We start from the raw sequence: 57,671 nt of genomic DNA on the forward strand, positions 1-57,671 counted from the left end.
ACCTCGCGCCGTGTCTGCTTGCGCTTGCCGTTGTACTCCGCGTCGCCAAAGCTCAGCTGCATCGAGATCGTCCGCTCGGTTCGTTGATCCATTGTGGCAGTATCAGATGGAGTTGTTCAGACCTTCCTTAGCCTCTGGAAAAGTCGAGAGGAGTTCTATCTCGTCTATCATGTCGTCGCCCCTGAGGGGGAGTTGGAGAAGGGATTGCGAAGAGTCGTCAAGGTGGATGATCCGCCCTCGGAGATCTGCAATCAGATCGGTGACTACTCAAATTTGATGTAGTTGCCCGATCAGGATGTCAACGACTTGCTTAGTTGCCTGGGTCCGGAATTTATCAGGAGGGAAAGTCGCTACTCCTGCCAAGATGCGCGTGCATTGCGCTTCTGGTTAAACATCGCTCTACCGCAGGAAGGGGCCGCTCCGTATGTCATTCGCTATCTTCCGTTCTTACGTTTCGACATCGGCTGCAGTGGTTGTTGCCACCTTTGCAGGATGCGCCATGACCGAGCCGCCGATCTCAAAAAAACAGTTCTCCGAACATGTTGTGGCGCTGCTGGCCGGCAAGGACTCGGCTGTGGTTGAAGCCGGCAAGCTGACAACTTTTGCTTGGAAGCGGCTTTGCTTCGAGCGTGAGGACAGCCTGTTGCTGAAGTTCGACCGCAACGGAGAGACATCCGTGCTGCCGTTGCCCTATGAAGAGTTCTTCGTGGATGAGGCACATGTGAGCAATTCCCTTGAGGGCAGCTGTGTCACGCCATCCGATCGCATCCTGATCAAGAAGAAGTCTCCGGGCTATCAAGGGCCCATCGCGTTTCAAAAGGCAGCGCAGGTGGGCTGAGCCGTGGTCGACTTTGCGAATCTGCGCAAGCCAGGCATGAGGTTCTGCAGGTGTATGCTGGTATCGCGACGAGCTGAGCCTCACGCCACGTGTGACCGGTTGAAAATGCTCTAGTTCCTTTGATTGGCCAGCCCTTTCCTGCATAACGCAAGATTGGCTCGCGCTGCGCGTACGATCGCCAGATAGCGATCCGCAAGGACCGGTGGCCAGTTCTCCATCACTGCGTCGTCGTCTGCCGCCGCGTCTTCGGCGTAGGCATTCAAGGTTTCCAGACACTGCGCATATAGCGCGTTCTTGTATTGAGTGATTGCCAGGTCATTGCGGAGATCTCCCTCCTCTCCCCATTCCAGTGTTGGCGCGCACTGCGCCAGTACCGGGGACAGGGTGGTCAATGCCGTCCTGTAGTCCTTGCGGTCGTAGTGCTGCTGAAAAGCCGCGCGCGTGCGGGCAAGGGCGTTGCGGCTGCAACCATCCTTGGCCCGCAGGTAGGGTGCTTCGAAACTGCTGTTGTAGCCGCACAAGGACTTGCACTCGACCGGCGTGGTGGTGGTCACGTCGATACCTTCGGCGGTGTTCGCGAATTGCACTTGGCAATCCGTGGGGCCCGTCTCGCTTGTGGCAATGCCTTGTCTTCCATCAATCACGCCTTCCAGGAAGCACATGGCTTGGCTAGTGGTGCTTTCCAACGAAAATCGTAGCGATTGCTTGTGCCTGGTCAGTAGTAGATGCCCCCATCCCTTTTCGGTGATGTATTCGCCGGGCACCAGGGCGACGCTTGCTGTGGGGTCGTCCAAGGTTGGTGCGAATTCGGGCGCGCCGGCAGGCGGCTGCGCGGGGCTCAGCGTGGTGGCAAGTGCCGTAGATGCCAGGCAGGCCAGCGTCAGAAGGGGGATCTTGTTTTTCCTATCCATGCGTTTGCTGTGGTGTCCTGGAGGTGATGGAGCGATGGACATCAGCATCACCCTTGATGCACATCACCGCAATGCCGCCCGCACCGTCTGCAGCGAGGTGGCAAACAGGTCGACGGCGCGCTTGCCATCGTTGTCCTTGATGGTTTTGTCGGCACCCCGGGCCAGGACGAGCGCGTAGTTGGGCACGCTCTCATCGTTGCTTTCATGTTCGGCGGCGTAGTGCAGCAGGGTGCGGCCCCTGGCGTCGCGCGCGTTGATGTCGATCCCCAGGCTCAGCAGAAAATCGAGAAAGGCCACTTCCTTCGGGAACGTGTGGCGCGGGAGCCAGTGACGGGCGGTGAGGTTATGCAGCAGGGTTTGCTGGCCCGGTTGCAGGGCCAGCGGGTCCAGCCCCTTGCTCATGATCAGGCGCACCAGGTCCGGCTGGAAGCAATAGGCCAGCGACGAACGGCCATCGGCGTCGGTGCGGGTGGCGTCCGCGCCCAGTTCCAGCAGCGCGGTGATGGGGCTGTCGTCATCGAGCGTGTGGGAGAGCAGCGCCGACTGCAGCGGTGTGTAGTGCTGCGAGTCGTCGGTGTTCTGTGCGATGGCCTGCGCGTTGATGTCGGCGCCGCCGGCGACCAGCACGCGCACCTTTTCGCCGGTGCTGGCGGTGTGCAGCGGCGTGGTGCCGTGGATGTCGCGTGCGTTGGGATCGGCGCCGTGTGCCAGCAGCACGCGTGCGGTGGCCACGCCGCCCCAGCCGAGCATGGTGGTGCCGTTGTCCCAGCGTGCGTCCGGGTCGGCGCCGGCGTCCAGCAGCGCTTCCAGCATGTCCAGATAGTCCTGCAGGCTGAGGTGGTTGCGCAGCTTGCTGTCGACGTCTTTCACCGCCTCCTCGCTGGCCTGCTGCAGGGCGCGCTTGGCGGCGCGATAGCGCGCGCGGGTCTGTGCGTCCTTGGCTTGGGCGATCATGCCATCCAGTGAGTCGAGGCTGCCGATGCTGATGCTGTCGATCAGGTGCTGGCGGTAGTGCGCGCGCGTCATTGCGGCGATCGGCCCGCGGGTGACTACCAGGTCGTGCAGCGGCCAGTACCGCTGATTGGCCCAGCCGTTGACGCGTGCGCCGTGCGCGATGAGCCAGCGCACGGTGGCTAGCGTGCCGTGTTTGACCGCGGTATTGAGCGGCAGCAGCCGTGTATTGAGCGTTGCGCCGGCCTTGAGCAGGCGCTCGATCATCGCCGTGTTGTTGTGCCGGGTGGCGTAATTGATGGAGGTGGAAAACTCCTGGTCTGAAGCGGTGTGTTCCATCAGCCAGTCGCTGTCCGGCGTGCAGTCTGGGACGGCGCCTGCCAGCAATGCGGCAGCGATGCCGGTCAGCGAATTGGCGCGTGCGGCGTCCAGCAATGCGCGATCGGCAGCGCTGCGCTCCACGATCGGCAGCGGCGGCGTATCGGGGTCGGGTTGCGCCGGGTCGCGTTGCAGCCAGGCCAGCCACGCCGTTGAGCCCTGGTTGCCGGTATCCAGGTAGAAGGTGTCGTCTTTCTGGCCGTTGCCGAAGCGCATCCACGAGGCCCATTCGGTGCCGGCCATGCCTAGCGCCGACATCTGGGTGATGAAGCTGAAGAAGTCCGGCGCCAGCGCCAGGCCGTGCAGCATCTCCAGTTCGTGCGAGAAATAGCGTACCGGTTGCCTGGCCGGATCCGCATGCGTGGTGTCGATGGTCAGCCAGTCGCCGTTGATGAGGGTGTAGAAAGCGAACTGGTGTTCCCACAGTGCAGGACTGTTGGGTGCCTCGGACAGATCGCGCGTGGCCAGCTCCTGCTTCCAGTCCAGGAAGACGGGCAGGGCCATCGTATCGATGTGCGTCAGGCTCCACACCGTGTCGCGATTGCAGCTCATCGACGGCAGGTCTTGCTGTTCCATCGCGCGCAGATGCGAGGGCACGTACCAGCCGAAGCTCACCTCCGCCGACAGCTCGCGCAGGACGCGACGCAGTTGGGCGGGGATCGGCAGGCGGTGACGGCGTTCGAGCGATAGCAGCTGGCGTTCTGTCGCAGGCGGGGCGATCCGTAGCGGCGTCACCTGCCAACGGCGCTTGCGGGCGATGGCTTCCATCCAGCGCCATTTCGCTTGCCAGTGCGTCCAGCGCGTCTGCAGGGTGGTGTCCTGCGTGGTGCAGGCGCCGAGCACGCCCGCTGTGGCCAGGGCGACGAGGCTGGCTTCGAGAAACTGACGACGGGTGACCTCGCTCAGGTGCGGTTCCTCGCAGAAGGCGAAAAAGACAGCTGCGTTCGGAGCAAAGGATAACCCGCGAGGTGATCGGTGCCCCTTAGCAGGCAACGCATACGCGACACACCAGGGCGCGACCGCGGAATGCCTGCAGCGCAGACCTTGCGCTCTGTTGCCCGGGCTCGATAATCGGCACGACACCGTGTGGCGGCTGCGATACGTGCTGCCTGCAGCCAGATGTGGCTGAACTGCATCGGTGCGGGAGCAGCGTCAATCCACGGAGGATGCAGATGCAATCGACATCGCAGATGGAAGACAGGTTCACCCCGGCCACGCGGCTGTATGTCCTGCTGGCGCGGGACGCACGCACCGGGGTGATCTTCCGGCGTGGGCCCAGCAAGCAGGTGCAGCTGATCCGCTGGGACTTGCGCACGGACACGTTTGCGCACGGGCAGTGGTTCAAGGGCCGCATCTACGAACGGCGTTGCGATCTGTCGCCGTCGGGGCGGCTGTTGGTGTATTTCGCGGCCAAGCACAAGGGCGATTTCGGAACCTGGACCGCACTGTCGCGCCCACCGTTCTTCACCGCGCTGGCGCTCTGGCCCAAGGGGGATGCGTGGGGCGGCGGTGGTGCGTTTGAGGACGAGCAGACGCTGCTGTTGAATCATCGCCCGCAGGCAGGCCGGGAGCCGTTTCCGCTGCCGACCGGCTTCGGTCTGAAGCACGGGATGACGGTGCGGCCGTTCGGGCAATGGTCCGGCGGTGGCGAAGACGAGCCGATCGACAGCATGCTGCGGCAGCGCGCTGGCTGGCGAACGCTCGACGGCGGTGAGGGCGAACGCGGCGGTTTGCGAAGCGGCGCGCTCTACGGCTTCACGCGCCCACGCGTGTGGGAGAAAGACGGCAGTGGCGGGCGTCGGCTGCAATCGCTGTTGCATGCCGTGGGGCGCCAGAACGATGCGTGGTATGCGATGGATCATCGCGTGCTGGATCGCGACGGCGCCGTGCTGGTGGAGTTGCCCGGTACCGACTGGGCCGATTGGGATGGCGGCGACCTGGTGTTCGCGCAAGGCGGCTGCCTGTATCGATTGTGCAAAAGCGATTTCCGGCGCTGTCCCGAGCAGGGCGAGCAGGCGGCTCGGCTGCTGCATGACTTCAGCAAGGCGCGGTTTGCGCCGGTGGCACCCACAGCGGAGGCGCTACGCTATTGAGGGGCTGTGCGCGATGCCTGTGCGCTGCCGGCATTGCAAGCGGACAAGGCCTTGGAATGCGGCACCGCGTTGCCTGCGCGGCGCCGCGGCTTGCGGCAGCAAGATGTTGAACTGCACGGCCTCGGTACACGGCACCGCTGCGCCAGCCGCGTATCGACGGCGTGGTGCGGCAATCAGGCGCCATCGTTTGCGCGCAGGTGATCGAGCAGCAGTGGGTGCAGTAGCGGTGGCATGGGCGCAGTGCCTGCCCCGTGCTCCCACTGCTGCAGAAATGGCGCCAGCCATTGGCGATGCCAGACAGTTGGACGGGCGCGTGCGGCCAGCCGCTGGCGCAACTGTTCGACATGTGCGTTGGCACGTGTCTGTTCGCCGCACTCCAGGTGGAAGAACACGAATACCAGCAGCACGCTGTCCGGGCTGGCGAATATCACCTCGGGCGGCACCACGCCGTTGTCGTCGCCGTGTTCCAGCAGCTGCAGCCAGGTGTCGGCGGAGCGTTGGAACCAGGGGCCGGCCAGCTGATCGGTCATGCGCCTGAAGAAGTGCACATCCAGTGCGGGCAGTGCCGTCGCCAGACGAGCCAGGGCAGCGCTCAGCACGGCATCGCTATGGGCTGGATTCAGTGCCCAGCCGCCGTAGTCGCCCACGTCCGCGCTGTCCAGGACCTGCTTGCCCAGGAAGGTGGCCGCATCGGCCACGCAATGCAGGTCATGCAGCTGCGTGGTCGCGGCGCGCTGCTGCCAGGCCAGCAGGCGGGCATGCTGCAGCCCCGCCTGGACCATCAGCTCGCCCAGGGTCGGGTCATAGCTGGCCCACAGACACTGACGGCTGCCATCGTGGTCGCGGATCCATTGCCAACGATGGCTCGCTTCAACCGCGACATCAGACCAGCCGGCAGCGCGCAGCGATGTGCCCAGGTGTTGCTCCACCAGTTGCGGGAGCAGCTCGCGCAGACGCACCTGCCGACGTCGGGCCTTGTCACGCGCAGTGCGTAACGCCGCAGGCGTGCGCTTGGGCTGCAGGAAAAACCGCAGACCCATCTCGCGCTCGATCTCACCGGAGGTGCCGCTGTCGGCCAGCTGCGGCACGGCCAGGTCCTCGGGCGCGCCACGGCGAGGGGTGAGCCCGCGGAGTGCGGCCAGCGCACGGATGGCGCGCAGGGTGTCGGAAGCGAGCAGGCCGTCCAGGGTGGGGGCGATACCGTCGGCAGCGTTGAAGGTCTCGTCCAGCCAGCCGTTGACCAACAGGCCGTAGCAGTCGGTGAACAACGCGCTGTCATCGGCCTGGTGGGCGAGGTTCAGAACGTCGCCGAACACTTCTGCCAGCGGTAGCGTGTGGCCGGTGTCTGGTCGGCAGTAGACCACGCGTGCCTGGTCTTGCCATTGCAGATAGACCTCGCCCTGTGCGTCCTCCAGCCAACCGGGCGCTTCGGCGGCCAGGGCCTGCGCGCGCAGGGGCGCATCGTCGATGTCCTCGGCGGCTGCACGCACCAGCACGCCATGGCGCAGTAGCTCGGTGTGCACGCGGAACCAGGTCAGGCCGGTGTCGTAGCGCGCCTGCAGCCCCAGCAAGCCACACATGAGCGCTGCCGTGTGCGTGCGACTCAAGCTGCCGCGATCGACCAGCTGGATGCAGCGCTCGATGAACTCCTCGATGGCGTGTTGTGACATCCGTGCCTCCTGTGCGTCAGTGGTCAACGTGCGGGCATCATCATGCCAGTGGTCCGGGCAACCGCGTGAGCGGGAACGATCGCGGGCGGGAGCCGTGCCGCCCGGCGCGGATGCGCTGCCTGTTCGTGCGCTGCTGCGCATTTTTCAGCTCAAGTCATCGTCTGTGATCAAGAACCGGCACATCGCGCCGCTATCGCAAGCTCAATGGAATCGTCGGATAGTGGAGAGTGCGTTGAACGTATTGCGTGGATTGCTGATCTTGTCTCTGGCGTCTGCGATGCCTGCCATGGCCGCAGAGCCTGCGTCCTCATCCACCGAAGGTGCCGGCGCGCGCATCCGGATGTTTGGTCAGAATGGCGTTGGCATCGTGCTGTACAAGGATGCGGTGTGCACGGCCAAGTATGGCGAGAAGGTGCGCGCATCCGGCTCGCTGAAGAGCGCTTTCGGGTCGTTGATGGGCTCGGTGAAGAATGAGCCGATCGGCATCCCGGAGACGGACAATGTGCGTCGTCTGGGCGACCGGAAGATGATCGGCTCCAAGCCGTTCTACAAGGAATACGCGATCGAGCCGGGTAAGCCGGTCGTTGTGGAGGCTGGTGCGAGTTCGCCGGCACATTGGAATCAGGCGCCTGGATACCACGTTGGCTGGAGCTGCGGCGCACTGCTTGCATCCACGTTTGTCCCGGAGCCGGGCGCAGATTACGAAGTGGCCCTGAACCTGGATTTTCGTAGCTCGGTGTGCACGTTGGCGGTCAACCGTGTGGATGCCAATGGTCGGGTCAGCCCGGTGGATGTGGCGCCGGTTGCCAAAGACTGCAAGTGACTGCAGCCCATCGTCGCAGCAGAAACAGGACAGGTGCAGCGCAGGCGCTGCACGATTGGCAGTGGCGATTCCCGGATGCTTGATTCGATGCCATTACGCCTGTCATTGCTGGCCGCGTGTATCAGCGCCATTGCCTGGGTAACCCCTGCAGCTGTCGCGCATCCGGGTGGATTGAACAAGCAGGGCTGCCACAACGACCGCAAGCACGGTGGCTACCACTGTCACCGCGCCGCCAGTGGCGAAGGCAAACCGGCGGCCGCTGCAGAGCCGGTTGATCCGTCCGCGTGGATGCCATCGGCGGGGACGGTCTTCCGCAATTGCGCACAAGCGCGTGCAGCGGGTGCTGCACCGGTGCGGCGCGGCGATCCAGGATACGGCCCGCATCTGGATCGCGATCATGATGGCGTGGGATGCGAGCCGTCGCGTCGGCGCTGATTCACGACGCCATCCCGCCAGCGCTTCACTGCCACGTATAGCGCATCCGCGCTGCCAGCATGGGCCACGCATCTGTCCTGGATGCGTGGCCCGGTATTGCCACTCACCAATCCGTCGGCGCGTAATCCTTCAGGAACTGCCCCCACACGTGCTCGCCGGTGTTGAAGCCGTGGATGATCGGGTCGACGATGCGGGCGGCGCCGTCGACGATGTCCAGCGGCGGGTGAAAACGCTCCTGCTGCACCTTGAGTGCGGCGATGTCGGCCGGATCTTCGTCGGTGACCCAACCGGTGTCGACGCTGTTCATGTGGATGCCGTCGTTTTGATAATCGGCCGCCGAGGTGCGCGTCATCATGTTCAGCGCGGCCTTGGCCATGTTGGTATGCGGGTGACGGGTGGTCTTGAAGTTGCGGTAGAACTGGCCTTCCATCGCCGAGACATTGACGATGTGCTTGTCGCGCTCGGGCGTGCGCAGCATCAGCGGCTTGAGGCGTGCGTTGATGATGAACGGCGCGATGGCGTTGACCAGCTGCGTTTCCAGCAACTCGACCGACGGCACTTCGGCCATCAGCAGGCGCCAGGAATTACGACCGCGCAAGTCGACCTGCTGCAGATCCTGATCGAGACGGCCTTCGGGGAACAGGTGCTCCTGCCCGACCAGCTCGTCGTCCAGCAGCGCGACCTGCGACAGCTCGGCGGCGCGGGTGAGGCCATCGGCATCGGCAAGGCCGCGCCCGTGCACGGCCGGCAGTGCGGTGGCCGAGGCGTCGCGCAATAGCTCGGGCGTGCGCAGGCCTTCGTAATGGCCAACGAGCTTTTGGACGGTTTCCGGCAGTGCATCCAGCGCGGCGGTTTCGTTGGCCATCATGTGCGCGTAGAACTGCGGCGGGCGGCGCACGGTCTGGCAGGCGTTGTTGATGATGAAATCCAGCCGCTCGCGCGTGGCCAGCAACTGGCTGCAGAACGCTTCCACGCTGGGTGTGTGGCGCAGATCCAGGCCGAAGACCTGCAGGCGATGGCCCCACTGCGCAAAATCCGGCTCTTGCGCGTAGCGCGCAGCCGAATCGCGTGGGAAGCGCGTGGTGACGATCAGCTCGGCACCGGCGCGCAACAACTTCAAGCCGGCCTGGTAGCCGATCTTGACCCGCCCACCGGTCAGCAACGCCACGCGACCGTGCAGGTCGGCGGTTTCGGTGCGCTTGAAGAAATTCAGCTCGGCGCAGGCCGGGCACATCTGGTCGTAGAAGTGATGCAGCTGGGTGAACTTCTGCTTGCACACGTAGCAATGCCGCAGCTCGGGCGAATGCAGCGGCTCCAGCGTTGCGGACGCGTTCTCGCCGTTATGCGCGTCGTGCAGGCCGGCGGCATGCGGCGGGAAGAAGTTGGGCGTGCTGAACACCGGTTTGCGCCGCAGGGCACGGATACCGCGCTGCTCGAGCAATGCCTCGGCCTTGCGCACCTTTTCCTGATGCCGCTCGCGCTCGCGCTGCTTGAGCAACTGCCGCCGTGCCTTGGGCTCGGGGTGATAGACCTTGGCCACCACCTGGTGCAGGCGCACGCGGTCGGCCTCGGGCAGGGTGTCGAGCACGCTGCGGTCGGCCTCGATGGCCTCCAGCAGGTCCAGCGCGGCGCGCAGGCGGTCGGTAAGCGGCAGGTCGTCGGCGGGCAAGGGCGGGGCGTTGGTGTTCAAGGCAGATCCGGGAAAAAGCGGTACGGGCCGTGGCGGCGGCGGGCAGCCGCGAAAGCGCGAAGGCAACAGGTGAGGACGGCAGTGCTGCCGGCTGGCGGCCAGCGATCGGGCAGCCGCGGGGACATTTTCGCCGATTCTAGGGTGGCGGCGCCAATCGGCCGGCCGGACAGCACACCCGGCAGCCCGACAGGCGACAGGTTGCACTCCGGGGCAGTTCGCCAGGATCCGACTACCTAGGCCTGCAAGAAGGCGCAGGCCTGCTCCATGGTGCCGTCCGGCACATCGGTGATTGCCAGATGGCACGCGTATGGGGACAGGCCGCGCGCAGCCTGTCCCGGCGCATGGAGTGCCTGGTGGCGACTGCGAACGCATCTGCGTCCAACAGCGTGGCGACTCACATGCTCTCCAGGTCTGCTGGGCTACCGTGGGCACCTGTTGATGTGCGGAAGGAGGCACCATGGGCCTGCTGGTCGAAGGCAAGTGGCAAGACCGTTGGTATGACACCGACAAGAGCGATGGGCGCTTCGAGCGCTCGCAATCGCAGTTTCGTCACTGGGTGACGCGCGACGGCGCTGCGGGCCCGCACGGAGAGGGCGGATTCCTGGCGGCGGCAGGGCGCTACCACCTGTATGTCTCGCTGGCCTGCCCGTGGGCGCATCGCACCCTGATCTTTCGCCGCCTGAAAGGGCTGGAGTCGTTGATCGACGTGTCGGTGGTGAACTGGTTGATGGGCGAGCACGGCTGGACGTTCGAGCCGGGCCCGGGTGTCGTGCAAGACCCGGTCAATCACGCGCGCCGTCTGTACGAGGTGTACCTCAAGGCCGATCCGCAGTATTCCGGGCGGGTCACGGTGCCAGTGCTCTGGGACCGCGAGCGCGAGACGGTGGTGAGCAACGAGTCCGCCGATATCATCCGCATGTTCAACAGCGCGTTCGACGCCGTGGGCGCGCGCGCAGGCGACTATTATCCGGAGCGGTTGCGTACGCAGATCGATGCGATCAATGCGCGCGTCTACGACACCGTCAACAATGGCGTGTACAAGGCGGGATTTGCCACCACCCAACAGGCCTACGAAGATGCGGTCACGCCGCTGTTCGCGTCGCTGGACTGGCTTGAGGCACGCCTGAGCCAGCAACGCTATCTGTGCGGCGACACCTTGACCGAGGCCGATTGGCGGCTGTTTACCACGCTGGTGCGATTCGATGCGGTGTACGTGGGACACTTCAAGTGCAATCTGCGCCGGATCGCCGATTACCCGCAGTTATCGGGATTGTTGCGCGAGCTCTACCAGATGCCGGGGATTGCGGAGACCGTCAATTTCCAGCACATCAAGGGGCATTACTACCAGAGCCACGCCACGATCAACCCCACCGGTATCGTGCCGATGGGTCCGGTGCTCGATCTCACCGCGCCGCATGGGCGTGGCGATCTGCAGGGAGGCTGATCCCTGGCACGGCGGCGCGGCAAGTGCTGGTCAGCGGCGGTCCAGACGATGCAGCTGCCCAGCTGCATCTGGGCGGACGCATGGCAGATTGACTAAGCTGTCGGGCTCAGACAGACAAGAACACGCAATGCTGAATCATGTGATGGTGGGTACCAACGATATCGCCCGCTCCAGGCAGTTCTACGACGCGGTGCTTGGCGGCGTCTTCGGCGCGCCTGCGCCGATTGTCGACACTGCACAGTCCGGGCATCTGCGCCTGTTCTACCGGCACGCAGGCAGCACGTTCTGCGTCAGCCAGCCGATCGACGACGCCCCCGCTGCGAGCGGCAACGGCACCACGGTGGGCTTCGGCTGCGCATCGCCGCAGCAGGTACAGGCATTCCATGATGCGGCGGTGGCCGCGGGCGGCACGTCCATCGAAGATCCGCCGGGGCTGCGCGACAGCCGCATGGGGCCGACATGGTTGGCCTATGTGCGCGATCCGGATGGCAACAAGTTGTGCGCCATCCATCGCGAGGCCTGAAATGCCTGCCCGGCAGCGACCGCGCGGTGCAGCACGTGGCCGGATGCTGCGCCACGTGTCTGCCGCCTGGCGACAAACACGTGCGACAGCGAAGCGGTCATTCCTCGGCGGCACTGCGCACGATCAACGCTGCCGCGCCGACTGAAATGGCGTCTTCCACTGCGCCGGTGCTGGTCTGGCCATAGCGTTCAATGGCGCGCATGCGCAGGTTGAAGGTGAGGTAGGCGGCACCGACCGCAGCGGTGGCGCCCAGCACGGCAGCCAGGCCGCGCTGGTGGCGGGGCGCAAGGGCGGCGCCGGCAATCATGCCGGTGGCCACGCGCGCGATCATGCCCGGCAACACGATGCGGTCGGGCGCAGTCTTCATCTTGTCGCCGGCGATTTCGCCGCTGGCCAATGCGAGCATGCCGGCCGATGCCAGCGGATTGGCGAGCAGGCGGGGGGCGCCGTTGTCGCGTGGGAGCTTGCCGCTGCGCGCGGCGTTGGTCACCGCAGCAAGCGGGGTCATCGAGCGCATGCCGGCGACCGCGCCCATCAGGATGGAATGAATCAAAGCCATAAGCACCTCTGCGCGTACCGCGCGACCGCAGGCGGGATGCGCTGCGTGTCGGCACGATGATCGATGCCGCAGCCTAGGAGCTGGCATGTGTGGGCCTTGGCAAGATGTGGTGGAAGCCGCGTGCCGAGGCCGCAGCGCCTGGCGCTGATGACGCGCCACCAGGGTGCCTGGCAGCGCGTCGCATGGCGGAAGTACTCCGCTGCAATTGTCGAGACCGCCATGCCTCAGGGTTGAGGCGACAACGACAACGACAACGACAACCACAACCACAACCACAACCCAGTTCGGGGCCAGCTACGCAACGAAGATTGGGACGATCCCCAATTCCCAATCCCCGATCCCCGATCCCTGATTCCCAATTCCCAATTCCCAATTCCCGATTCCCGATTCCCGATTCCCGATCAGCGCACTGCGAACCTGCCAGAACGCCATGCCTTCCAGACGACCGCCAGGCCCAGTGCAAGGCAGACCAATGCCGCAGGCAGCGACGCCTCGGGACCGAACACACCGCCGGTCAGTACATCGGCCATGGCCGTATTCGGCGTGCTGCGGGCGATCGCCTGGTCCGGCGCGATGCCCGAGACGGCTGCACCGAACAGATAGCCCTGGGTGAAGTTCCAGGCGATATGCGCCCCGATCGATACCCACACGTGGCCGGTGAGCGCGTAGAACGCACCCAGCATGACGCCGGCTTCCAGGGCAATGCAGATCGCGGCGACGACGGTGGCATTCGGGTTGCCCAGATGGCTGAGCCCGAACACCGCAGAGGACACCGCAAAGGCGGTCCAGGGGCCGAATGCGCGCCAAAGCAGGCGCAGGATCGCCGCGCGCATCATCAGTTCTTCCACGACGCCGGCCTGCAATGCCTTGCGCAGTGGCGTCCATGCCGATGCCGGGCCGATTGGCTGGATATCGTAAAGACCGAACAGCGCCATGATGCCCATGACGGCGGAAAACATCGCCGCACCGGCCAGCAGGCCGATCCCCAGCTGCGGCAGCATGGGGCGCAGTGCGATCTCCGAGGGCTTGCGCTGTTCGGCCAGGCGAACGGCCAGCGCATAGATGCCTAGCGCCAGCAGCGCGCCCACCACGCTGACAGCGAATTGCACAGGCGCGTTGCTTTTCGGCCAGAAGCTGCCAAGAAACCGGGTCACCACGCCGGTGGGAATGGCAACCAGAAAGAACAACGCGACGGCCCAGGCGGATGCGCGCAGCCAGCGCAGGCGGCCGGGACGCAGGATGCCGTGCTCGCCCAGCACAATGGCCTGGGGCGCATGCGTGGCAGGTGCGGCGATGCGGGGTGCTGATTGCGTCATTGCATGCATGTGCGATTCCTTGTGGAGACAGCGGTCATGGCGCGGAGGTGCCGGGGGCTACAGCAGTGGCTGCGGTGATGCGGGTTGCGAACGAGCGCCGGTGCAATGCGTCGATCGCCTCGACCAGGACGGCCGACAGCGGCACCGACAGTTCGGCATCGAGGTGTGCCGCCGCCGCATTGGTGGCCGCCCATTGCTGCTCCAGGGCCGGAACCAGGCGCCGGGTCCTGGCGGTGAGTACGACGATGCGTTCGCGCGCATCGGCACCGGGTTTGAGTACGACCAGGCGTTGTTTGGCCATCTGCGCGACGGTCTGGCTGGCGGCGGAGTGGGTGATGCCGATCTCCTGCGCCAGCACCTTGATCGACGCAGGGCCCAGCCGCATCAGCACGCGCAACACTGGCGTGTAACGCGGCCGCCAGGCAAGCCCCGAGGCCGCATAGACCGCTTCGAGATCGCCGTCCAACAGCTCGATCAAGTGCCGGACCAGGGTGCCCAGCGTAGGAGTGGGGGTGCTCATGGCACAAATATATAAGCGCTGTTGTATCTGTCCCATGTGCCGGAAGTCGGGGGCGGGGGCAGATGGCGGCCGGCGCGGGAGCAATTATTCGGTGACCTAAAGCAGTGACGACCACCGCCTGCGCAGCTGCGACTGGAATGGCAGCGCCGGTCGCCCGGTGTTGTCCGGTTCGCGCGGATAGAGGTTCGTGGCAGCGGGGCTTGGGCGGACAGAGGTGGACCGCCCCCAATCGGGTGACGGAAAGCGATGTGGAGTGAGCAGGCGCCAGTTGGCTTCGAGAGTCAATGCGTTCACGCATTCCACAAGCTGGCGATGCGCTCATCGCACTGCCGCTGCGCCGATCCAGACAACTGTTACTCGGCATACCGCCTGCTGCGAAGCTGGAACGACGACGGCAGGCGCGGCAGGCCGCAAATACCGGCCACTGCTGCAGGTCACCCCCAGCCACCGCAGCTGGCTGCGGTGTCCTGAGTTTGTTCAATGCTGCGCAAAGGACGCTTTATGCCATCAGGGGCGGCGCGGAGCGATCAGCTGCCGCGCTTCAATCGCCGGCTCAACGGCCCTCGCGGTGCGCGGATGCGATCCCCAGCACTGCCTTCAGTCCGTGCGTCGTGCCGCGCGGCGCAACGCTGAGGTGATCTTCATCGTTGAGCACCTCCATCGACAGTCGCAGCGACGGGTAATGGCGTTCACGCAGGCGCTGCACCATCGCCTGTGCATCGGTCACCATGTCGTAGTGCTGGTCAAAGCGCCGCTGCTCATATTCGCCCACATACAGATACACCTGCGCGGCAAGATCGCGATGCGTGGTGGCATATGCCGCTTCCTGCGCGGCCATCGCATGCTCGCCATACCAGTACGATGGGCTGCCCAGGATGTACCCGGCAAACATGTCCGGGCTGCTGAGCAGGATCTGGGTGCCGAGCAGGCCGCCATACGAATGGCCAAGGAACAGGCGGCGTTGCTCGTCTGTCCGGAAGCGCCGCGCGATGAAGGGCAGCGCTTGATCGCGTAGGTAGGCGATATAGGCCGCACTCTTGCCGTGCGTTGCCACCGGAGCCGCATTGGCGCCATCTTCCGGAGTGGGGGTGTAGTCGCGACGCCGGCTCGGCATCGGCTCGTCGCCTACGGCATAGGACAGGCCGACCAGGATGAAGTCTTCGATGGCCGGGCCTTCGCCGTTCAAGCGGCGCGCGATCTGCTTCACCAACGGGAAGGCGTAGTCGGCGTCGGTGACATACAACACCGGATAGCGGCGTTGCGGGTGGTCGGCGTAACCGCGTGGCAGGGCAACGAACACCTGATACCCACGGCCGGAAACCGGGTCAGGCACGTCCCACACCTGTGTGTCGTGCATTTCATAGGGCATGCCATTGCCGCGTTGCGCACCGGATGTCGCCGTGGGCGTGTCGGCGGCCGACGTCTTCGCCGCCGGCTGCATGGATGCGCTGGCCTGCGGTGCATCGGGTGCGCGGACGCAGCTGGCGCACAGCACTGCCATGCCCGTGACGATGCAGAATCGCCACCACCAGCATCTGCCTGCACTCATGCGGTCATGCCCGGTGCAGACGTGGTTATCCACCTGCATCGCCTGCCTCCACTGTGCTGGAGTATGTGGACCGCCACCCGCACAGCACCAAGGCACGTGCCTGCCGCACTCACACAATGCCCTTGGCCTTGGCGTCCTTGAGCCATTGCGGGAACTCTTCCATCAGCAGGTCGTAGAGCCTCTCCTCGGGCACCTGATCCAGGCGATCGAGGGCAAAGAAATTGCAGTTGTCGACGACCCGCCCGCCCATATCGTCCAGCTTCTCCAGGATGCCGTATCCGCGGCCGCCCAGTCCGACAAACTGCCAGAAGATCGGCAGGTGTGCCGCTTCGATCATCAGCTTGGTGATCTCGCGATCCTGATGCACGCCACCGTCGCTGATAAAAAGGATATAGACCGGTGTCCGGTCGCCGCTTTTCTTGTAGTAGTCGATGACCATGCGTATGGCCTTGGGTTCGTCGTTGATCCGCATGCCCACCGGCCACTTCTTCCAGCCACCGGCATCGCGTTCGACAAAGCCGGAGAAGTTTTGCAGAGACACCGCAGACAACTGCGTCGGCGAGGCGCCAAATGCCCAGCAATCCAGCGCGCCATCGTCGTCGAAGTGCACGGCAAGCGGAATCAGCCGATTGATCACTTCCTGGACATGACCGCGGCTGTACTGCGAATTCATCGATCCGGAAGCATCCAGCACCAGCCCGACACGTGCCTTGACGTGCAGCAGCTGCGCCTTCTCCAGGCTGACCTGGGCCTTCTTGGCGAGGTTCACCAATTGTGGCGCGGCACTGGCCACACGTTTTTCCAGCGAGACCTTCGTATCTGCCGCGGCAGCAGGTGGCGCTGGAGGCGGCGATGGGGCGTCGGTGACTTCACCGCCGAAGTGGACCACCAGGGCATCCAGGCCGGCGTTGAAGCCCTGCAGGTTGGCGACGATGCGCCACTCGCCCTTGCTGCGGTAGATGTCGGCCACCATGATGGCCTTTTCGGCAGCGAAGCTCGCGCCGGAGAATGCGCAACGCGCCACCTCGGTGCCACCGGTGGCGAGTGCGAAATAGCTGTCCTGGATGTCGCGCATTGCGCCGGCGCCATCGATGGACGCAGTGAACACCAGGCGCTCGATGGTTGCCGGCAGGCTCGCCAGGTTCAGCGTGAAGGTGTCGGCCGGCCCTTGCCGCACGCTTGCGCACGGGCTGCCTGGCTGGTTGAAGAACACCATGTAGCGGTCGTCCGACAGCTTGCCGGCGGCATCGACACCAAAGCACACATAGTCGATGGTGCGCTGCGTGCTGATCTTGATGGACAGCGTGAACTCACGCTCCTGGATCAGGCTGGACAGCGGGACGCGTTGGCCTTGTGACAGTTGCATCTCCACTCCTTTGAGGACGGTCGGTGCGTGAGCGTACAAGGTTGCCGGTCGCACAGCCACAGACGCAGAGCGCCTGCATGCGCACCGGCGCGTGGGTTTGCAGTGGGCGATCAGGTGCCCGGAAATACGTCGAGACGTTCCAGCACCGGCGCGCGCGCCATATCGTTCGGATTGGTGCCGGGCACATCCTGCGGAACCGCCATGCCGCGGCTGCGATAGAACGCGGTCCAGTACGGCGAGATGGTGCCGGTCTGCAGGTTCTTGAAGTTCATCGGCTGCAGGGCAAAGACGTGGTGAGCGCGAAACGCGCGTTCGATGAAGTCCGAGCAGTAGTAGCTGCTCTCGTTCGGGACATAGGTATCGTTATACGGTTTGCCCAACATACTGCGCGCCTGGGCGATGGCATCGGCAATGGCAGGGCGATGCGCGGGCGTGAGCCGGTACACCACGATCTGCCGATGCTTGGCAATGGCTTGCTCGACAAACTCACGCAATGGCTGTTGCCGCGAGCCCTTTTCGTCGGCATGCAGCACCACCTGCGTACGCCCGGCGTGGGCGAGCAATGCAACATGGTCGAAGCTGGGAGCACCCTGCCTGGCGGTCGCATCATCGATGGCGCCGCTCAGCCCGGTGCGGGCCGCAGTGACGAACAGCAGGTCGCCATCCTGGACACGCAAGGCACGTGCCGATGCCGGCAGGAGTGCTACGAAGGCAATGAGCAGCAAGGCAAGACGCACGGCGTGAACCTGAGGAAGCAGCAAGACCTGCATTATCGCCGGGATCGGCGTCGGCTGCGCCGCTGCGGGAATGTGGGTGAGGCGTCCATCGAAAGGCTGTCGAGCGGCGCGCGACAAGCTCCGATGAGAGTGGCAGCAGCGCTAGACTACGCAGGCCAGCGGGCGTCGCCGCCGCCATCGCGTCGCGGCAATTCCTTTCCGTCTGGAGATGTGCATGCGTGTGTCGTTCTCTGCGTTGTCGCCGATGGGCCGGCTGTTTGCGGTCGCTGCGTTCATCGAGGGCATCACCTGGGCCGGGCTGTTGCTTGGCATGTTTCTCAAGTACGGCACGCAGACCACAGAGTCTGTGGTGTGGCTGTTCGGTCGCGCGCACGGGGCGGCGTTTGTGTTCTACGTGGTGGTCAGCGTGCTCGTCGCATTGCGGCTACGCTGGCCGTGGTGGGCGTGGGCAGTGAGTCTGCTGGCGGCGCTGCCGCCACTGGTGACGGTGCCGCTGGAAATGTGGTTCCGACGGATTGGCTTGTTGGGCCAGCAGCGCGCTACCACGCGCTGACCGGTGGCATTGACCGATGGCGTGCCGCACGGCGTGCAGCTGGCGGTGTTGTCCCTTACAGTCACAGGCCATTCCCGCAGGCGGCGTCTGGCCTGCGCAAGTCCACCAGCTGCCAGTCCAGCGCTGCCTGGCACCGGGCATGGACGCCGTACCATGCCTTTGCCACCATGGCGGCCTCAAGGACAAATCGCGGGGGGCGATATGCGGTGTTGGAGGAGCATGGTGGGGTGTGTGTTTGCGTTGGCTGCGGCGCTGCCGGGACAGGCGCAGGAAGCGGTGGACCTGGCGCCGTATCTCAAGCGGGACCCATTCGAACGCATCAAGATTTCGCCGTCGGGCGCGTATTTCGCGCTGACCATGCCGCTGGAAGACCGCACCGTGCTGGGCATCGTGCGCCGGCAGGACAAGGTGGCCACTGCCAAGATCACCGGTGGCGCCAACAGCGTGGTGGACGATTTCTGGTGGGCCAGCGACGAGCGCATGGTGGTATCGATGGCGCAGCGGCTGGGCTCACGCGACGAGCCGGTGGCGATCGGCCAGCTGCACGCCATCGATGCCGATGGCAAGAACAGTCGGTTGCTGGCCAGCCCCTATGGCACCAGTCCCGACATCAACGGTGCGCAGCTGAAGATGGATCTGGACCCGGCCACCTTCGTACTGGACACCTTGCGCGACGATCCGCGCAACATCCTGGTGTCCACGGTTCCATTCGTGGGCGACCCGAGCATTCGCATCGACAAGCTGGATATCCAGACCGGCCGGCGCAGCACCGTCGCCACATCGCCGGTGCGGCGGGCGAGTTTTGCGACCGATCAGCAGGGGCGGATCCGCTTTGCCCGGGGCTTGGACATCAGCAACGTCAGCAAGCTGTATTACCGCGACAACGATGATGCACCGTGGCGGCTGATCAACGACTCGGCCAGCAGCCAGCACCGCGAGTTCCCACTGGGGTTTTCCGCCGATGGGGCGCTGGCCTATCTGCAGGTGGAGCAGGCCGCCGGTCCGGATGTGCTGGTGGCCTGGGACCCTGCAACCGGCAAGTCCACGCCGTTGCTACGCGACGACACCGTCGACCCGTACCGCATCCTGCGCGACCTGGATGGCACCACGCCGATCGGCGCGTCCTACATGAGCGATCGGGTGCGCAGCCGGTTCTTCGACGAGACATCGCCCACTGCGCGGTTGTACCGCAGCCTGGAGAAGGCTTTCGACGGCAATGCGATCTACATTACCTCGGCCACCAGCGACCGCCGCCTGGCCCTGGTCTATGTGTGGAGCGATCGCAACAACGGCGACCATTACCTGTTCGACACGGTAAGCAAGAAGGCCGACCGGGTGTTCAGCAGCCGCGAATGGTTCCCGCCCGATGCAGTACCGCCGAGCAGGCAGGTGAGCTTCAAGGCGCGCGATGGCCTGGTATTGCACGGTTACCTGACCAAGCCCCTGCATGCCGATGCCGGTAAGCCGCTGCCGCTGATCGTGATGCCGCACGGCGGGCCGTTTGGCGTGTTCGACAAGTGGGAGTTCGATGACGATACCCAGTTGCTGGCAGCAGCCGGCTACGCGGTGTTGCGTGTCAACTACCGTGGCTCGGCCAACTACGGGGATGCGTTTACCCAGGCCGGCGCCAGGCAGTGGGGCGGGCGCATGCAGGACGATGTCACCGATGCCACGCGCTGGGCGATCGCCGAAGGCATTGCCGATGCACAGCGCGTCTGCCTCTACGGCGCCAGTTATGGCGGTTACGCGGCATTGATGGGCGTGGCCAAGGAGCCTGCGCTGTACCGCTGCGCCGCCGGCTATGTGGGGGTCTACGACCTGGAAATGATGGCGCGCGACACCGCCCGTTACGCGCGCTGGGCCAGGAACTGGACCGTGGATTGGCTGGGCGCCCGCGATACCCTGGCGGCACGCTCGCCGGTGACGCTGGCGCGACAGATCAAGGTGCCGGTGTTCCTGGCGGCCGGCGGCAAGGACGAGCGCGCGCCGATCGAGCACACCAAGGCGATGGAGCGCGCCTTGAAGGGCGCCGGTGTGCCGGTGGAGTCGCTGTACTTCCCCAACGAAGGTCATGGCTTCTACACCGAGGCGCATCGTCGTGAGTACTACACGCGATTGCTGGCGTTTTTGAGCAAGCAGCTTGGGGGCAGGACGGCGAAGTGATGCAGCTGCTCGTCCGGTTGGTTTGCGGATCGAGGCCAACCGTGGCGAGCGATCGCCATGGCGGCCGGCGCCATCGAGCAAGGACGACTGACGATTGCGCAGCTACCAGACGGCGTGGCCAGTGATCGGAATCGGCAGGGAGCACTTGTCCACTCAGGTTCTGAGCGCGCAGTAAGCCTCGCCTGCCGACTGCACGCGACGTGCCGTTAGCCGCCCGGTGGCGTGTGTGGGTGCTGCCTGCCCGCAACGCCTGCGCAATCACTGGAGCAGCGCGGCATCACCCGCGCTGCTGCGGCCATGCCGATTACTTCTCCGGCATCGGCTTCATCTGGTACTGCGCCGGCGGGGTGGCGCCGAGCAGGTGTTGCACGAAGTAATCCCAACGGCGGCGGGTGACATAGGGCGTCAGATCGCCGTAGCCATGCTTGGCGTTGGGCAGCATCAGCATGTCGAAGTCCTTGTTGGCCTTGATCAGCGCATCGGCCACCAGCAGGGTGAGGTAGGGCGGCACGTTGTCGTCCAGCGTGCCGTGTACCAGCATCAACCGGCCCTTGAGCTTGCTGGCGTGGTTGGCATTGGCCTGGTCGTCGTAGTTGGATGTGCCGTCGGTGTTGACGATGTGTTCGCCGTGATACTTCTCGGCCCAGTCGTCCTCGTAGCCACGGTTGTCGTGGTTGCCGCTTTCCGACCAGGCCACCTTGAACAGATCGGGGTAACGCAGCATCGCCGCGGTGGAGGCATTGCCGCCGCCCGAATGGCCCCAGATGCCGACGCGGCTGGTGTCGAACCATGGGTAACGCTGGCCGAGTTCCTTCACCGCCGCCACCTGGTCGGGCAAGGTGTTGTCGCCCATGTTGGCGTACCAGGTGTCGTGGAAGGTCTTGGAGCGCCACGGCGTGCCCATGCCGTCAATGGCGATCACGATGAAGCCCAGTTCGGCCAGCGACTGGTTGTCGCCATGGCCGGCGAGGAAGCTGCGCCCGCGCACCGAACCGGTCTGCGGGCCGGGGTAGACGTAGTCGATGACCGGATACTTGCGTGCGGGGTCGAAGTTGCTCGGCTTGAACATCAGCCCGTACAGCGTGGTCTTGCCATCGCGTGCGGTGACCGTGATCGGCACGGGCGGCACCCAGCCGGCGGCCTTGAGGCGGCTGATGTCGGCCGTCGCAATCGTGCTGAGTGTGCGTCCGTCGGCGGCGTCACGCAGCAGCGTGACCGGTGGTGTGACCGAGGTGGAGTAGGTGTCGACGAAGCGCGCGCCATCGGGCGACAGCGCGACGGTGTGATCGGCCACCTCGGGTGTGAGCAGCACCGGTTCTCCACCGTCCAGGCTGACCTTCCACAGCTGCTGGTAGTACGGGTCCACGCCTGCAGAGCGGCCGACCGCCATGAACCACGCGGTGCGGCTCACCGGGTCTACGCGCAGCAACGCGGTGACATTGCCTTCGCCAGTGGTGATGGCGTGCTTGGGTTTGCCGGTGGCCAGGTCGTACAGATACAGCTGGCCCCAGTCGCTGCGCTCGGAAAACCACACCGCCTCGTTGCTGCCGGGCAGATAGGCCCAGTTGGCGGCGACCTGGCCGCTTTCGTAGTAGGTCTTCGCGGTTTCCTCAAACGCCGTGCGTACCTGCCCGGTGGCGACATCGGCAATGCGCAGCCAGGTCTGCTTGTGGAAGCGCGAAGTGGAGGCAAACGCCAGCGTCTTGCCGTCCGGCGCCCACTTCACGTCATCCCACAGGCCTGGCGAGCAACTGACGTCGTCGCACAAGGTGGAGCGATGCTGGTCCGGCGGCATTTTCAACCGCAGCACGCTGCGCGTGGGCACATCGACGATGACGCGCTCGATCATGGTCACGTCCTTGTCGCCGGCCAGCGGATACTTCCAGGACTGCAGCTCCGGATGCCCGAGCTTGGTGCTGACCAGGTACATGTCGCCGGTCTTGCGCTGGTCCTGCTGGAAGCTGGCGATCTTTTGCGAATCCGGCGACCACGCGACGATGGCGTTGTCGCTGTGCTGCCAGCCGGCGTTGTCGGTGGCGTAGCCGAAGTTTTCCACGCCATCGCGGGTGAGCTGGGTTTCCTGGCCGCTGGCCACATCGCGCACCCACAGGTTCCAGTTGCGGATGAATGCTTCGCTGCGCTTGTCCGGCGACAGCACGCCCGGTTCGGGCTTGTCTTTGGCGTAGAGCTTGCTGCAGCGTGCCTGCGCGTCGCAGACCACTGCGGTATCGCGTACGCTGAGGCGATAGCGGCCATCGGCAGTGCGTTTGACCACCGGTGCGAAGCTGTCAGCCTTGAGCGGTTTGTCGCCGGTCTTCAGCAGCGTGTTGAGCGAGGCCACCAGCGCCGCCTGTTTGAAGATCGGCGCGGTCTTGCCGGTGGCGGTATCCAGCTGCAGCAGGCGGTTGCCCTTGGCATCGTGATCGACATAGACCACATGGGTGGCATCCAGCCAGTCGATGCGGGTGACGGCATGATCCATCAGCGGTTGCGCAAGATAGTTGACCAAGCGTTCTGCACGCGCATAGTCAGCCTCGCCGACGCTGGGTGCCTGCGCAGCGGCGATGCACGGCAGGGCCGCCAGGGCGATGGCGGTAAGCAGGCGGCGCATCGGCAACGGGGTGGGCATGGGAACTCTCCAGGACGAAAGGGGCACGCAAGCGCGGTCAGCGCGACCGGCCGATGCTAGCGGCTCGCGGCAGTGCGTGCCTCTGCCAGAAGTCGTGGCGCGGGCGGTGCCGGTAGGCTGCATCAATGCCGGGGATCGCTCGGCAGGTGCCGTGGGGCCGGCGAGCAGGCTGACGCTGGCGCCGCCCATCGGCGATCACCTCCTCAGCGCACTGTGTTTGCCGCTCGCAGGGCGTCTGCAGGCATCGGGCCCGCAGAGGGGCGTTGCACTGGTGCTGCGTTGCGTCGTTCGATGCGAGGTTGATCGAGGCGCGTTGCAGTGGTTCTGGTTTCTGACACGGCCCTGGTGCCTCGCACATGCGCAAGACCTGGGTGGCGCTACGCAGCTCGACGCGGCGATGCGTCGAGCAGTGCGTGAGACGAACAATCCTCGATTCAACACGTTGAAGTGCTGTACGTGGGTGTCACCGGCCTGGCCTGCAGAGAGCAGGACGTGGAACCACGATGGCAGGCGGCGAGCGATTGCACCTCGTCGATGGGGTGCTGGATGACTCAAACGCAAAGGCACTGGTGGATGCGCCCGCCACGTGCGCGGTCCAGCAGCCAGACGCGCTTGCCGGTCAGCGACGCAGCCGGCTTGGTCACGTGCCTACTTGCTCATGCACCGCTTCCAGCGCTCGTTCACCCGCTGCGCAAACCAGGCGGTGGTGAGCGTGCGGGTGATCTTGGGGCTGTCCAGGGTGATGCCCGGCAGTACCGCGCGCGGCAATGGCTTGCCGGCATTGCCGTCGGCCAGCGCAAAGACCTGGCGATACAGCGCGCTGTCTTCGAATTCGAGCGTCGTGCCTGTTTCCAGGGCGGTGCGGATCTGGCGGTCGCTCATTGCCAACTGGCTGCCCAGCGCGCGTGCGGCGCGTTCGGTACCGCCGGGGGCGTCCAGGCTGGCACCAGGGGTAAGCAGGTCGCCGTCCAGCGCGAGCGCGATGCCGCTGGCCTTGCTCAGCGCGGCTTGAAACGCGGCATTGCGGCTGGCATACCAGCCGGCGTTGAAATCGGCGAAGCGGTACAGCAGCGCGTCGTAGTTGGTGGGGTAGCCCAGCAGATGGGTGGTGCCGAACCATAGCCCGCCGCGGCGGGTGAACACCTCGTGGCGGATCGAGCCGTCGAGTGGGTACGGATAGCGCGCGGCATGCTGTTCGGCAAAGGCGATGCTCACCTGCATCGGGCCAGCGGTATGCACCGGGTTGAGCCCGTCGAACAGGCGTGCGCCCAGCGGCACGCTGCCGGTGAAGTCCTCGAAGATGCGGCTGAGTTCCTGCTCGGTGCGCGCGGCGGCAATGCGGGTGGCGTAGCTGCGGCCATCCGGTGAGGTGATCCGCAGCGCCGCCTCCACCATGAAGCCGGGGAGATGGTGCGCGCTGGCGCGGCGATCGATTTCCGTACGCGAGATCTTGCCCAGGTTGGGCACCACCGGGTTGGCCTGGTAGGTCGATTCCTGCTCGGTCACCGCCAGCACCGCGCAGATCTGTTCGGCGCTGGTGTCCAGCGCCTGCGACGACAGCGCCACATACACATCGTTGGCCCAGCCGTTGCGGTCGGGCAGCGTGGCCGGCAGGCGCCGTGCGATATCGGCCTTGACCACGTCCGGCGAGCGTTGCGGCGCACGCGGGGCCTGGGTGGCGCAGGCCGACAACAGCACCGCGGCAAGCAGGGGCAGTACACGGAACAGGGGAAAGGGCACGGCATCTCCAGCAGGGTCGGGGCGGCAACTGCCGTGGCAGTGTACGTGCGCAGGCCGTGGCGTCTTCATGTCACTAGGTGAGGGCAGCACGGCGATTCAAGTCTTTTGCGCGCGGGCCGATAACGGGCTCGACCCTCATGGGCGATCACGTCACCGGCCAGCTGCGCCGGTCATGATGGCAGCCACATCACCTCGAGCGCGCAGGCCTTGCTGTCTCGCTTACTGGATTCCACCGCTGTGCGACCACGGGAGTGCCTGAGATGCCGCAGCAACCAGCCAGTTTCCAGGTCCGCTGCATCGCCGTGGGCAGCGCGCGCCCGCGCGGTGGTCACTGTTGGCCATGAGCGATCGTTGAGCATGCCTGCGACCGTCTGGCGACATGTGCTCATTGCGTGCCTGTTGTTGGTGATCAGCGCCATCGCCTGCGCGCAGCCGCAGCCGTGGAAAACCATTGAATCGGCCACGCTCGACGACCCGATCGGCGCGTTGCAGATCGCCCAGCGCGCCCTGCAGCGGGCCAGGGCCGAGCACGACAGCGACGCGCAGTTCTGGGCGTTGCTGGCGCAAGCGCGGGTGCTGATCTCGCTGGAAGACAGCGAGGCGCGCCAGGCCGCGCTGACCCAGGCGCGCGGCCTGCTCGATCAGTTGCACGGCAGCGCCGCGCAGGCACGGCTCTGGCTGGACATCGTGCAGACGCTCAGCGACGTACGCGAGAACCCCAACCGCAGCATGGTGGCGCGCCTGAACGGCCTGCGGCAGCAGGCACGCACGCTGGGGCGCAGCGATCTGTTGTGCGAGATCGAAGCGATCGACATGTGGAGCATGCTGGCCTCCGGTAGCAGCGACGAAGCCTGGAATGCGGCGCAGACCAGTTACCAGTGCGCCGCGCGCGAAGGACTGCTGGGCCTGGAGGTGGATGGCCTGACCCAGATCGGCTCACTGGCCAGCCGTGTCGCCGGCAAGGTAGCCGACGACAACGATGCGCAGGATTACCTGCAGCGCGCCTTGGCTCGCCTGCACGACCAGCCGGCGCGCTTCCAGCGCAGCCTGATCGAATACGAATACGGCAGCGCGTTGGCGCTGCAGCAACCGGCGGCTGCCTTGCTGCATTTCCGGCGCGCGCTGGCGTTGAGCCGCGAGCTGGGCGATCAGGCTGGCGTGGCGGCGGCGCTGACCAATGCCAGCGAGGCCTTGATCAAGACCGGCGATGCTGAGGCCGCCTTGACGATGGCGCGCGAAGCGCTGCCGTTGATGCAGAAGCAGGGCAATGTCGGCCGCGTGGCGGCTTGCCACACCGTGCTGTTGCAGGCGCTCACCGCGCTGGAATCGCCCGAGCTGGGCAGCGCGATCACCGCGGCCAAGGCCGCCGACGACCCGAATCTTGCCCTGACCGGGCGCGCAGAGCTGGTCGATGCCATCGCCCAGGCGCTGGCCGCCGAAGGCCGGCATGCCGAGGCGTACCAGGAATTGCAACGCTCCAACACATTGCGCGCGCAGAACCTGGGCCGCCAGCGCGACACCGTGATGCTGCGGCTGCAGGCGCGCTATGAAGATGCGCGCCGTGACGCCGAAACCGCCGAGTTGCGCCGCCGCAGCGAAACCGCACGGTTGGCACTGCAGGCACGCGAAGCCGGCCAGCGCGCGCTCTGGATCGCGTTATGCGCGGCCTGCCTGCTGCTGCTCGGTGCCTTGGTGGTGCTGGCATTCGGTGCGCGCCATCGCCGCCAGCTGTCGCGGCTGGCCATGCGCGACGAGCTCACCGGCCTGCCGAATCGCCGTGCCATTCGCGCCGAGGCGCAGCAGCAGATCGACCATGCCTTGCGCACGCAGACGCCCTGCATGCTGGCCTTGATCGACCTGGATCACTTCAAGCTGATCAACGACGTGCACGGCCACGCCGCCGGCGATGCGGTGCTAAAGGCCCTGGCCAGCGCTTCGAAGCTGGCACTGCGCGCGCAGGACCGCCTGGGCCGCCTGGGCGGCGAAGAATTCCTGCTGGTGCTGCCGGGCTGCAGCCCGGACGAACTGCCGGCGGTGTTCGCGCGGTTGCGCAACGCCGTGGCCGCCATCGCCATCCCGGGTCTGCCCGCCGAGCAACCGGTGCGGTTCTGCATGGGCGCGGTCAGCGTCACCCCGGGGAGCGGGCTGGATGTGCTGCTCGGCCAGGCCGATCTGGCGCTGTATGCCGCCAAGACCGCCGGGCGCGATCAATGGGCGGTGTGCTGAGCCTGCGGCGCCCGTTTTGCACTGCGCTGCGACAACGGCGTGAGGCTACGGCACAATCCAGGCGTGACGACGGCATGCCGTCCCTTTGAACCGATCGAGCGAAGCAGAAGACCGCGTGCGAACCGATAGCCGCCTTTCCCGCATGTTGCATGTGCTGTTGCACATGGCCAGAAGCGCGCAACCGATGACCTCTGAGCAGATTGCCCGCATGCTGGCGACCAATGCGGTGGTGGTGCGTCGGACCATGGCCGGGTTGCGCAGCGCCGGTTACGTGCAATCGAGCAAGGGACACAATGGGGGTTGGCAAATCGCCTGCGATCTGGCGCAGGTGACGCTGCTGGATGTGCATCGCGCGGTCGGCGGCCCGCATCTGTTTGCGATCGGGGCCGATCATCCCAACCCGCAGTGCGGCGTGGAACGCGTGGTCAACGCGGCGATTGCCGATGCCCTGGCCGACGCCGAGGCATTGCTTCTGCAGCGCCTGGGCACGGTGACCCTGGCCGCACTGGCCAGCGAGTTCGACAATCTGTGCAGCGCCGGCGCGCCACCTGCCGCCAAGGTCGCCACCAAGCGCAAGCGCCCGCCGCAGCGCTGAACCACGGCAACAGGAGTGTCTCGCGCATCGATGCGGAAGGGTTGAGCTGTGCGCCATTTCATGTAACATCGAAAAGTACATTAAACGATGCGACGGGGAAACCGACATGCAGCACGAGGTCATCATCATTGGCGGCAGCTATGCGGGGCTGTCGGCCGCACTGCAATTGGCACGCGCGCGGCGCACTGTCCTGCTGGTGGACAGCGGCCAGCGACGCAACCGGTTTGCCGCCACCTCGCATGGCTTTCTGGGCCGCGATGGCGCATCGCCTGCGCAGATCGCAGATGAGGCGCGCGCCCAGGTGCTCGCCTATCCCAGCGTGCGATGGGCCGATGCAACAGCGGCGCAGCTGCGCGGCCAGGCGGATGCGTTCGAGGTCACGCTTGCCGACGGCAGCCTCCACACCGGGCGCAGGCTGATCCTGGCGATGGGGATGGTCGACCGCTTGCCCGCGATTGCGGGCCTGGCAGAACGCTGGGGCCGGCAGGCATTCGTGTGCCCGTACTGTCATGCCTACGAGCTGCAGCAAGGGCGCCTCGGCGTGGTGGCGACAACGGCATTTGCTGCGCACCAGGCCAGCATGTTGCCGGATTGGGGCGCGACCCAGCTGTTCTTGAACGACACGCTGGTGCTGGATCAGGCGCAACATGCGCAACTGCAGGCGCGCGGCGTGCAGCTGGTGACCGGTGCGGTGAGCGCGCTGCAAGGCGCAGGCGATTCGCTTCAATTGCTCCTGCGCAGCGGACAGACCTTCGCGCTGGATGGGGTGTTCATCACCCCGCAGACCGAGATCAGTCCGTTGGTGGCACAGCTCGGATGCGCCACCAGCGACGGGCCATTGGGCAGCCATGTTGCCGTGGACGCGATGTAGGCCACGACCGTCGCGGGAGTGTTTGCCTGCGGCGACATTGCCAGCCCGGCGGCATCGGTGGCGTTTGCGGTCGCCAGCGGCGCCATGGCCGGTGTTGCGACCCATCGCACCTTGATGTTCGGCCTGGGCCACTGATCGCCGGCGCACGCATCGGCCGCCCGCGCGGGTGGGCATGCGCGGGCGACCGATGGCCGCAGCCGTTAGTGGCGTGATTCCTGCAGCGGAATCTTGTGCTCGGTGGAATACGCGCGCTGTGCGGTATTCAAGGCTTCCATGTCGGTATTGAGCTGGTTGGAGGCCGCCTCCAGGTCCTTGGCCAACGGTTCCAGTTCGGCATTGGTATAGCCGTCGGGCAGCGAGGCGAAGCGCTCCAGCGCAGCCATCATCGCATCGGCGCTCTTGAGATAGGCCGATAGTTTGGTGTCCAGGTCCTTGGCGTTATCCGGCACGCCCGAGGCCATCGCAGTATTGGCCTGCGCATTGGCCGCCAATGCCTTGCGCGGGTTGCTCAGCGCGGTCTTGTAGCTGTCCAACGGTTTGTGCGCGACGGCATCGGCAATCAGGCTCTGCCCGCGCTCGCCCGAGACCCACGGGTCGATGATGGTCACGGCACCATTCCAGACCGACACGTTGTGCAGCAGGTAATCGCTGGAAGACAGCTTGGATGCGCCGGAGGTGGCGCCGCCTCCGCATGCCGAGAGCAACAGGCTGAGGGAGACAAGCAACAGGGTGGTGAACGTCTTCAAAGTAAGGTCCTTGATACAACGCGGTTGCCATCGCGTGGCTAATCCGCAGGAACTCAAGGAAGCGTCCGAACATCGGCATCGCGTTGTTGCAGGCCATCTTCCTTGAGACAAATGCAGTGTGGAGCGCTCCATGCACGCGGCTGCGTACGCTGCGCCGGCAGTATAGCCGCACACCTTGTGCATGCACGTTGCAACGCCAGGGCAGTGGCGGCACGCGTCTTGCGGCCAACACGTGCTCGCTGTCGTCAGCGGCAGCGTCACACGCAATGGCCCACGTACACTGCGCGCCCCGCAACTGCCTGGACACCAGGGTGAAAAAGCGTCGCACCAGCTCGCCACCGGCGCCCACGCCGACGCAGTCCACCCTCCAGGCGTGGCTGGTGCGCGCGTTGGCGCTGGTCGTGGCAATCGCGTGTTGCGGGCGGCTATGGCTGCTGGCGGAGGCGATTTCCAAGCGGCGCTATATCAGCGTCCTCCGTGGTCGCCCGACCAGGATCTTCCATGCCGACAGCGACCCGCAGCGGTTCTGGATTGCCATCGGCCGGGATGCCACGCTGACCTGCACGTTGTTGGCAGTCATCGTTTGGTTCGCTTACGCCGGGTGGGCCGCGCATCGCCGCACGCGCCGGTAAGTGCGCTGGTCAACCTGGCAAGGGTTGCCTGCGCTCGCTGCATCGGGTTCGTCCATGCGCTGCAGGCAGGCATGTGTTGAGCGGGCGGCAACCACTGCGATGCACGAACGCGGCGGGCGCGTTGGCCGCATGCAGGACGCCGCTCTATGGCGTGCGTTGCTTGCGCGCAGGTTGTTGCGTGTCGCGCTTGGGCCAGGTGTCATAGCTGTAGACAAACTGCTTCTGGTCGGCACCGGCACTGGGATCGCAATGCCAGGAGCTGGCCACGACACCCGGCTCCAGGATGCCGCCGACTTCGCGCACCGCCTGCGACTCGAACGTGCAGATCGGGCCATAGCGCGCGCTGTCCCACTCCGGGCGCGAGGTGGGCCGCGCATGCTGTACCAGCACGATGTCGCTGCCCTGGAAATGATGCACCTGGGCGTTGTGCTCCCGGTTGATGCTGAAGTAGCACGGCGCATGCACGCCCAACCGCAGCACTTCATCGCTGCGCACCAGGGTGCACATGCCAGCCTGCTCGCCCAGGCGAATCTCGCGCCCGGCCAGCTGTGCCGTGGTCACCGGGTAACGCGTGGTCACTTCGGACATGGGCGGCGCTGGCGCCGTCTGGGCGCAGGCCGGGGCGCACAGCGCCAGCAGCAGTGCGGCCGGCAGGAAAGTGAGATGAGCGCGCATGCAACGTCCGTGTCGAGGGCGGGGCAGTATCGCAGATCCGTTCCGGTGCCACGCGGCCACGTAGCGCGCACCGCGCGTTAGCGGCGCACCGGCAAGATGGCCAGCACCCCATCGAGCGCGAGCTGGGTACTGAAGCCGGACTTGGCAAGCCGCTTGCTCACCTCGTTGGGCACATCGCGCCCGCTGGTGAGCCTGTTCGGCGCGCCGGTGTAGTGGAACAGCCGCCCGCCGCGGCGCAGTACACGCGCCAGATGATCGTAGAAGGCCTGCGAATACAGCTCACCGGCAATGCCGAAGCGCGGCGGATCATGCAGGATGGCGTCCACCGACGCATCGGCAAGCGTGGCGATCTGTTGCGAGACATCGGCATGGAGCAACTGCAGGCGTCCGCCGGCCGCTGCCGCTTCCGGATCCGGCGACCACGGGTTGAGGGTGCGCAGCCACAGCACGTCGGCATTCTTTTCGAAGGAGAGCAACTGCGCCACGCCGTCTTCCAGTGCACAGGCTGCGAAGTATCCCAGTCCGCCACAGGTATCCAGCACGATCTTGCCGCGCGGGTTCACCAGCGCCACCTTGCGGCGTGCGTCCTCGAACGGCGATATCTGCGCAGACGGCAGCATCTTGATGCCATCGATCTCGAAGGTGGGTGCGCCCCATTCGGTGGGCACCAGCTTGATCAACGCACCGCCAAAACGCGAGATCGGCGCAAAGTCGTCCTTGTCCCAGAAATACAGCGTGCGGTCCTTGAGCTTGCCCGGATACGGGTAGCCCCGGCCGCGCCACTGCCAGGTCTGTGCATCCAGCTGTGCAGTGTCGGTGCTGCGGCCCAGATCCAGCGAACCGGTCCACGCGGCAAGACCGCTGCTACGCGCTGCCAGCAGCGCCTGGGCATCGGAGAGAGTGAGCAACGGTCCGGAGTAATGGGTCACGGCTTGCAGGTCTGGAGGCGGACGCGCATGCGCACGCCGTTGCGTGAAAGGGACTGGCATCGTAACCGACCCCTTGCGTGAGGGCATCCGTCGGCGACGCGGCGACGCGGCAACCAGCAGGGCGCGGTGGTGGGCCTGGTGAATGCACCAGGGCACTGCGGGCGTCAGCTTCGAGTCCGGCGCTTGCCTGGCATGCGCCGAGGCGCTGCTGGCTGACCTGTTGGATGTTGCGATCAGGGCAACCCGTGCACAGGCAGGCGCGTCGCAGGATTCTTGTACTGAATCCTGCGGCCAGCACGGCAACCGAGCTCGCCTGCCAGCGGCAGACCTGCAGGCGCTGGAGCAGGGTGCGGCGGATGGGGTCACACGCTCAAGCCGAGCGCTGATGGACTGCCGATGCGGCCGCGGCGGTTCCGCTGACATCCGTCCCGTCGCATACTTCGAGCTGCCCACATCCACGCCTGGTCTGGATCGGCATCTACCGTGGAGTGTCGGCAATGCTGAAAGGTGTGTTGTTGGGGTTCGCCTGCTATGCGGCCTATTCGATCAGCGACGCATTCGTGAAGCTGCTGGAAGGCAGCTTGCCTGTGTACGAGGTGCTGTTTCTGGGCGCCCTGCTGATGCTGCTGGCGGTGCCGTTCCTGAAGAAGCCCGACGACCAGCTGCGCGAACTGGTCATGGCCAAGCAGCCTGCCCTGTGGCTGTTGCGCGCGCTCACCGGTGCCATCGGCAATCTCACCTCGGTGATCGCCTTCACCACCTTGCCGATGGCCGAAGCGTTTGCATTGATCTTCTTGATGCCGATCTTCGTCACCGTACTGTCGGTGGTGTTTCTCAAGGAGGAAGTGCGCTGGCGGCGCTGGACGGCGGTGATCGTCGGCTTTATCGGCGTGCTGATCGTGCTGCGGCCCGGGTTTCGGCATCTCACCCACGGGCATGTGGCGGCAATCGTCTGCGGGCTGGTCGGCGCCATTTCGGTGATCGCCCTGCGCATGGCCGGGCATAGCGAAAAGCGCCTGACGCTGTACGGCGCCGGCGTCATCGGCCCGTTGGTGATGGGTGGCATCCTGATGTTGCCGAGCTTCGTCTGGCCCTCGCTGTACCAATGGGGCCTGCTGGCCGGCTACGGCTTGCTCGCCGGCCTGGCTGCCATCTGCATGATGTACGCCACGCGCCTGGCGCCGGTCAGCGTGGTGGCGCCCACCCAGTACAGCCAGATGCTGTGGGCGATCGGCTTCGGCTACCTGCTGTTCCACGACCATCTGGATTGGCCGATGGGCGTGGGCATTGCACTGATCCTGGGTGCAGGCTTGTTCACGCTGATCCGCGAGGAACAGGTCTCGCGCTGGTGGCGGCGGACCAAGATCGTTTAGGGCAGCGCGGGAATCGGGAATCGGGAATCGGGAATCGGGAATCGTAAGAGCATAGCCGCAGCGCCACTGGCTCCACCGCTCTTGCCATTCCCGATTCCCGATTCCCGATTCCCGATTCCCGTCCACAATCCGCGCATATTCGCCGCTGGCCTTGCTCAGGTGCAGCCACTGGTCGACATAGGCTTTCCATGCAGCGTCGTCGCGCGGGAGCAGGAAGGCCTTTTCGCTGTATTGCAGCGGGTGATCGGGAGCCACGGCGCATAGTCCGGGAAGCCTGGCCTGCTGGTAGAGCGCTTCGGAGGCGTCGGTGATCATGACATCGGCGCGCCGCTCCACCAGCTCCTGAAAGATGGTGGTGTTATCGGCGAACAGGCGTAGTTGCGCCCGCGGCAGCTCGCGCCGTGCAAAGGCTTCGTTGGTGCCGCCGGGCGGTTCGATCACGCGTATCTCCGGGCGGTTGAGCTGGGCGATACTGCGGAAGCGGGCCTGCTCGGCGCAGCGCACCAGCGGGATCTTGCCGTCCACGTCCAGCACCGCACTGAAGCTGGCCTGGCGTTGCCGCTGCAAGGTCACCGAAATGCCGCCGACGGCGATTTCGCAGCGGTCGGCAAGCAGGTCGGGCAACAGCTGCGGCCAGCTGGTACGCACGAAGCTGATCCGTGCATCCAGGCTGTTGGCCAGCGATTGCGCCAGCGCGATATCGCTGCCTTCGAACGTGCCGTCGGCGCGCCGCAGCGAATACGGCCGATAGTCGCCGGTGGTGCACACGCGCAACACGCCGGAGGCGAGCACTGCATCCAGGCGTGAGGCTGGCGGAGCCGCATGCGCGATGCCGCAGGTCAGCAGTAATCCGATCAAGATGCGAGCGCGCATGGCATGGCTCCGAGAGGGGTGCACATGATAGCGATGCCTTTGGGTGCGACAGCTTGCAGATCGGCACGGATGCAGTGAGGCAAGGCGAGGGCGATCGCCTTGGTGCACCCTGGAATGCCGGCGGAAGCGTTGGCCCATCAATAGCTGCTGTCGGCTGGGCCACACGTTCTGCAAGTGCTAGCGCGCCATTGGGACCAGGTGCGACGGCGCCAGCAGCACGCCGGCCAGCAGCCACGGCGCACCGGGCAGATGCAGCGGTGCGCCAAGACCGGTGAACAGGCCAACTCGTTGGTTCACGCCTCGAGGGCGCTGCAATCCGGACGGGCTGTCAACGCGACGTTACGGCGCACGCTGCCTGGCTCACAGCCGGGTAGCGCCAGCCGGCCTAGCGTGGCTTTACCCATCGCGTCTACGGAGTCACCCATGCATCTCACTCCACACATCGATTGCCAGATGTCCATGTTCGCCATGTCGATGCACGGCACACCAGATCCAGATACGAACGAAGACGAGATTCCATTGGAAGAGCAGCCGCCACAAAAAGGCGGCCTGCGCGATGAGGTCGGCGAACTTGAGAAAGACGATGACAGCGCCCTGCCGGGACGTGTTGGCGGAGGTCTTGCAGGCGGGTAACTGGTCGAGCATTGCACGTGCCGGATGCGATTCGTAACAGCCAGTGGTGAGACGCTGGTATCGCGCTTTCTGCGGAAGCGCTCTAGAAGACGCTGTCCATAGCGACGGCACGACGCGTGCGCGTATGAGTCAGTGGTGCTTTCCATGTTGGCATGTGCACATCACTGCTGCATGGGTTTGCACGCCCCGGAGCACGGCGCCTGGTTACGTGTCGAAGTGGGTGGGGCCGGGCAGCCAACTTTTCGTTGCCCAGCCCCACATTGCACGAGCGGGGCCTTTCGGTACGGGGTATCGCCTGACCCGTTGCGCGGAAATGACTTGAAGTGATGCGAAGTACGACAAACTCTGCGAGATGCGCTCTCTCACAGCGATGGAAAATTACTCCGGCTGACATCCAGGAACCATTTGCGCTTCGAACACTGGCTGTTCTTTCGGCGACGCCCAACCTGTTACAGCAAATGCCCATACCGAATCAGCGACCTGCATCACCCACGTGTCGCGCGGCGTAGTAGTGGGATTCCGGACCGAGCACCAGGCGGCACGCACGCCGCCTGGTCAGAGCGGTCAGGGGAATTGCACATGCCCAGGCTGGAAGTACGCCGGGTGGCTGCCATCTTCGTAGAGCGCCGGAATGGTATCGACCACGCTCTTGCCACGAATATCGGTGATGCGGATGGACAAGGGCTGGTTGCCCAGCTGTTCGCCCAGGAAGTGGTTGTAGTCCATCTTCTGCAGGCTCTTCCAGGTGCTGCCCTGTTTCACTTCGAACTTCACCACCGGATAGGCATGGTTGCGCACCTGGATCGCTGCCCACCAGCGGGAACTGCCTTCCTTGATGCGGTATTGCACGCTGCCGGTCACCGGAGCGCGTACCACCTTCCAGCTGATCGGGATGCGCCCGTCCACCATGTCACCGATCGCAGCAAAAGCGTTGTGCGATAGGTCCAGCCCGCCGGAGGCACCTTCCGGATACAGGTCGGTCACGTAGACCGTGGTTTTGCCCTTGGGGCCGGTCACCTCGAGGTAGGCGCCGGCCATCGCCGCTTTCACGCCGCCGAAGTTCAGCTGCGTTGGATTGAGCGCGGTGATGAAAGCGGTGCTGGGAATCGGGTCCAGCAACAGCGCACCGCCCGAGTACCCCGAACCGGTGTACGTCGCAGTTCCGGTGAAGGTGCTGTTCCAGGTGCTGGCTTTACTCGCGTTCTTGCTACTGGCGGTGTTTGCCACTGCAGCGACGCCTGCCACGGGTGTCATGCCCCACGCCCGGTGCAGCAGTTGCAGCTTGTCTGGCCGCGGGCTGCCATCGGGCGCAAGCAGCCCGCCGTTGTTGGCATTGCCCACCTCCCAGCTGCCCAGGAACGCGCTGCGCAGTCCGCTGTTGGCTAGATAGCCGCTCAATGCGGCCTGCCATGCCGGGTCACGGGGATCGCCATCGCCCAGGCCACCGCCCAGACTGACCGGCACCACCGCGTGATCGGCCGCAAACGTGCCGAAATCGCGCTGCCAGGCGGCAGGCAGTGCCTGTGCAAAGTCCGGTGCTGTAAACGCTTCTGCCGCGTCGCGATCCGGCCCGGCCAGTTTGGGCATCAAGACCAGCTGCCGCGCCGGGATGCGCAATGGCACGCATGCCAGCGGCTGCAGATTACTGCCCGCAGCCTTGCGTGCAGTGTCGCTGCACACCGCATTGCTGCCGACGCCTTCGACACCCACCACCCAGCGCGGCGCCACCGCGAGCACCGCTGCCGCGGCGCGCGACGCCACGCGGTTCCAGTCGGCGTCTGCGACAGTGCCTGCCCAGTTGGCATTGCGATACCCACTGCTCCCCAGATCGACGCCGATCACCGCAGGATTTGCGCCGTAGCGGCGCGCGAGCGTGGTCAGGCCGTGTGTCCATGCCTGCGGTTGCGTGCCAAGCTGTGGCGCACTGTCGTCGCAACGGCCATCGGCGAGTGCGAACATGACCTGTAGCCCACGTTGACTGGCTGCATGTACCACCGCATCGAGCAGTTGCAGCGAATTCAAGCCTGCCAATGCGCGGTCGCCGGTGACATCCGAGGCGGTGACGGGCCTGCTCTGCAGCACCGCTGCGCAGAGCGGCAGCCGTACGGCATTGATGTCCGCCGCCTGCATCTGATCCAGCAGTTGTGCCAGTGTGTTATTACGCAAACCGGCGATCGCAAGTCCGGCGCGATCAAACCCCGGCCAGGTCGTTCCGCGAATCTGTAGTGGCTGGCCTTGCGCGTCCATCAGGTGCCCGCGCGTGTCGACCTGGACGGCCAAGGCGGTGACGGGGGCCAGCAACGCAAGTGCGAGAACCAGAGGGGTGCGTGGATGCATGTGAGTCTCCTGGGTGACGGCTGCGCAGGAAACCAGCTCTTGCCGGCTGCGGTCCGTGCGCCGGGTCAAGGAAGCGGGCAGGAGTGTGTATGCGATGACAGGTATGGGGCCGCACTGGAATGGGGATCGCTGTTTAAGCGAGATGCGGCGCCGCTGTGATGCAATCAAGCACAGGGCGGCCCGCTGTGCCGTTGTTCACGGCCCGCGGGGAACTGCCGCGTAGCGCACCTCAGGCCTGGAAGTACCTGATGGTGCACGAATGTTGCGTGCTATCGGTTCGAGGTCATGGGCTGCCGGTCTTGATCGTCCGGTGGTCGGCCGGTATTGGCGTCGCCATCGTCTGGCCGGCGCATGGCGGGCCGGATTGCTGGACACGCATCCTTGCGCACCATGACGGAGCAACGCGACTGGCCGGACGGTTGCCGCGCCGTACGTTCTTCATCACCCCTGGTGCCAGCCGGCGCGATCTCGTATTTTTGACGGCTTGTTCACTTGTCGGTGCCGTGCCCATGTCCGATCCGTCCGCACCCGAGCATCTGCAACGCAGCCTGTCCAATCGCCACCTGCAGTTGATCGCGATTGGCGGGGCGATCGGCACCGGCTTGTTCATGGGATCGGGCAAGACGATCAGTCTGGCCGGGCCGTCGATCCTGTTCGTCTATCTCATCATCGGCGCGATGCTGTTCTTCGTGATGCGCGCGATGGGCGAGCTGCTGCTGTCCAACCTGGACTACAAATCGTTTATCGACTTCTCCACCGATCTGCTCGGCCCCTGGGCTGGATTCTTCTGCGGGTGGACGTATTGGTTCTGCTGGATCATCACTGCCATCGCCGACGTGATCGCCATTGCCGCCTACGCGCAGTTCTGGTTTCCCGGCCTGGCGCCGTGGATTCCGGCGATTGCGTGTGTGCTGTTGCTGCTGGCACTGAATCTTGTGACGGTGAAACTGTTCGGCGAGATGGAGTTCTGGTTTGCGCTGATCAAGATCATCGCCATCTGCGCATTGATCGTCACCGGCGCAGGTTTGGTGGCGTGGGGCTTCCGCTCGCCGTCGGGCAACGTGGCCTCGCTGAGCAATCTGTGGAACGACGGCGGCATGTTCCCGATGGGCATCGGCGGATTCTTCGCCGGTTTCCAGATCGCGGTGTTCGCCTTCGTCGGTATCGAGCTGGTAGGTACCACCGCCGCGGAAACCGCCGACCCGCGCCGCAATCTGCCCAAGGCGATCAACTCGATTCCGGTGCGGATCCTGATCTTCTACGTGTTGGCGCTGATCGCCATCATGGCGGTCACGCCGTGGCGCCAGGTGGTGGCCGACAAGAGCCCGTTCGTGGAGTTGTTCGTGCTGGCCGGTGTGCCGGCCGCGGCGAGCCTGATCAACTTCGTGGTGTTGACCTCGGCCACCTCGTCGGCCAATAGCGGCATCTTTTCCACCAGCCGCATGCTCTACGGCCTGGCCGAAGAACGGCATGCGCCGAAGGGGTTCGCCAAGCTCTCGCGTGCAGCGGTGCCGGCGCGTGGGCTGCTGTTCTCCTGCGTATGCCTGTTGCTGGGCGCGATGCTGGTGTACCTGATTCCCAACCTGGTCACTGCGTTCACGCTGGTCACGACGTTGTCGGCAGTGCTTTTCATGTTCGTGTGGTCGCTGATCCTGTGCGCCTACATCGCGTATCGGCGCAAGCGCCCGGAGCAGCACGCGGCCTCGGCGTTCAAGATGCCTGGCGGCGTGTTGATGTGCTACGTGTGCCTGGCGTTCTTTGCCTTCGTCATCGTGTTGCTGACCTTGCAGGCCGATACGCGCCAGGCCCTGCTGGCCAGCCCGGTGTGGTTCCTGATCCTGGCGATCGGCTATGCGGTGAAGCAGCGGCAGATCCGTGCCTGAGCGGTCTGCGTGGCAGGGCCGGCACGGCGCAATGTGCCGGCGTGATCGTTGCGGTATTGCACTGCCGATCCGGACATCGCCCTGTGCGCCGCCACTTTAGTCGAGCTTGCTCGACGAGGACTGCAACGCAGGCCCGGCACGACCGGACGATGCGGGCGCGGCTGCACATCGCGGCGATGAAGGCCACTGTCAGCTGAGCGTGCTGGTGCGTTGGCGTTGACGCCGATGAGGCGGGGCCGGATGCTCGCGGCCATCCACCGCCACGGCCTGCCGCATGATCACGATCCACCCGATTGCCGGAACCCATCACGCACAGGGGTACTGGGTCGACCTGTGCCAGCCGACCCCGCAGGAGTTGGACGACACCGCCAAGCGGGTGGGATTTGCGCTGCCGGATCGTGCGGCCATCGGCGAGATCGAATTCAGTAGCCGGGTACGTCGCCAGGGCGATGTGCTGTTTCTCAACGTGCCGCGGTTCCAGGACGACGATGGCCCGACCGCACCGCTGGGCTTTGCGCTGTCGCCGACCATGCTGGTGACCCTGCGCGAGCAGCGCATCGGCTCGCTGGAGGCCTTGACTGCGCGGCTGGAGCACGAGCCCTGCCACAGTTCCGACGACTTGCTGCTGCGCATGTTCGATCACTTGGTCGGGCGCCTGGCAGACCGGCTGGAGGCGCTCGAAGCCCAGGTCACCGAGACCACCCGGCAGGTGTTCGACAAGCCGCACAAAACCCGTGACCTGGAGCGTATGCTGCACCAGGTCGGCGGCATGGGCCGCCAGCTGGGTGGGCTGCACAACGCCGGGCAGGGCATGCTGCGCCTGATCACCTATCTGGATGGCGCCGCGCCGGACTGGTTTGCCGCCGATGCGGCCAAGCGCATCGGAATGCTGCACAAGGACCTGACCACCTTGAGCGAATTCCAGCAGCACATGGACGACCGCATCGAGTTCCTGCTCGATAGCGTGCTGGGCATGATCAACATGGACCAGAACAACGTGATGAAGGTGATGGCGGTGGCCTCGGTGGTCGGCATCCCGCCCACCGTGCTGGTCGGCATCTGGGGCATGAACTTCGCCTACATGCCCGAACTGAAGGGGCACGACAACTACTTCTGGGCGCTGGGCGTCATCGCGCTGAGCGTGGTGATTCCGCTGGCATGGTTTCGCAAGCGCGGCTGGGTGTGAGGCCGGTCGCTGCGCTTGTGATCAGGCAGTGCATCCAGGCCGCTTCGACTGGACCGGCGCGCTAGATCTTCAGCCCGGGAAGAGAAGCCCGTCTATGTGCTCGCTGATCTGCGCGGCGCGATCCGTGCGTTTGCAGGATGTGGTGTGTCTGGTGGCGGCGAAGTGCGACTCGCTTTCTGCGATCCCTCGGCACCGATGGAATGCCAGTGATCTGCGCCGTCGCAACTGCATGTCCATTGCTATGGTTCCGATGCCATGAGCACGGCCAGTGCAGCGCCGGCGAACGCCAGCAGCAGTCCCGGGATCAGCGCGATATACGCCGCGTTGCGCATGAAGTCGGTGCCAGCACGTTGCCCGGCCACGCAACGCGCAGCCGGGCATGCATGATCAGCCCTTGGCCTGGAAACTGGCTTCTTCGTACGGCTGCACCACCACCCAACCTTCCCCGGCAAAGCGCATCTGCAGGCTTTCGCCCGAGCCGCGGCCGAACAGCGTGCCGATCGAGACGTCGGTCACCAGCTCCGGCGTCAAGGTGCCCGACCACGCCACGGTGGCGTTCGGGTCGGTAAACACCGGGCCGCTGGCGGCGGTCACCGGTAGCGTCAGCGGTTCGTAGTGCGAGGTGATCGCCACGATGCCGTGGCCGCTCAGGCGCACGTTGAACAGGCCGCCGGACAGCATGCCAGCCACTTTGCGCATCATCGTGATCTTGTGTTCGACGCCGGACTCGAACGCCAGCACGTCGTTGCCGTTGACGAAGATCGCCTCGCCATTCAAACGCAGCAGCGTGACCAGCTTGCCGACATCGGCCAGATAGACGCGGCCCTGGCCTTCGGCCTTCATCAGCTGCATGCCTTCGCCGCTGACAGCTTTTTTCAGCAGATTACCCAGGCCCTGTTCCAGCAGGCCTTCGCGAGTGAACTTGACGTTGCCGGTGCGCGCGACCATGGCGCCGGCCTTGGACCACACCATGCCATTGAGGCGCACTTCCAGTAGATGCGGATTTTCCAGCTCGAAGGGATCGGGGCTGACGTCCTTTTCCTTGGAGTGGGCAAGAAATTCGTTGAGCGAGCGTACGGCCATGCGTTCCATCCTGGAGTGAAAGAGTGCGCATGATACGCGCAGGCCGGCGCCGTGGTGAGAAGCCGCTTACGTATTGCGCAGCGCATGGCAAACCCCCGACGCGATCTGCGCTTGGTAGTGGAGTAGCAACAGGCACATCGATGCGATGGCGCGATCGCGCGCTGTTGTTACGCAACTTGGCGTCCGCAAGTGCGTAACGCCGGGCTGCCATCGAACAATTCGCCATGTGTCGGTGGCCATCCACGATCCACCACTACCGTGCACGTTGGCAGCGCATCCCGTTGCCCGGCACCCTGCACGCTTCTGCAAACGGCGTCGGGTTCAAGCAGACGTTACCGGTTTAGATTGCCGTGGCAGGGGATATTCGAGAACCGAAGGGAGAGAAGCGATGCGCGTAGGTCGCGGCAATCGATGGGAACCGGTGCGCGCTGCAGGCGCCTTGCGTGTGGGTGCGCTTGCACTGTTGTGCGCAGCAGTGGGTGCGGTGTCTGGTGTGGATGGTGCGGGGGCGTGGGCGGCCACTGGCCCTGGCGTGGTAACCGGCGACACCATCGTGCACGATCCATCGATGCTCAAGTTGAGCGATGGGCGTTACTACATCTATGCCACTACCGGCGTGGTCACCAGTACCGACCGCACCAAGTTCAGCAATGCGGGCGCGATCTTCAGCAGCATGCCGAGCTGGGTGCGCAGCTACAACCCGGACAACCAGCTGTGGGCGCCGGATGTGTCCTTCCACGGCGGCAAGTACCTGATGTATTACACCGCCTCCAGGTTCGCCACCAATACCTCGGCGATTGCGCTTGCCAGCAGCAGCACCGGCAAGCCTGGTTCGTGGAAGGATCAAGGCATCGTCTACACCTCCAAGAGCAGCGACGACTACAACGCCATCGACGGCAATCTGGTGGTGGACGGCAATGGCAAGTGGTGGCTTGCGTTCGGCTCGTTCTGGTCGGGGATCAAGCTGATCCAGCTCGATCCGGGCACCGGCAAACAGCTGGCCAGCAACATGGCGCGTTACAGCCTGGCGAGCCGGCCTGCGCCCGGCGCAGTGGAGGCGCCTTTCATCCAGCAGGCCAACGGCTGGTACTACCTGTTCGTGTCCTTCGATGCGTGCTGCAAGGGCGCCAGCAGCACCTACAAGATCGCCGTGGGGCGTGCGCGGTCGGTGACCGGGCCGTATCTGGATCGTGCCGGTGTGGACATGCGCAACGGCGGCGGCACGGTGATCCATGCCGGGCAGGGCAGCATGCATGGGCCGGGCGGGCAATCGGTGTTTCGCGATGGCGACGGCGACATCCTGGTCTACCACTACTACGACGACCGCGGCGACGCGCGGCTGGGCGTCAACCGACTGGGTTATGACGGCAGCGCTTGGCCGGTGGTGCAGTAGCAGCAATCAATCGAACACGCTGCTGCGCCCTGCACTGGAGCAGCCGTCAGGCAATGCAGGGTGAGGCGATCCGCAGGTGTTGCCGACTGCCAGAACCGCAAGGCCGCCAGCGCTGCCAGGCAATGCCCGGCAGCGCTGGCGCATACTCAGCGCGTGGCCGCTTCGGGCTTGCGCACGCGTTTGACCTGCGCCGGCTTGCTCGCGGTGTCCGGATACAGGTTCAACAGCATCAGGGTGACGCCGTTGGTCCAGCCGAAGCCGTCCTGCAAGGCATATTCGCCGCCGCCGCCGCCGGCCGCATTGGCTTCCAGGCCGTATTTTTCCACCAGCTTGTGCTCGCGCGCGAACAGCGCCTGCACCTGGCTGAGAAAGCGTTCGCCGATGGTGCGGGCCAATGCGTCTTCGCCATACCGGCGCAGGCCGTCCACGGCCACCCACTGCAGCGGCGCCCAGCCATTGGGCTCGTCCCATTGCTGGCCGGTCTTCACCGCAGTGGTGGCCAGGCCGCCGGGGCGCAGCAGACGCGCACGCACGGTAGTGGCGGTGCGTTTGGCGTGTGCGTCCGAGGCCAGACCGGTGAACAGCGGATACAGCGCCGCGGCCGTGACCTGATTGCTCAAGGTCTTGGTTTGCCAGTCGTAGTCGGCGTAATAGCCAGCCGCATTCCACAGGTGCGCATCGAGGGCCTGCTTGCGTTGCTGCGCCAGTGCGGCGTAGTCCTGCGTGCAGTCGGCGCCGGGTTGCGCGCAGGCCTGGGCCAGGGTGCGTTCCAGGTGGTAGAGCAGGCTGTTGAGGTCGATGGGAACGATGGAGGTGGTGCGGATGGTGCGCAGGTTCTGCCCGTCGGCCAGCCACCTGCTGGAATAATCCCAGCCACTTTCGGCACCGGCGCGCAGGTCGCGGTAGACCTCGGCAGCCGGGCGGTCTTTCACTTCGGCGGCGGTGCGGGTGTCGTGCAGCCAGGCTTCGGGGCGCGGCGTATCGCGTTCGTCCCAGTAGCGGTTGAGCACGCTGCCATCGGCCAGGCGCACCACGTGGCGCGCGGCCTCGCCGGGCTCGAGACTCTCGCTGCCCTGCATCCAGTACGCGTATTCCTTTTGCAGCTGCGGCAGATACCGCTGATAGACCGCCTCGCCTTCCACGCCGGCCTGCAGTTCCACCATGTAGGAGAAGAACGGCGGCTGCGAACGGCTGAGGTAGTAGCTGCGGTTACCGTTGGGGATATGCCCGTAGGTATCGATCAGGTAGGCGAAGTTGTCCAGCATCTGGCGGCTGAGCGTGGTCTCGCCGCTCTTCACCAGGCCCAGCATCGTGAAGTAGGAGTCCCAGTAGTACACCTCGCGGAAGCGCCCGCCGGGCACCACATAGGGGTGCGGCAGCGCCAGCAGGCTGCTGTATGCGGGCACCTGGGTCTGGCTGCGCACCAGCTTGGGCCATAGCAGGTCGATGTGTTCGCGCAGCGCGGTGTCCTGGCGGATCACGTCGGTCTGCACCGGCGGGGATTCTTCGAAGTTGGCGTCCACGAAACGGCGCAGGTCGAAGCCGGGGTGGTCGTGCTGCGCCAGATAGTCGGCGTTGATCAGCGCCGGGTCGCGCAGCGGCAGGAAGTCGACGAAATGCTTTTGGTCCTCGAACAGGTCTGCGCTCTGCACCGCCTGGAACAGTTCGGGATAGGCCAGGTCCGGCGTGGGCGGCGTGGACGCGGGCGCAGTGACGACCGGAATCTCCAGCGGCGCGGCAGTCAGCGTGCACGGCGCGACGAACATGCTCAGCGACAGGCCAAGCAGCGACGTGCAACACGGGGGCGCGGCAGAACTCATGGCATCTCCAGAACGGGCAGTGGCGTGTGGCATGGTAAACGACCGAAGTGGCGGGCGGGACCGCGCGGAGTGCCGGAACGCCGGCAGGCTTCGCGTGGGGACAACAGGATTCAGTCAGGTGATCCGGCGCGCCGCCGCAACGAGCGCCAATGTTGGCGTATCGGCGCGGATTGGAGCAGCTTGAGCACCGCGGCGTCGCCTGGATTGGCGGTCATGCTGCAAGAAATGCGCCAGAGCGCCGCTTGCCTGGTGCAAAGGTGTGCCCCGTCGACACCGTGCCGGCGCAGACGCCGGCAGGCGCGACAGAGTCAGATGATTGCCGGTACGCATCGTGACCGAGTGCGCTTGCCATCCCGCCGGCGTAGCGGCCCTGGCAGGCAACTGCGCGGCCCGGCAAGGCGTCGGCAATGGCGGCGAGCGGAGTGAAGCGCGTCAACCGACTTCTTCGATTCCCAGCAGGGTCTGCAGCCGCAAGGCATTGGGCACGGCCAAGCCGGCGGCGGTGTTGTCGAAGATCACCCAGCGGTCATGACCGGGCTGCGCCGCGCCACGTATGGATGCCGCCAGCGCGGCCAAGGCAGGCGCATCGTAACTGCTGTAGTAGACGCGCGGACTCCCATGCCAACGCCAGTAGGACGGGCCGGTGGTGGGGTCCGGTGTGATGGCGGACGGATGCGGCGCAGGGTCGGCGGCGGCACGTGCGATGCGGTGACGCGTCATCACCGCTTGCGCCTGCGGGGTGAACCAGCTGGCGTGGCGCGGCTCGCAGACCACACTGCCATCCCAGCGCCGCCGCAGCATGGCGAAGAAGGTCGCCGCCACACGCGCGTCGAATGCCGCACTGGGCGGCAATTGCAGGAGCAGGCAGCCCAGGCGTGCGCCCAGCGCACCGGCCTGCGCGAGGAAGGCATCCAGCAAGGGGCCGGCAGCGTGCAGCCGCGCATCGTGGCTGATGCTGCGTGGCAGCTTGACCGAGAACCGAAAGTCCTCGGGCACGTTGTCGGCCCAGCGTGCATAGGTGTCGCGGCGGTGCGGGCGATGGAACGAGGAGTTGATCTCCACCGCGTTGAAGCGGGTGGCGTAACGCTGCAGCACGTTGGCGCCTGTGCCGAAGCCGGCACGTTCGGCAGCGGGAATCGACCAGCCTGCGCAGCCACACCGGAGGCATCCATTTGCGGGGGAAGCGCGAGCAGGCATGGCGTCGAGGGTGTTGGCTGATACCACGGTATGCCGGTGCCCCCGTCAGGATCGCGTGTGCGCAGCGATCACGACCGACTCACGCGAGGCTTCGATACTGGGGCATGCCCGAAGGCCCTTCACTGGTCATCCTGCGCGAAGAAGCCGCCCGTTTTGTGGGCCGCAAGATGCTGCGTGTGTCCGGCAACAGCAAGTTGGACATCGCGCGCCTGCAGCACCACAAGGTGCTGGCCGTGCGCAGCTGGGGCAAGCATCTGCTGATCGAATGCGCGCACGTCAGCGTGCGCATCCACTTCCTGTTGTTTGGCAGCTACCGCATCAACGAAGACAAGCCCGACGCCGTGCCGCGCTTGCGGCTGGAGTTCTCCAGGGGCGAGCGATTGAGCTTTTATGCGTGCTCGGTGCAATTCATCGAACCTCCGCTGGACACGGTCTACGACTGGAGCGCGGATGTCATGAACCCCCACTGGGACGCAGCGCAGGCGCGCCGCAAACTGCGCGCGGCACCTGCGATGCTCGCAGCCGATGCCTTGTTGAACCAGGACATCTTTGCCGGGGTTGGCAACATCATCAAGAACGAGGTCCTGCATCGGATTCGCGTGCACCCGGAAAGCCGGGTGGGTGCGTTACCGGCGCGCAAACTCGGCGAACTGGTCACGCAGGCGCGCGAATACAGTTTCGATTTCTATACGTGGAAGAAGGCAGCCGTGCTCAAGAAGCACTTCCAGGTGCACACCAGGACCAGCTGTCCGCGCGATGGCGCGCCGCTGCAGTATCGCAAGCACATGGGCAAGGCCGGCCGGCGTGCGTTTTTCTGCGAACTCTGTCAGCGGTTGTATCTGCCCGACAGCGCGTAAGGACAGCAGGCCTGCGATCCGGTTGGGTGCTGCTTGCGCGTGATGCGGCATGAGCCAGCCGTTGCGGGTCGACTTTGGCATGCCCGTCCAAGGCGAGTGACTGCACGCCGCCAAGGCAGCTCCAGACCCTCCGATCCGGCCGTACCCGGCGATGGAAACTCAGCCAAGGCATGCAGTGCGAATCAGCTGCAGGTATCACGGGCATCGTCATTGGGCTCGGATCACGCTGCGTGCGGCGGCTGCAATGCACGGCTGCAAGCGGACCTCAATCGCTTCAGTGGCTCTACCAAGACTACTGCGCTCACCGCCAGGCGTGCGCGGCCGGTGCTCGGTGCGGCATGTACCACGTACATTCCGGTTCCTCCGCGCCGTCCACACCCACTCGACGACCGCTCGCTACGTTCTGGTAGCCGCTCCAAGTGCCGCTGGCCTGATGCGGACGTTGAGTGCTCGCATCAATCGCGCGCTTACCGCATCCGATTCCGTGCTCAAGACGCGGCGTTCAACAGATGCACAGGGGAGTTGCACACGGGCAGTCGCAGCCGCCACAGGGCTCGTCCCTGAACGTCGTGGCCGGCAGCGGTGCCGCGGTGGTGGCTGGTGCGTCCAATGTGAATGGCGGCTGGGGCCGATTGGCCGGACAACGAATTTCGAACGCGCGCAAATGCCGGGCCCGCTAGATTTGCACGCTTGGCACCGTGACTGCAGGTGCGATTGCCGACCCTCCCACCTCACCGGTCTCCCGCATTGTGATTACCCGCAGGAAGGAAGCGCTTGTCCCGCATATGGCTGCAGCCGCATGCACGGGTGCAATCCTGTTTTTCCTTGCCTGCCTGTTGTTGTACATGCCGGCCCCGCGCCAGTCGGTGCGCCACGACGAAAGCCTGCAGGTGTATTTCCTGCCACGCCAGCCGCTCACGCAGCCGGCTGCGGTCGTGCCGCCAACGCAGGTCGAGCGACGGCCGCGCGCCGCTGCCGCATCGACCGCACGTGCTGCACCGCCGCCTACACGCACCCCACCGCCGCAGCGCCAGGTGGCGGCAGCCAATGCACCGGCCAACGATGCGATGGCTGCCCAGCTGTACACCCGCGATGGCCGCCTGCGCATGCCCCCAGACACCCGGCTGGATCCGCTGGCGCAAGGCGCTGCGGTGCCACCGGGCATGACCGACGAGCGCGCACAAGCGCAGGCACGCAGCGTGATGGAGCGGGTCAACCCGGTGCAATACAAGCAAACGCGCTTTTCCAAGGACTGGAAGAGCGACGGCACATTGGGCGATGTGGCGATGCAGGAAATGGATCGCGGCATGAAGAAGTTCAACGACATGCTCAACGGACCACAGACGCAGGTGGCCAGGGCGCGGCCGCCGCCGGATGTGCGCTTCAATCCCGCACTGGCCGGCAACCAGGCCGATCTGGGCAGCGAGGCGACCGGCGATGCCTACAAGGCTGCCCCGATCGCGCACGAAAGCCTGCCCGATCTCAAGGGCGAAGCCAGTCGCCGCATCCGCGAGGCGCTGGTTGCGTTGGAGCAGCGCAGCGCACGCTGCGATGCAGCCCGACGCACCTCGCTGCTGTCGCCGGTGCGCACGCATCTGTCGGATCTGGAGCGCGCCGAGCACGCACTGAACAACGGCGCCGATCCGGTGATGGCCGCGCAGCTGCTGCCGCGTCAGGCCGATAGCGCCTACGACATGGCGCGCCGCGCGCTGTGGTACGCGGACCGGAAACTGAAGCAGTGCGCGGTGGGATAAGTGGTGCGGTGGTGGCGCATTGACGCATCAGCGGCCGGGAACCGTGGCGATGGGAGAGCCCACCGGTCAGTGCGAGGTCGGGGGATTGAGGTGATTGCCGTACCCTCACCCAACCCCCGCTCTGCGCCCCGGCCCGCACTTGCAGCGCGGGCGCTCCAGGACACGGGCGCCCATGACGCGAAAGTGGTGCCTTCTCGCCCCGGCGGGAGCGGGCATTTGGTCTTTCGGCGCTAGCTGTGATCCCTCAGTAGGTTGTTCATCCGGGGCATCTCTGGAAGATGGGGGATACCAAGCCAACCCAGCCCCCAGGAGCCCCGGATGAACCTGCATAAACATGCCCGTTTGAGCCCTCGCGGTCGAGCCCTGCTTGTGGATCGCATCCTTGTTCATGGGTTGCGCGTGGAAGAAGCGGCGCATGCGGCCGGTGTCAGCGTCCGAACGGCCTACAAATGGCTCAAGCGCTTTAAGGAAGAGGGGGCAGAAGGGTTGACTGACCGTACCTCCCGGCCTCACAAGTGTCCCCATGCCACGCCTAAGCACGTCGTGGATCAGGTCATCGCGCAGCGCCGTGCACGCCATACGTATCGGCAGATCGCCCAGCAGTTGCCTGTTGCGCCGAGCACCATCGCGCGGTTGCTGCGCCGCGCCGGCCTGTACCGGCTGGCGGAGTTGGAGCCGGCGCTGCCGCACAATCGTTATGAGTACGCCCAACCCGGTCAACTGCTGCATCTGGACATCAAGAAGCTGGCCCGTTTCCGCCAGCCCGGCCACCGCGTGACCGATGATCGGACGGTCACCTCCTGCGGCATTGGCTGGGAGTACGTCCACCTGGCCATCGACGATCACTCCCGCGTGGCCTTCGGCACCATCGAGCCCGATGAACGCGGCATCAGCGCCTGCAGGGCCCTGATGCAGGCGATTCGCTACTACCGCAGCCTGGGCGTGCGCTTGGAGCGCGTGTTGACCGACAACGGCGCCTGCTACAAATCACGACGCTTCCGACGCCTTGTCCGACGGCTCGGCCTGCGCCATCTGCGAACCCGACCCTACACGCCGCGCACCAATGGCAAGGCGGAACGGCTGGTGCAGACCAGCCTGCGAGAATGGGCCTATGCGCGCTCCTATACCGACTCCACGCAACGGGCCAACGCCTTCCAGGGCTGGCTGCATCACTGCAACTGGCATCGGCCCCACGCCAGCCTCGGCTACAAGCCCCCCATCTCCCGAATTCCAATTCCAATGAACAACGTGGTGGGTTTACACAGCTAGCGGCAGTGCCAGCTTCTGCTGCACTTAAGGTCGGTGCCTGCCACGGTTAGCCGCCGCAGCGCCGGACTCCATGTCAGCGCGCGCCACGCTAGCGACCGCAATCCTGCGCGCGGGTGTGCCTCTCCACTCACGGCCGCACTCGCCCCCCATGGCGCCCGCCGGGCATGAAGCCCCTCTCCCGCCAGAAGGGTTGGGGTGCGGGTACGTGCGCGCAGCAGGGATCAGTTGGCAGGCCTACGCCAGATGCTGGCGATACCGATCCTTCTCTGCGCTGAGCGCGATTTCCGCGCGCAGGAATACCTGCCCGATCGGTTCGTCCGCGCGGCTGGCGTGCGCTTCGCCCAGCAACACCGTCAGGCCCAGCGAGTGCTGTTGCTGGGCCACGTCGCGCAGGGCCTGCAGGGTGTGCTCGGCCTCCGGGCCGCGCAGCACGGCGATGAACTCGGCACTGTCGGTCACCCGGTCGATGCTGTTGCCGGGGCCCTGCACCAGCGTGGCGAAAGACTGGTCCAGCTGCTGCAGGGTGCGGCCGAGCAGGCGCTCGCTCTGGCGCTCGGCCAGTGCGGCCAGTTCCTGCACCTCCAGGATCACCAGGCGATACGGATCGTCGCTGGCGGCCTGGCCGGCCGCCGCCGCGGCCGGCTGCAGGATGGCATCGCGTTCCTGTTGCAAGGCGTGCTGGCGCGCATCCAGCAGGTTCATGGTGACCCGCGCCAACGCCTGCAGGCCGGTGCGCTGCATGTCGTTGAGCCGGCGCGGTTCGGTGTCCAGCACGCAGACGGTGCCCAGCGCCACACCCTCGGAAGTCACCAGCGGCATGCCGGCATAAAAGCGCGCGCCGGTCTCGCCGGTGACCACGGAAATCTCGCGGAAACGCGGGTCCTGGGTCAGGTCCGGCACTTCCATCAGATTGCTGGGCTCGCGGATGGCGTGGTCGCATACCGCCTGGCTGCGGTCGGTCTGCTGCAGGCCCAGGCCGAGCTGGGCCTTGAACCATTGGCGGTCGCGGTCCACCAGCGACATCAGCGCAATCGGCGTCTCGCACAGCGAGGCGGCCACCTGCACGATGTCCTGGTAGGTGTCTTCGGGCAGGCTGTCGACGATGCGATAACCGTCGAGCACCTGCTGGCGGGAGGCTTCGTCTGCCTTCGGCATCTCTTTCATCGGATGAGCCAAGCACCTGCAATGGACAGTGCCCAAGCTTAACCGGCCCGACCGATAACGCAGCGTCGACAGTGGAGATGCCGGGTCACCCCGCCTGGGCTGCGCGCAGCCAGGCGGGGTGCGCGGGCCGTCAGCGTTTGACCGGCTTGCCGTCCACGTCCAGCACCTGCACCTCGCCGAGCTTGAGTGCACGCACCGGGGCTTCGATCTTCTTCAGGTCGCCCACGATCACCCAGGTCATGGCCTCGGGTTTGATGATCTGCGCAATGGCTTTCTGCGCCGCCGGTTGATCGATCGCTTCCAGACGCGGCTTGAGGGTCTGCACGTAATCGTCCGGGCGGTCGAACTGCACGATGCCTTCGATTGCGCCCAGCACCGCGCCAGTGGTTTCGAAGCTACCGGGCAGGGCGCGGATGCGCTGGTTCTTGATCTTTTCGATCTCCTCGCTGGTCAGCGGCTTGGCGCCGATCACCGCCGTGGCTTCCTTGAAGATCTCGTTGGCCGACTCGGCGGTCTTGTCGGTCTGTACCGGCGCGGAGAACATGTAGGGACGCTGGCCCTGCGCATCCATCATGCGGGTGCCGGCGCCGTAGGCCCAGCGCTTGTTCTCGCGCAGGTTCATGTTCAGACGCGAGGTGAAGGTGCCGCCGAAGGCACCGTTGGCCACGCCGATCGCCAGGTTGTCCGGCGTCTTGGTGGACGGGGCCAGCAGGCCGGCCAGGATCACCGACTGCGGTGCGTCCGGGCGGTTGATCAGGTAGACGCGCGGCTTGGGCTGCGCGGCTACCTCGACCAGGTTCTTTTTCGGCAGCGGGGTGGCCGGTGCCTTCCAGTCGCCGAACGCCGCGTCCAGCTGCGGAATGATCTGCGCCAGGGTGGTGTCGCCGGCCACCAGGATGCGCAGATTGTCCGGACGCAGCCACTGGCTGTGGAAGGCCTGCAGGTCCTTGGCATTGAGGCTCTTGATCGCCGCTTCGGTACCGCTGCCGGTGAGCGGAATGCCGTAGGGGTGCTGGTTGCCGAACAGCAGCGGTGGCAACGCGCGCAGCGCCAGGCTGTTGGGCTGGGTCTTTTCCTGCGCGATGCCGGACAGCCATTGCCCGCGCACGCGTTCGATGTCGGCGGTCTTGAAGGCCGGATTGCGCACGATGTCGGAGAACAGCTGCAGCGAGGGCTGCAACTGATCGTTGAGCGCATCCAGCGACGCGCTGCAGCTGTCCAGATCGCAGCCCACCGCCGTGATCGCGCCCAGGCGCTGGCGGCGCTGCGCCACTTCCACCGAATCCAGCGCGGCGGTGCTCTCGTTCATCAGCGCGGCGCTGAAGCTGGCGGTGCCAAGCTTCTTGCCTTGGTCGGCGGCATAACCGGCGTCGAACAGCAACTCCACCTGGGTGACCGGGATGGTGTGGCGCTCGGCCAGAATCACTTCGATACCGTTCTTCAGCTTGCCGCGCTGCAGTTTGGGGAAGCTCAGGTCCGGGAACTTCTCGGTGCTCGGCACGCCCTTGCTGCGATCGAGCGTGCTGGCGACGGTCTTGTAGCTGGCGGCGGCCGGCAGCTTGGGCGCCGGCTTGCCCGGCTCGGCGGCGCGTGCCACCACTGCCTTGTCCTCGGCCGCCGGGTCGAAGTCCTTGCCGGCCGGCAACACCGTCAGCAGATAGTCGCCCTTGCCGAACCAGCTGGCGGCGGCTTGCTTGACGCTGTCCACGGTGGCGGCCTGGCCGCGCTGCAGGTCCTTCTTGTAGGCGCCCGGGTCGCCGCGATAGACCTGGCCCTCGGCCAGGATCACCGCCTTGCCGGTGAAGCCGCCCACCTTTTCCAGCCCGCGCACGAAGCCGGCGCGGTAGGCCACTTGCGCGCGCTGCAGTTCGTCGGCGGTCGGGCCCTGGGCGATGAACTTCTTGAGTTCTTCGTCGATGACCGCTTCGACCTTGGCCGGGTCCACGCCGTCCTTCACGTCGGCCTGGATCTGCATCTGGCTGGACAGGGCGAACGGCTGGATCGACGCGGACACGTCATCGACCAGGTTGTCCTGATAGACCAGCCGCTGGTACAGCCGCGAGGTCTTGCCACCGCCGAGCACGGTGGTGGCAAGATCCAGCTGGATCATGTCGTCGGTGCCCAGCTGCGGCGCGGCCCAGGTGCGGTAGATGCGCGGCTGCGAGACGTGGTCGTGCTGCACGCCGCGCTTCTGCGCGGCCAGCGGAGTCACCCACGGCTGCTGGCGCGCCACCGGCTTGCCGGACGGGATATCGCCAAAGTATTGCGCGGCCTTGGCGCGCGCCTGCGCCACGGTGATGTCGCCGGCCAGCACCAGGGTGGTGTTGGCGGCGCCGTAGTTGTCGTTGAACCACTGTTTGACGTCGCCCAGCGAGGCCGCGTCCAGATCTTCCATCGACCCGATGGTGTCGTGCTGGTACGGGTGATTGGCCGGGAACAGGTTGGACAGGATGTTCTGGTCCACGCGGCCGTACGGGCGGTTCTCGCCCTGGCGTTTTTCGTTCTGCACCACGCCGCGCTGGGTATCGAGTTCTTCCTGGCCGATCGCACCGAGCAGGTGGCCCATGCGGTCCGATTCCAGCCACAGCGCGGTATCCAGCGCGGTAGTCGGCACGGTCTCGAAGTAGTTGGTGCGGTCGAACCAGGTGGTGCCGTTCATGTCGGTGGTGCCGACTTTTTCCAACGGCGCGAAGAAGCTGCCCTTGTTGTTCTCCGAGCCGGAGAACATCAGGTGCTCGAACAGATGCGCAAAGCCGGTCTTGCCGGCCGGCTCGTCGCCGGACCCGATGTGGTACCAGATGCTCACCGCCACCACCGGCGCCTTGTGGTCTTCGTGCACCACCACGGTCAGACCGTTGGGCAGGGTGAAGCGGGTATAGGCGATGTCGGGAATGGCGCTGCTGGCCGCCGGCTTGGACAGGCTGGCCGGGGCGGCAGCGACGGCGGGAGCAACGGTACCGGCAGCGACGCCGAGCACACTGGCGATCAACAGGGACAGCGGACGCAGCATGTGACACTCCAGAACAGGGCAATCGGCCGAGGGTAGTGGCTGCCTGGCGAGGCCGCAAATGCTGTTCGGCAGGGTGGCGGCGGGTCGCGGCAGGGCAGTGAAGCCGGCGCGTCTGAGCGGCAGCAAGGGCGGGACTGGGCATGGGGCGGCGCTGGTGGGTCGCCGCCGCTGTGGTGGTTGGGCGGTGCGGGGCCGCGCAGCGGGCGGGTCAGCCGCACGGAACCGGCCAGGGTGTGCTGCCCCTCCGGCGGGCGACATTGGCCGATGCTGACGCTGCGCAGGCGTCGCGATGCTGAACTGCGCGCAGCTGCCAAAACTCCCGTGCTCACCGCCAGGCGGGCGCGGCCGGTGCTCGGTGCGGCATGCGCCCCTCGTACCTTCCGGTTGCTCCGCGCCGTCCGCACCCACCTGGCGACCGCTCGCTACCTGTTGGTAGCCACTCCAAGCACAAAGGCAGGGTGCGTCCACGCCGCCCTCGCAATCAGAGTTTGCACACGCGCCGGGGAACCGCAGTCGACCCCGTTGTACGGCGATGCCGACGCGGCCGCGTCAACGAACGCGGCCGCGGGCGCTTAAGTTGGCCATCGCCTCGCCGTTACCTGGTGCGACCTACCTTGACCCGATGTCACCTGCCGACCACGCCATGACTGCCCCGTTGCCACCCGTGCCGATCCCCGCCAACGACGCCCAGCGCGTGGAAGCGGTGCGCCGGCTGGAAGTGCTCGATACCGAGGCCGAAGCCGAGTTCGACGACATCGCCTGGCTGGCCGCGCACGTGACCGGCGCCCCGATGGCGCTGGTGTCGCTGCTCGACGCGGACCGGCAATGGTTCAAGGCACGCTGCGGGACCGACCTGGAAGGCACGCCGCGCAGCGTGTCGTTCTGCTCGCACACGGTGATGGGCACCGAGCTGATGGAAGTGCCCGATGCGGAGGCTGACCCGCGCTTCGTCAATAACCCGCTGGTGACCAACGCGCCCGGCGTGCGCTCGTATGCAGGCGTGCCGCTGATCGGCCGCGAAGGCTACGCCTACGGCACCCTGTGCACGCTCAGCACCCGATCGCGCGTGCTCGAGGACCAGCAGAAGCAGGCGCTGATCCGGCTGGCGCGACAGGCGGTCAGCCAGCTGGAAGCCCGCCGCGATCGGCTGGCCGCACAGGCGCAGCGGAAGACCCTGAGCATGTTGCTGGAAGCCATGCCCGATGGCGTGGTGGCCTGCGGCACCGATGGCCTGCTGCGCGAGTTCAATCATGCTGCGCGGCAATGGCACGGCGCCGACCCGCGCGTGCTGCCACCGGCGCAATGGGCGCAGCACTTCGATCTGTATACCGCCGACGGCAATACGCTGTTGCCCACCGACGCCATTCCGCTGCTGCGCGCCTGGCGCGGCGAGCACGTGCGCAATGCCGAACTGGTGATCCGTGCCACCGGCCAGCCGGCACGTAGCGTGCTGTGCAATGCGGACCCGGTGGTGGGCGACAAGGGCACCGCGCTGGGCGCGGTCTGCGTGATGCATGACATCACCCAGCTCAAGGACGCCTCGGCGGCGTTATCGGCCGAGCGCGCACGGTTGCAGGCGCTGGTGGACGCTTCGCAGGACGTGGCGATCATCGCCTTCGATCCACAGGGCCGGATCGAGCTGTTCAATCCCGGTGCCGAACAGTTGCTGGGCTATACGGCCGAAGAGGTCCTGGGTAGCGGCCCGGCACGCTTCCATCTGCAGGCCGAGCTCGAACGGCATATGGCCACCCTGGCGCTGTCGCCCCCGTCGTACGTGAAGTTGGCCGCGGCTGCGGCCGGCGACATGTTGGGTGAAGAACTCTGGACCCTGGTGCGCAAGGACGGCGAGCTGCGCCGCGTGCGCCTGTGCTTCAACATCATCCACGATGCGCAGCAGGGCGTGGCCGGCTATCTGGCGATGGCCATCGACGTCACCGCCGAGCTGCAGGCGCAGGCCGCCGCGCAATTGGCGGCAGAACGGTTTGCCGGTGCCTTCGAAACCGCGCCGCAGGGCATGGCCATCGTGTCGCTGGAAGGCGCCTGGCGCGACGTCAATCCGTCGCTGTGCAGCATCCTGGGCTATCCACGGGAGCAGCTGCTGCGCACCACCTTCCAGCAGATCACCTATCCGGAGGATCTGGATATGGACCTGAAGCTGGTGCAGGAATTGATCGACGGCAAACGCGACAGCTACAGCCTGGCCAAGCGCTATATCAGCCAGCAGGGTGCGGTGATCTGGGCGCAGTTGTCGGTGTCGCTGGTGCGCGACGGCAGCGGCGCGCCGGTGCATTTTGTTTCGCAGATCCAGGATGTCACCGAGCGCCATGTCGCCGCCGAGCGCCTGGCCGAAAGCGAAGCGCGGCTGCGGGCCATCAGTGATGCCACGCCGGCGCTGGTCAGTCAGTTCGATGCCAGCCAGCGCTGTCTGTTTGCCAACGAAGCGCACCGCGACTGGCTGGGCGTGGAGCCCGCCAGTCTGGTCGGCACGCCCATCACCCATCTGCTCGGCGCAGCGCTCAGCGTTCCCGCCCGCACCGCGCTGGCACAGGTGGCGGCCGGACAACGCGCCAGCTTCGAACATGTGCTGCGGATCGGCAGCACGCCACGCGATGTGGAGATCACCCTGGTGCCGGAAACCCGCCGTTCGCGTGCGGGCATGCAAGGCTTCTTCCTGATGGCGCAGGACGTCACCGCGCACAAGACCCTGCACCGCCTGATGCACGAGCGCGCCACCCGCGATGCGCTGACCGGCCTGCCCAACCGCCACGCCTGGACCGAGGCCTTGCAGGCCGCAGTGGTGCAGGCGCAGCAGTTGCAGCTCGCGGTGGCGGTGATGTTCCTGGACCTGGATGGCTTCAAGCGCATCAACGACACCTACGGCCACCGCGCCGGCGATGCAGTGCTGGTGGCGTTCGGTCATTGCCTGCAACGCGCAGCGGGCGAGCGCTATCTGGTGGCACGCCTGGCCGGCGACGAATTCGTGGTGCTGCTGGACGACCTGCAGGATCCGCAGGCCGAATGCGCTGCAGTGGCTCAACGGATTCGTCACGAGGCCGCAGCGGGCGCCGTGTTCGGCGAGCAACACCTCCCGATCCACTCAAGCATCGGCGTAGCCTGGCAACAGGGCCAACAGGCCGATGCTGCCAGCCTGATGCATGCGGCAGACGAAGCGATGTACGCGGTCAAACGTGCGCGTTCGCCGGCCGGGCAAGCAGCGTCCCGGCGCTGAGAGCGATGTGCTGAGTGAGCGCTGCCTGCAGCTGCAGGCAGTACGTGTCGCTTGGCTCAGTTGCGCATCAGCGCAAGATCGGCGAGCAGGCCCGGACCGGTCGGATGCCATCCCAGGCGCTGCTGGGTCTGCGTGCCGGATGCGGGCAGGTCGTGCATGGCAAAGCGCGTCAGCCAGCCAAAATGCGCCTGCGCCTGTTCTGGCGGCAACGCGGCCACAGGCACGTTCACGCCACGGCCAATGGCCTCGGCGATCTCGCGCAGCGGCACGCCTTGTTCGGCAACCGCGTGATACTTGCTGCCGGCATTGCCTGTTTCCGCCGCCAATGTGTACAAGCGCGCAGCATCCAGCAGGTGCGTTGCCGGCCAGCGGTTGCTGCCATCACCCACAAACGCCGAGCGCCCGGTTGCGCGCGCCAGCTCGATGAGGTGGCTGACCAGACCTTGCTTGATCTGGTCGTGTACCTGCGGGAGCCGTACCACTGACACGTTGACGCCACGCTGCAGCAACGACTCCGCGGCTTCTTCCGAGGCGGCGCGCGGCAACACGCTCGAACTGGCGATCGGGTTGGTTTCCAACGCGGGCTCGCCCGCAGTGGCATTTGCGGTGCCGGTGGTAGAGGTGGTCACCAACGGGCGCTGCGAGCCGGCCAGTGCCGAGCCGAGCACGTCGATGACGCGGCGGTCTGCCTCGCAATTGGCCACAAACTGCGAGAAATCGTGATTGAACGCGGTGTGGATGACGGCATCGGCCTGCGCTGCTGCCTGGCGCAGCGTGCCGAGGTCCTCGAGTGTGCCGCGCTGCACCTGTGCGCCGGCTGCCAGCAGCGTGGCTGCGGCCGTGTCCGAGCGTGCGAGCCCGATGACGTGGTGGCCGGCATGCAGGAGATCGGCGACGACGGCAGTGCCGATGAATCCGGTGGCGCCGGTGACGAAAATGCGCATTGCGTGTGCTCTTTGAGGAAGGTGGCCAGAGCGACCATGCTGAGAGCAATCAGCCCGTTGCGAAACTCGCATTGGCCGCGCCGCCAATACGCCTGCAACGTCGG

Annotated in this window: 42 protein-coding genes, 2 other RNA genes and 2 pseudogenes; 23 read left to right on the forward strand and 23 right to left on the reverse strand. The window is 65.7% G+C overall.

Annotation, left to right across the window (positions count from 1 at the left end; translation table 11 throughout):
• The first annotated feature begins 499 nt into the window (after nucleotides 1-499).
• Nucleotides 500-838, forward strand: coding sequence for a hypothetical protein (locus A7D17_RS12360; RefSeq protein ID WP_181142448.1), 339 nt, complete (start codon nucleotides 500-502; stop codon nucleotides 836-838).
• A 110-nt stretch (nucleotides 839-948) separates the two neighbouring features.
• Here A7D17_RS12360 and A7D17_RS12365 read toward each other — a convergent pair whose 3' ends face one another.
• Together A7D17_RS12365 and A7D17_RS12370 are read right to left on the reverse strand one after the other, a co-directional pair.
• Complete coding sequence (locus tag A7D17_RS12365) at nucleotides 949-1,791, reverse strand: hypothetical protein (RefSeq protein WP_239692177.1); 843 nt, start codon at nucleotides 1,789-1,791, stop codon at nucleotides 949-951.
• A gap of 21 nt (nucleotides 1,792-1,812) precedes the next feature.
• Nucleotides 1,813-3,921 (reverse strand): ankyrin repeat domain-containing protein, encoded by a 2,109-nt coding sequence (locus tag A7D17_RS12370; RefSeq protein WP_064509366.1) that lies wholly within the window; start codon nucleotides 3,919-3,921, stop codon nucleotides 1,813-1,815.
• A 329-nt stretch (nucleotides 3,922-4,250) separates the two neighbouring features.
• Between A7D17_RS12370 and A7D17_RS12375 the strand changes: the two genes are divergently transcribed.
• Complete coding sequence (locus A7D17_RS12375) at nucleotides 4,251-5,171, forward strand: hypothetical protein (protein WP_239692178.1); 921 nt, start codon at nucleotides 4,251-4,253, stop codon at nucleotides 5,169-5,171.
• 173 nt (nucleotides 5,172-5,344) lie between these two features.
• Here the strand turns inward: A7D17_RS12375 and A7D17_RS22865 are convergent, their stop codons facing one another.
• On the reverse strand, nucleotides 5,345-6,841 hold the full coding sequence (locus tag A7D17_RS22865) for a hypothetical protein (protein WP_082861938.1): 1,497 nt from the start codon (nucleotides 6,839-6,841) through the stop codon (nucleotides 5,345-5,347).
• A 277-nt stretch (nucleotides 6,842-7,118) separates the two neighbouring features.
• Between A7D17_RS22865 and A7D17_RS12385 the strand changes: the two genes are divergently transcribed.
• Both A7D17_RS12385 and A7D17_RS25250 read left to right on the forward strand, forming a co-directional pair.
• Complete coding sequence (locus A7D17_RS12385; protein WP_239692180.1) at nucleotides 7,119-7,664, forward strand: hypothetical protein; 546 nt, start codon at nucleotides 7,119-7,121, stop codon at nucleotides 7,662-7,664.
• Between the two features lie 87 nt (nucleotides 7,665-7,751).
• Nucleotides 7,752-8,099 carry an excalibur calcium-binding domain-containing protein gene (locus tag A7D17_RS25250; RefSeq protein WP_095522604.1) on the forward strand — a complete coding sequence of 116 codons (348 nt, stop codon included), beginning with the start codon at nucleotides 7,752-7,754 and terminating at the stop codon, nucleotides 8,097-8,099.
• Nucleotides 8,100-8,202: 103 nt separating this feature from the next.
• Here the strand turns inward: A7D17_RS25250 and A7D17_RS12395 are convergent, their stop codons facing one another.
• Nucleotides 8,203-9,789: an SDR family NAD(P)-dependent oxidoreductase gene (locus A7D17_RS12395; RefSeq protein WP_064509368.1), complete on the reverse strand. Its 1,587-nt coding sequence runs from the start codon at nucleotides 9,787-9,789 to the stop codon at nucleotides 8,203-8,205.
• 457 nt (nucleotides 9,790-10,246) lie between these two features.
• Between A7D17_RS12395 and A7D17_RS12400 the strand changes: the two genes are divergently transcribed.
• Nucleotides 10,247-11,233, forward strand: coding sequence for a glutathione S-transferase family protein (locus tag A7D17_RS12400; RefSeq protein WP_064509369.1), 987 nt, complete (start codon nucleotides 10,247-10,249; stop codon nucleotides 11,231-11,233).
• Nucleotides 11,234-11,360: 127 nt separating this feature from the next.
• Complete coding sequence (locus tag A7D17_RS12405; protein ID WP_064509370.1) at nucleotides 11,361-11,756, forward strand: VOC family protein; 396 nt, start codon at nucleotides 11,361-11,363, stop codon at nucleotides 11,754-11,756.
• A 97-nt stretch (nucleotides 11,757-11,853) separates the two neighbouring features.
• On the opposite strand, the gene A7D17_RS12410 is transcribed toward A7D17_RS12405, so the two are convergent.
• The 6 genes from A7D17_RS12410 to A7D17_RS12435 all read right to left on the reverse strand — a co-directional run bounded on the left by A7D17_RS12410 (nucleotide 11,854) and on the right by A7D17_RS12435 (nucleotide 17,836).
• Nucleotides 11,854-12,315: a membrane protein gene (locus A7D17_RS12410; protein ID WP_029218863.1), complete on the reverse strand. Its 462-nt coding sequence runs from the start codon at nucleotides 12,313-12,315 to the stop codon at nucleotides 11,854-11,856.
• Between the two features lie 401 nt (nucleotides 12,316-12,716).
• The gene (locus tag A7D17_RS12415; RefSeq protein WP_064509371.1) at nucleotides 12,717-13,631 is read right to left on the reverse strand and encodes a CPBP family intramembrane glutamic endopeptidase; all 915 of its coding nucleotides are present in this window, start codon (nucleotides 13,629-13,631) and stop codon (nucleotides 12,717-12,719) included.
• A gap of 34 nt (nucleotides 13,632-13,665) precedes the next feature.
• Complete coding sequence (locus tag A7D17_RS12420) at nucleotides 13,666-14,151, reverse strand: MarR family transcriptional regulator (RefSeq protein ID WP_082861941.1); 486 nt, start codon at nucleotides 14,149-14,151, stop codon at nucleotides 13,666-13,668.
• A gap of 553 nt (nucleotides 14,152-14,704) precedes the next feature.
• Nucleotides 14,705-15,592 (reverse strand): alpha/beta hydrolase, encoded by an 888-nt coding sequence (locus A7D17_RS12425; RefSeq protein ID WP_239692181.1) that lies wholly within the window; start codon nucleotides 15,590-15,592, stop codon nucleotides 14,705-14,707.
• 217 nt (nucleotides 15,593-15,809) lie between these two features.
• On the reverse strand, nucleotides 15,810-17,066 hold the full coding sequence (locus A7D17_RS12430; RefSeq protein ID WP_064509374.1) for a VWA domain-containing protein: 1,257 nt from the start codon (nucleotides 17,064-17,066) through the stop codon (nucleotides 15,810-15,812).
• A gap of 110 nt (nucleotides 17,067-17,176) precedes the next feature.
• A complete protein-coding gene (locus A7D17_RS12435; protein ID WP_425479596.1) occupies nucleotides 17,177-17,836 on the reverse strand; it encodes a YiiX/YebB-like N1pC/P60 family cysteine hydrolase in 660 nt (219 codons plus the stop codon).
• 181 nt (nucleotides 17,837-18,017) lie between these two features.
• Between A7D17_RS12435 and A7D17_RS12440 the strand changes: the two genes are divergently transcribed.
• Together A7D17_RS12440 and A7D17_RS12445 are read left to right on the forward strand one after the other, a co-directional pair.
• Nucleotides 18,018-18,356, forward strand: coding sequence for a DUF3817 domain-containing protein (locus A7D17_RS12440; protein WP_064509432.1), 339 nt, complete (start codon nucleotides 18,018-18,020; stop codon nucleotides 18,354-18,356).
• A gap of 219 nt (nucleotides 18,357-18,575) precedes the next feature.
• Nucleotides 18,576-20,519, forward strand: a complete 1,944-nt coding sequence (locus A7D17_RS12445; protein WP_064509375.1) for an alpha/beta hydrolase family protein — start codon at nucleotides 18,576-18,578, stop codon at nucleotides 20,517-20,519.
• Between the two features lie 304 nt (nucleotides 20,520-20,823).
• On the opposite strand, the gene A7D17_RS12450 is transcribed toward A7D17_RS12445, so the two are convergent.
• Both A7D17_RS12450 and A7D17_RS12455 read right to left on the reverse strand, forming a co-directional pair.
• Nucleotides 20,824-23,148 (reverse strand): S9 family peptidase, encoded by a 2,325-nt coding sequence (locus A7D17_RS12450; RefSeq protein WP_064509376.1) that lies wholly within the window; start codon nucleotides 23,146-23,148, stop codon nucleotides 20,824-20,826.
• Between the two features lie 648 nt (nucleotides 23,149-23,796).
• Nucleotides 23,797-24,888, reverse strand: coding sequence for a DUF1615 family protein (locus tag A7D17_RS12455; protein ID WP_095522603.1), 1,092 nt, complete (start codon nucleotides 24,886-24,888; stop codon nucleotides 23,797-23,799).
• 357 nt (nucleotides 24,889-25,245) lie between these two features.
• Here A7D17_RS12455 and A7D17_RS12460 point away from each other — a divergent pair, with 357 nt between their 5' ends.
• The 3 genes and pseudogenes from A7D17_RS12460 (at nucleotide 25,246) to A7D17_RS12470 (ending at nucleotide 28,715) form a co-directional block, all read left to right on the forward strand.
• On the forward strand, nucleotides 25,246-27,114 hold the full coding sequence (locus A7D17_RS12460) for a diguanylate cyclase domain-containing protein (RefSeq protein WP_082861943.1): 1,869 nt from the start codon (nucleotides 25,246-25,248) through the stop codon (nucleotides 27,112-27,114).
• A 142-nt stretch (nucleotides 27,115-27,256) separates the two neighbouring features.
• Nucleotides 27,257-27,709 (forward strand): Rrf2 family transcriptional regulator, encoded by a 453-nt coding sequence (locus A7D17_RS12465; protein ID WP_239692182.1) that lies wholly within the window; start codon nucleotides 27,257-27,259, stop codon nucleotides 27,707-27,709.
• A 106-nt stretch (nucleotides 27,710-27,815) separates the two neighbouring features.
• Nucleotides 27,816-28,715 (forward strand): annotated as a pseudogene (locus A7D17_RS12470) (NAD(P)/FAD-dependent oxidoreductase).
• Nucleotides 28,716-28,780: 65 nt separating this feature from the next.
• Here A7D17_RS12470 and A7D17_RS12475 read toward each other — a convergent pair.
• On the reverse strand, nucleotides 28,781-29,326 hold the full coding sequence (locus A7D17_RS12475; protein WP_064509378.1) for a hypothetical protein: 546 nt from the start codon (nucleotides 29,324-29,326) through the stop codon (nucleotides 28,781-28,783).
• 311 nt (nucleotides 29,327-29,637) lie between these two features.
• Here A7D17_RS12475 and A7D17_RS22870 point away from each other — a divergent pair, with 311 nt between their 5' ends.
• A complete protein-coding gene (locus A7D17_RS22870; protein ID WP_082861944.1) occupies nucleotides 29,638-29,958 on the forward strand; it encodes a hypothetical protein in 321 nt (106 codons plus the stop codon).
• Nucleotides 29,959-30,102: 144 nt separating this feature from the next.
• On the opposite strand, the gene A7D17_RS12485 is transcribed toward A7D17_RS22870, so the two are convergent.
• Together A7D17_RS12485 and A7D17_RS12490 are read right to left on the reverse strand one after the other, a co-directional pair.
• On the reverse strand, nucleotides 30,103-30,633 hold the full coding sequence (locus A7D17_RS12485; protein WP_064509379.1) for a hypothetical protein: 531 nt from the start codon (nucleotides 30,631-30,633) through the stop codon (nucleotides 30,103-30,105).
• Nucleotides 30,634-30,710: 77 nt separating this feature from the next.
• Entirely contained in the window at nucleotides 30,711-31,622 is a 912-nt protein-coding gene (locus A7D17_RS12490) for a class I SAM-dependent methyltransferase (RefSeq protein WP_064509380.1), read from the reverse strand.
• A gap of 437 nt (nucleotides 31,623-32,059) precedes the next feature.
• On the opposite strand from A7D17_RS12490, the gene A7D17_RS12495 reads away from it, so the two are divergent.
• The gene (locus A7D17_RS12495; RefSeq protein WP_064509381.1) at nucleotides 32,060-32,935 is read left to right on the forward strand and encodes a DMT family transporter; all 876 of its coding nucleotides are present in this window, start codon (nucleotides 32,060-32,062) and stop codon (nucleotides 32,933-32,935) included.
• A gap of 108 nt (nucleotides 32,936-33,043) precedes the next feature.
• Here A7D17_RS12495 and A7D17_RS22875 read toward each other — a convergent pair.
• Nucleotides 33,044-33,808 (reverse strand): annotated as a pseudogene (locus tag A7D17_RS22875) (transporter substrate-binding domain-containing protein); the annotation flags it as partial.
• Between the two features lie 423 nt (nucleotides 33,809-34,231).
• Here A7D17_RS22875 and A7D17_RS22880 point away from each other — a divergent pair.
• Complete coding sequence (locus A7D17_RS22880) at nucleotides 34,232-34,441, forward strand: hypothetical protein (RefSeq protein ID WP_082861946.1); 210 nt, start codon at nucleotides 34,232-34,234, stop codon at nucleotides 34,439-34,441.
• A 564-nt stretch (nucleotides 34,442-35,005) separates the two neighbouring features.
• Here the strand turns inward: A7D17_RS22880 and A7D17_RS12510 are convergent.
• Nucleotides 35,006-36,778: an expansin EXLX1 family cellulose-binding protein gene (locus A7D17_RS12510; RefSeq protein WP_064509384.1), complete on the reverse strand. Its 1,773-nt coding sequence runs from the start codon at nucleotides 36,776-36,778 to the stop codon at nucleotides 35,006-35,008.
• Nucleotides 36,779-37,287: 509 nt separating this feature from the next.
• Between A7D17_RS12510 and cycA the strand changes: the two genes are divergently transcribed.
• The gene (gene cycA / locus A7D17_RS12515; protein ID WP_064509385.1) at nucleotides 37,288-38,661 is read left to right on the forward strand and encodes a D-serine/D-alanine/glycine transporter; all 1,374 of its coding nucleotides are present in this window, start codon (nucleotides 37,288-37,290) and stop codon (nucleotides 38,659-38,661) included.
• Nucleotides 38,662-38,935: 274 nt separating this feature from the next.
• Nucleotides 38,936-39,847 (forward strand): CorA family divalent cation transporter, encoded by a 912-nt coding sequence (locus A7D17_RS12520; RefSeq protein ID WP_064509386.1) that lies wholly within the window; start codon nucleotides 38,936-38,938, stop codon nucleotides 39,845-39,847.
• Nucleotides 39,848-40,234: 387 nt separating this feature from the next.
• Here the strand turns inward: A7D17_RS12520 and A7D17_RS12525 are convergent, their stop codons facing one another.
• Entirely contained in the window at nucleotides 40,235-40,930 is a 696-nt protein-coding gene (locus tag A7D17_RS12525; RefSeq protein ID WP_064509436.1) for an AIM24 family protein, read from the reverse strand.
• A 388-nt stretch (nucleotides 40,931-41,318) separates the two neighbouring features.
• Here A7D17_RS12525 and A7D17_RS12530 point away from each other — a divergent pair, with 388 nt between their 5' ends.
• Nucleotides 41,319-42,323, forward strand: a complete 1,005-nt coding sequence (locus A7D17_RS12530; protein ID WP_082861948.1) for a family 43 glycosylhydrolase — start codon at nucleotides 41,319-41,321, stop codon at nucleotides 42,321-42,323.
• A 146-nt stretch (nucleotides 42,324-42,469) separates the two neighbouring features.
• On the opposite strand, the gene treA is transcribed toward A7D17_RS12530, so the two are convergent.
• Nucleotides 42,470-44,143 carry an alpha,alpha-trehalase TreA gene (gene treA, locus A7D17_RS12535; protein ID WP_064509387.1) on the reverse strand — a complete coding sequence of 558 codons (1,674 nt, stop codon included), beginning with the start codon at nucleotides 44,141-44,143 and terminating at the stop codon, nucleotides 42,470-42,472.
• A gap of 432 nt (nucleotides 44,144-44,575) precedes the next feature.
• The gene (locus A7D17_RS12540; RefSeq protein WP_064509388.1) at nucleotides 44,576-45,340 is read right to left on the reverse strand and encodes a DUF72 domain-containing protein; all 765 of its coding nucleotides are present in this window, start codon (nucleotides 45,338-45,340) and stop codon (nucleotides 44,576-44,578) included.
• Nucleotides 45,341-45,444: 104 nt separating this feature from the next.
• On the opposite strand from A7D17_RS12540, the gene A7D17_RS12545 reads away from it, so the two are divergent.
• The 4 genes from A7D17_RS12545 (at nucleotide 45,445) to A7D17_RS12560 (ending at nucleotide 49,220) form a co-directional block, all read left to right on the forward strand.
• Nucleotides 45,445-46,197, forward strand: a complete 753-nt coding sequence (locus A7D17_RS12545; protein ID WP_064509389.1) for a DNA-formamidopyrimidine glycosylase family protein — start codon at nucleotides 45,445-45,447, stop codon at nucleotides 46,195-46,197.
• A 338-nt stretch (nucleotides 46,198-46,535) separates the two neighbouring features.
• Nucleotides 46,536-46,609, forward strand: a non-coding RNA gene (locus tag A7D17_RS12550) — sX9 sRNA.
• 337 nt (nucleotides 46,610-46,946) lie between these two features.
• Complete coding sequence (locus A7D17_RS12555; protein ID WP_161946545.1) at nucleotides 46,947-47,951, forward strand: hypothetical protein; 1,005 nt, start codon at nucleotides 46,947-46,949, stop codon at nucleotides 47,949-47,951.
• A gap of 318 nt (nucleotides 47,952-48,269) precedes the next feature.
• Nucleotides 48,270-49,220 (forward strand): IS481 family transposase, encoded by a 951-nt coding sequence (locus tag A7D17_RS12560; RefSeq protein WP_064509391.1) that lies wholly within the window; start codon nucleotides 48,270-48,272, stop codon nucleotides 49,218-49,220.
• Nucleotides 49,221-49,454: 234 nt separating this feature from the next.
• On the opposite strand, the gene A7D17_RS12565 is transcribed toward A7D17_RS12560, so the two are convergent.
• A complete protein-coding gene (locus A7D17_RS12565; RefSeq protein WP_064509392.1) occupies nucleotides 49,455-50,384 on the reverse strand; it encodes a GAF domain-containing protein in 930 nt (309 codons plus the stop codon).
• Between the two features lie 130 nt (nucleotides 50,385-50,514).
• Nucleotides 50,515-53,394 carry a M16 family metallopeptidase gene (locus A7D17_RS12570; RefSeq protein WP_064509393.1) on the reverse strand — a complete coding sequence of 960 codons (2,880 nt, stop codon included), beginning with the start codon at nucleotides 53,392-53,394 and terminating at the stop codon, nucleotides 50,515-50,517.
• 362 nt (nucleotides 53,395-53,756) lie between these two features.
• Between A7D17_RS12570 and A7D17_RS12575 the strand changes: the two genes are divergently transcribed.
• Nucleotides 53,757-53,832, forward strand: a non-coding RNA gene (locus tag A7D17_RS12575) — sX9 sRNA.
• A gap of 94 nt (nucleotides 53,833-53,926) precedes the next feature.
• Nucleotides 53,927-56,623, forward strand: a complete 2,697-nt coding sequence (locus tag A7D17_RS12580; protein ID WP_064509394.1) for a PAS domain S-box protein — start codon at nucleotides 53,927-53,929, stop codon at nucleotides 56,621-56,623.
• A gap of 56 nt (nucleotides 56,624-56,679) precedes the next feature.
• On the opposite strand, the gene A7D17_RS12585 is transcribed toward A7D17_RS12580, so the two are convergent.
• Nucleotides 56,680-57,567, reverse strand: a complete 888-nt coding sequence (locus A7D17_RS12585) for an SDR family oxidoreductase (RefSeq protein WP_064509395.1) — start codon at nucleotides 57,565-57,567, stop codon at nucleotides 56,680-56,682.
• Between the last annotated feature and the right edge of the window lie 104 nt (nucleotides 57,568-57,671).

This window comes from Xanthomonas floridensis (genome assembly GCF_001642575.1).
Classification (GTDB): Bacteria; Pseudomonadota; Gammaproteobacteria; order Xanthomonadales; family Xanthomonadaceae; genus Xanthomonas; species Xanthomonas floridensis.

Excerpts from the sequence above, each read along its gene's own strand:
- A7D17_RS12360 (WP_181142448.1), top strand. The coding sequence starts at position 500 with ATGACCGAGCCGCCGATCTCAAAAAAACAGTTCTCCGAACATGTTGTG.
- A7D17_RS12365 (WP_239692177.1), bottom strand. The coding sequence starts at position 1,791 with ATGTCCATCGCTCCATCACCTCCAGGACACCACAGCAAACGCATGGAT.
- A7D17_RS12375 (WP_239692178.1), top strand. The coding sequence starts at position 4,251 with ATGCAATCGACATCGCAGATGGAAGACAGGTTCACCCCGGCCACGCGG.
- A7D17_RS22865 (WP_082861938.1), bottom strand. The coding sequence starts at position 6,841 with ATGTCACAACACGCCATCGAGGAGTTCATCGAGCGCTGCATCCAGCTG.
- A7D17_RS12385 (WP_239692180.1), top strand. The coding sequence starts at position 7,119 with ATGCCTGCCATGGCCGCAGAGCCTGCGTCCTCATCCACCGAAGGTGCC.
- A7D17_RS25250 (WP_095522604.1), top strand. The coding sequence starts at position 7,752 with ATGCCATTACGCCTGTCATTGCTGGCCGCGTGTATCAGCGCCATTGCC.
- A7D17_RS12400 (WP_064509369.1), top strand. The coding sequence starts at position 10,247 with ATGGGCCTGCTGGTCGAAGGCAAGTGGCAAGACCGTTGGTATGACACC.
- A7D17_RS12405 (WP_064509370.1), top strand. The coding sequence starts at position 11,361 with ATGCTGAATCATGTGATGGTGGGTACCAACGATATCGCCCGCTCCAGG.
- A7D17_RS12410 (WP_029218863.1), bottom strand. The coding sequence starts at position 12,315 with ATGGCTTTGATTCATTCCATCCTGATGGGCGCGGTCGCCGGCATGCGC.
- A7D17_RS12415 (WP_064509371.1), bottom strand. The coding sequence starts at position 13,631 with ATGACGCAATCAGCACCCCGCATCGCCGCACCTGCCACGCATGCGCCC.
- A7D17_RS12420 (WP_082861941.1), bottom strand. The coding sequence starts at position 14,151 with ATGAGCACCCCCACTCCTACGCTGGGCACCCTGGTCCGGCACTTGATC.
- A7D17_RS12425 (WP_239692181.1), bottom strand. The coding sequence starts at position 15,592 with ATGCAGCCGGCGGCGAAGACGTCGGCCGCCGACACGCCCACGGCGACA.
- A7D17_RS12430 (WP_064509374.1), bottom strand. The coding sequence starts at position 17,066 with ATGCAACTGTCACAAGGCCAACGCGTCCCGCTGTCCAGCCTGATCCAG.
- A7D17_RS12435 (WP_425479596.1), bottom strand. The coding sequence starts at position 17,836 with ATGCAGGTCTTGCTGCTTCCTCAGGTTCACGCCGTGCGTCTTGCCTTG.
- A7D17_RS12440 (WP_064509432.1), top strand. The coding sequence starts at position 18,018 with ATGCGTGTGTCGTTCTCTGCGTTGTCGCCGATGGGCCGGCTGTTTGCG.
- A7D17_RS12445 (WP_064509375.1), top strand. The coding sequence starts at position 18,576 with ATGGTGGGGTGTGTGTTTGCGTTGGCTGCGGCGCTGCCGGGACAGGCG.
- A7D17_RS12450 (WP_064509376.1), bottom strand. The coding sequence starts at position 23,148 with ATGCCCACCCCGTTGCCGATGCGCCGCCTGCTTACCGCCATCGCCCTG.
- A7D17_RS12460 (WP_082861943.1), top strand. The coding sequence starts at position 25,246 with ATGCCTGCGACCGTCTGGCGACATGTGCTCATTGCGTGCCTGTTGTTG.
- A7D17_RS12465 (WP_239692182.1), top strand. The coding sequence starts at position 27,257 with ATGTTGCATGTGCTGTTGCACATGGCCAGAAGCGCGCAACCGATGACC.
- A7D17_RS12485 (WP_064509379.1), bottom strand. The coding sequence starts at position 30,633 with ATGCGCGCTCATCTCACTTTCCTGCCGGCCGCACTGCTGCTGGCGCTG.
- A7D17_RS12490 (WP_064509380.1), bottom strand. The coding sequence starts at position 31,622 with ATGCCAGTCCCTTTCACGCAACGGCGTGCGCATGCGCGTCCGCCTCCA.
- A7D17_RS12495 (WP_064509381.1), top strand. The coding sequence starts at position 32,060 with ATGCTGAAAGGTGTGTTGTTGGGGTTCGCCTGCTATGCGGCCTATTCG.
- A7D17_RS22880 (WP_082861946.1), top strand. The coding sequence starts at position 34,232 with ATGCATCTCACTCCACACATCGATTGCCAGATGTCCATGTTCGCCATG.
- A7D17_RS12510 (WP_064509384.1), bottom strand. The coding sequence starts at position 36,778 with ATGCATCCACGCACCCCTCTGGTTCTCGCACTTGCGTTGCTGGCCCCC.
- cycA (WP_064509385.1), top strand. The coding sequence starts at position 37,288 with ATGTCCGATCCGTCCGCACCCGAGCATCTGCAACGCAGCCTGTCCAAT.
- A7D17_RS12520 (WP_064509386.1), top strand. The coding sequence starts at position 38,936 with ATGATCACGATCCACCCGATTGCCGGAACCCATCACGCACAGGGGTAC.
- A7D17_RS12525 (WP_064509436.1), bottom strand. The coding sequence starts at position 40,930 with ATGGCCGTACGCTCGCTCAACGAATTTCTTGCCCACTCCAAGGAAAAG.
- A7D17_RS12530 (WP_082861948.1), top strand. The coding sequence starts at position 41,319 with ATGCGCGTAGGTCGCGGCAATCGATGGGAACCGGTGCGCGCTGCAGGC.
- treA (WP_064509387.1), bottom strand. The coding sequence starts at position 44,143 with ATGAGTTCTGCCGCGCCCCCGTGTTGCACGTCGCTGCTTGGCCTGTCG.
- A7D17_RS12540 (WP_064509388.1), bottom strand. The coding sequence starts at position 45,340 with ATGCCTGCTCGCGCTTCCCCCGCAAATGGATGCCTCCGGTGTGGCTGC.
- A7D17_RS12545 (WP_064509389.1), top strand. The coding sequence starts at position 45,445 with ATGCCCGAAGGCCCTTCACTGGTCATCCTGCGCGAAGAAGCCGCCCGT.
- A7D17_RS12560 (WP_064509391.1), top strand. The coding sequence starts at position 48,270 with ATGAACCTGCATAAACATGCCCGTTTGAGCCCTCGCGGTCGAGCCCTG.
- A7D17_RS12565 (WP_064509392.1), bottom strand. The coding sequence starts at position 50,384 with ATGAAAGAGATGCCGAAGGCAGACGAAGCCTCCCGCCAGCAGGTGCTC.
- A7D17_RS12570 (WP_064509393.1), bottom strand. The coding sequence starts at position 53,394 with ATGCTGCGTCCGCTGTCCCTGTTGATCGCCAGTGTGCTCGGCGTCGCT.
- A7D17_RS12580 (WP_064509394.1), top strand. The coding sequence starts at position 53,927 with ATGCCGACGCGGCCGCGTCAACGAACGCGGCCGCGGGCGCTTAAGTTG.
- A7D17_RS12585 (WP_064509395.1), bottom strand. The coding sequence starts at position 57,567 with ATGCGCATTTTCGTCACCGGCGCCACCGGATTCATCGGCACTGCCGTC.